A 54,241-nucleotide genomic window follows, 5' to 3' on the forward strand; every position below is an offset into this window, starting at 1 on the left:
TTTCGGCGGTGTTCGCGCATGCCTGGCGCGACTGGAACGCCGCGCGCCGCCCCCTCACTGCCAGTGGCCAGTCGCAAAATGTGTGAGGGCTGCGGAACCATTTGGCCGCGACCGCGTTATAGCGCCCAGGACGGGTTGCCCCATCCCCCCATCCCCTCCACCCGTCCCTAGACTTCAAGCCGGTCGCAAGACCGGCTTTTTCCTATTTGGGGCAAAGGGATTGGGAGACGATGCGAATTGACCTTGCGTCGGCATCGTCTAGTTTCATGGCATGCGGTCCACGACCGCGTGCATTGGGAGGTGCGGCATGCTGCTGGCCAGTGCTGTGTTGCTAGGCGTCGCGGCCGTCTGGGCGCTCGCTGCGGGCGTATTGGCCTACACGCTCGGCATCCGTTTCCGCCAAGCGTTGCTCTACGTCCCGTTCAAGCTGGTCTACCGCATCCGCGACGACGCCACGCGCGACGCCCGCGCGGCCCCCGCCCCGGCCATCTACGTGGTCTCGCACCAGTCGCGCATCGAACCGGCGCTGATGCTGTCGCTGCTGCCCGAAGACACCCTGCACATCCTCGACGAGGCGTCGGCCGAGGCACACTGGCTCGACCCCTGGCGGACGCTGGCGCGCAACATCGTCTTCAACGCCGAGCACGTCTTCGTCAGCCGCCGGCTCGTGCGCGTGCTGCGCGGCAAGGGCCGCCTCGCCGTCTATTTCCCGGACACCGTCGAACCGGACGTCAAGTCGTTCCGCCTGTTCCGCGCCGTCGCCCGCATCGCCATGCAGGCCGACGCTCGCATCGTACCCATCTTCGTCGGCGGCGCGCGCCACCTGCCGTCGTCGCTGACGCCGCCGAAGCAGGCGCCGCGCAGCTGGTTCCCGCGCCTTGGCATCGCGGCGCTCGCGCCGATGACCATCGCCGAGCTGGCCGAGCGCGCCGGCGCCGCCAACACCACCTCCGCCAACGCCTTCTTCGACCGCTTCGCCGAAGCGCGCCTCGCCGCCGCCGAGCTCGACGGCGGGCTTTTCCATGCCATGTGCGACGCCGCCGAGCGCTACGGCGCGTCGCGGACGATCGTCGAGGACGTCGTCACCGGCGCCCTGAGCTACCGCATGCTGATGACGGGCGCCCGCGTGATCGGCCGGCGCCTCGAGGCAATGTCGGCCCCCGGCGACGCCGTCGGCGTGCTCCTGCCCAACGCCAACGGGCTGGTCGTCACGCTCATGGGGCTGGTTTCTGCGGCCCGGGTCGCGGCCATGGTCAACTACACCGCGGGCCCGGCCAACGTCGCCTCGGCGATCAGGACCGCCGAGGTCAGGGTCGTCGTCTCCTCGAAGGTCTTCATCGAAAAGGCAGATCTCGCCGATGTCGTCGCCGCGATCGAGCAGGCCGGCGCCCGCATGGTCTGGCTGGAGGAACTGCGCGAAGCCGTCTCGGCGCCCGAGAAGGCGGCTGCCGCGCTGCAATGGCATCGCCCGCTGCAGCCGCAGGACGCGTCGAAGCCCGCCGTCATCCTGTTCACCTCGGGCTCGGAAGGCACGCCCAAGGCGGTGGTGCTGTCGCACCGCAACCTCATCGCCAACGCCATGCAGGCGGAGGCCCGCATCTCCATCTCGCCCGCCGACAAGCTGCTCAACGTGCTGCCGGCCTTCCATTCCTTCGGCCTGACCGGCGGCACCATCCTGCCGCTGCTGACCGGCGTGCGACTGCTCCTCTATCCCTCGCCGCTGCACTACAAGCTGATCCCCGACATCGCCCGCAAGGCCCGCCCGACCATCATGTTCGGCACCGACACCTTCCTGTCCGCCTATGCGCGGACGGCGGAGGACGGCGACTTTTCGAGCCTGCGCTTCGTCGTCGCCGGCGCCGAGCCGGTCCGCCAGGAGACGCGCCGCGTCTGGCGCGACCGCTTCGGCGCCGAGATCGTTGAGGGTTACGGGCTGACCGAGGCCGCGCCGGTCGTTGCCGTCAACACCGCCACCCACAACCGCGACGGCACGGTGGGTCGGCTGCTGCCGGGCATCCGCATGCGGCTCGAGCCGGTCGAGGGCGTCGGCGAAGGCGGCCAGCTCTGGCTCACCGGCCCCAACATGATGATGGGCTACATGACCGCCGACCGGCCGGGCGAATTGCAGCCGCTCGACGGCTGGCACGACACCGGCGACATCGTTTCGGTGGATCGCGAGGGCTTCCTGACCATCCGCGGCCGCGCCAAGCGCTTCGCCAAGATCGCCGGCGAGATGGTGTCGCTCGGCGCGGTCGAGATGCTGGTGCAGTCGCTGTGGCCCGAGGAGCATCACGCCGCCGTCGCGGTGCCCGACAAGCGCAAGGGCGAGCGCATCGTGCTGGTCACCACCGCCGGCAATGCCGATGCCGAGACCTTGCGGCTCTACGGCAAGCAGGCCGGCGTGGCCGACCTCATGGTACCGCACGACATCGTCAAGGTCGGGGAATTGCCGGTGCTCGGCTCCGGCAAGACCGACTACGTGGCGGCGCGGCGCATGGCGATCGAGCAACTGGGCCTGGCGGCCGCCTAGGCCTCCGGCGCCGTGGTATCGGGCGTTTCGGCAGTTGCCTCGACAGCGGCGGCTTCGGCTGCCGCCTCGATCTTGGCCCGGCGCGCATAGGCACTGGCGCTCAGCGGCAGGAACAGGAGATAGCCCGCGACCGAAGCCGTCAGCGTCTGCCACGGGTAGACCGTCAGCAACAGGACGTAGAACACCGCCGCCAGCATCACCGGCAGCAGGTATTCGCGCCGGATCCTCAGCTTCTTGCCGGAATAGACCGGCAGCCGGCTGACCAGCAGGAAGGCGATCAGGATGGCGAAGGCGGTGCCGGCATAGGCCACCGCGCGCGTCGGCTCCACTCCCAGGAAGGCCAGGTACATCGGCGCCAAGACCACCACCGCACCGGCCGGAGCCGGAACGCCGACGAAATATTCGGCCTGCCAGGCCGGCCGCTCGAGGTCGTCGTCGAGCACGTTGAAGCGGGCGAGCCTCAGCCCGCAGGCGATGGTGAAGAGCAGCGCCGCAATCCAGCCGAGCGAGCCGGCGCGGTCGAGCAGGAAGGCGTAGAGCACGAGCGCCGGCACCACGCCGAAATTGACGATGTCGGCCAGCGAATCCATCTGCGCTCCGAATTTCGACGTCGCCTTGAGCATGCGGGCAAGCCGGCCGTCGATGCCGTCGAGGAAGGCGGCGACCAGCACCATCACCACGGCGGGCTCGAAGCGCCCCTCGAAGGCGAGCCTGATCCCCGACAGGCCGGCGCAAATGGCGAGCACCGTAATGAGGTTGGGCAGCACCAGCCGTAGCGGGATCTCCCGGATGCGCGGACCGCCGCGCCCATGCGGCTCGAAGGGCTTGAACGGCGCCACCATGGTCAAGAGACCCGCACCAGCGGCGCGTGGCTCGCCCCGCCGAATTCTGCCAGCACCGTCTCGCCGGCCACGGCCGTCTGGCCGACGGCGACGCGCGGGACCGCATTGGCGGGCAGGAACACGTCGACGCGGGAGCCGAAACGGATCAGGCCGAAGCGCTCGCCGACCGCAATGTTGCCGCCGACATCCGCCCAGCAGACGATGCGGCGGGCCACCAGGCCGGCGATCTGCACCGCGGCCACCTGCCCGTTCGGGCTGTCGATGACCACGCCGTTACGCTCGTTCTCCTGGCTCGCCTTGTCGAGTTCGGCATTGAGGAACTTGCCCGGGCGGTGCTCGATGCGGACGATCTTGCCGCGCACCGGCGCACGGTTCACGTGGCAGGAAAAGACGTTCATGAACACCGAGATGCGGGTCATCTCGGTGGTGCCGAGGCCGAGTTCGCGCGGCGGCACGGCGGGGCCGACGGCCGAGACCACGCCATCGGCCGGGCTGACGACCAGCCTGTCGTCGAGCGGCGTGACCCGCTCGGGGTCGCGGAAGAAGTAGGCGCACCAGGCCGTCAGAATCGCCCCGATCCAGAACAGCGAGGTCGAGAACAGCCCCAGAAGAACGGCAACGGCCGCGAATCCGGCGATGAAGGGGTAGCCCTCGCGATGGACCGGAACAAAGGCGTTGCGGATCGTGTCGGCTATGCTCATGAAGGGGCTGCCCCGGCTGTTGAGGTTCCGGAGTGCTTACCGGAAACGGTCAGCCGCCGCAACGCGACATCGGCGCAGCGGCGACCCGGTTTCGGATCAGTTGCCCTCGGCGACCTCCGGCGTGCGCCGGCGCGCAATGACGCCGAGCTCGTCCTCCTCGCGCACCTTGCGCAGCCGCTCCTCGGCCTCGTTCGCCTCGCGCTGGCGATCCCACATCCTGGCGTAGAGGCCGCGGTGCCTGAGCAGGTCGGCATGGGTGCCGCGTTCGGCGATCCTGCCGTCCTCGAGCACGATGATCTCGTCGGCGGAGATGACGGTCGACAGGCGATGGGCGATGACCAGCGTGGTGCGGCCCTTGCTGACCATGTCGAGCGCGCTCTGGATGTCCTGCTCGGTCTGGGTGTCGAGCGCCGAGGTCGCCTCGTCCAGCATCAGGATCGGCGGCGCCTTGAGGATGGTGCGGGCGATCGCCACGCGCTGCTTCTCGCCGCCCGAGAGCTTCAGCCCGCGCTCGCCGACCATCGACTTGTAGCCGTCGGGCATGCGCTCGATGAAGCCCGAGATCTGGGCGAGTTCCGCCGCCTTGCGCACGTCCTCCTCGTCGGCGTTCGTGCAGCCGTAGCGGATGTTGTAGGCGATGGTGTCGTTGAACAGCACCGTGTCCTGCGGCACCATGCCGATGACGCCGCGCAGGCTTTCCTGCGTCACGTCGCGCAGGTCCTGGCCGTCGATCAGGATCGCGCCCTGCTGGATGTCGTAGAAGCGGAACAGCAGCCGCGAGATCGTCGACTTGCCGGCGCCCGAGGGGCCGACGATAGCCACCGTCTTGCCGGCCGGAACCTCGAAGCTCACGCCCTTCAGGATCTGCCGGTTCTTGTCATAGGCGAAATGCACGTCGCGGAACTCGACGCGGCCGGAGCCGACCGTCAGCGCCCGGGCGCCCGGCCTGTCGACCACCTCCTGCTCGACGTCGAGCAGGTCGAACATCTTCTCGATGTCGGTCAGGCCCTGGCGGATCTCGCGGTAGATCATGCCGATGAAGTTGAGCGGCACGGAAAGCTGCATCAGCATGGCATTGACGAACACGAAGTCGCCAACCGTCTGCGTGCCGGCCATCACCTCCTGCGCCGACATCCACATGACCACGGTCATGCCGAGGCCGAAGATGACGCCCTGGCCAAAGTTGAGCCAGCCGAGCGAGGTCCAGGTCTTGGTCGCCGCGCGCTCGTATCGCGCCATCGAGCGGTCGAAGCGCTCGGCCTCCATGCGCTCGTTGTTGAAATACTTCACCGTCTCGAAGTTGAGCAGCGAATCGATCGCCTTGGTGTTGGCGTCGGTGTCGGAATCGTTCATCTCGCGGCGGATGGCGATGCGCCAGTCGCTCGCCTTGACCGTGAACCAGACGTACAGCCACACGGTGACCGCCACCACGGCCACGTATTTCCAGCCATAGGCGAAGCCGAAGATGCCGGCCGTCAGCGCGAATTCGAGGACGGTCGGGGCGGTGTTGAGGATGGTGAAGCGGACGATGGTCTCGATGCCCTTGGTGCCGCGCTCGATGATGCGCGACAGCCCGCCGGTGCGCCGCTCGAGATGGAAGCGCAGCGACAGCTCGTGCATGTGCACGAAGGTCCGGTGCGCAAGCTGGCGGACAGCATACTGGCCGACGCTGGCAAACAGCGCGTCGCGCAGCTGGTTGAAGCCGAGCTGGACGATGCGCACGAAGTTGTAGGCAACCACAAGCATGACCGGCGCGAGCAGGAAGGCCGGCAGCGCCAGGGGCGAACGCTGGTCGCCGGCCAGCGCGTCTGTCGCCCATTTGAAGAAATACGGTCCGGCCACCAGCGTCAGCTTGGCGACGATCAGGAACACCGTCGCCCAGACGACGCGCATCTTGAGGTCGGGGCGATCGTCCGGCCACATGTAGGGCCACAGGTTCTTGATCGTGCTGAAGGTCGAGCCGCGATCGGCGGAAACGGTCTTGTTAGCCACTGGTCTTGCCTTGATTAGCCGCCGGCGCCGTCGACGGCGCAGCAGGATTCGACGAGCGCGGCGACCGAGGCCGAAACCTCGGCCAGCGCCGCCTCATTTATCTGGTAGCGGGAGCGCTGCCGCTCCGGCGCATAACGCACCAGCCCGGCCTCGACGAGGATCTTCAGATGCTGGGAAACCGTCGACTGGGCGAGGTCGAGATGCTCGACCACTTCCTTGCAGCAGCACGACCTGCCGCCGCCCAGCCGCCTCAGGATCTGCAGCCGCGCGGGATGCGAGAGCGCCGCGAGCTTCTGGGCCACGTCCTCGCTGGACGCGGTGCCGCAATGCTGATCTGGATGGAAGGATTTCATCGTCTATCGACGATAGACGATGAAATTGGCCTTCGCAACTGCAATTACCGGAAATCCGTGCTCCGGCCTACTGCTTGGGTGCCTGGGCGGGCATCGCCTGCTCGCCCATGGCGTCCATGTTGGCGGCTTCGCCTTCCTTGGACTTCTCCGGGACGCGGAACACCTGGCCCGGCCAGATGCGGTCGGGATCGCGGATCTGGTCCTGGTTGGCGAGGTAGATGGTCGAGTAGCGCACGCCGTAGCCATAGACGCGGCGCGAGATGCGCCACAAAGAATCGCCGCGGCGGATGATCACCGCGCCGTTGACCGGCTGCAGCTTCGGCGCCGTCGCCGCCGGCGTCTCGCCGGCGGGGGCGGCGGGCGCCGCTGCGGTCTCGGCCGGCTTTTCGGGCACGCTCGGGGCAGCCGCCACTTCAGCGGGCTTGGCAGATGTGCCGGCGGCCGGCGCTTCGGCCTGGGTTCCGCCCTGCCCGGCAGGCGCCGCCGGCTGCGCCTCAGCCTGTGCGGGCTGCGCCGGGGCCACGGCTGCCACCGCCTCGCCCGGCTCACGCGTGAACGGCACGGCGGCGCGTGCGGCCACCTTGACGCCGTCGGCCTCGAGCGCGTCGACCCGGACGATGTAGTCGCCCACCGGCAGTTCGCGCTCGGCCTCGATCAGGAAGCGGCCCTCGGGCGAGGTCACGGCTTCGCCGATCAGGATCTCGTTGGCATAGGCGCGCACCTTGCGGCCGGCGTCGGCGGTTCCGGCGATGAAGACCTTCTTGCCCTCGATCTCGACCGCCTCGACGGCGACCTTGACCTTGGCGGCCGCCTCGGGTGCTGCCGGAGCGGCCTGCGGCGCGGCCGGCGCCACGGCGGCACTGCCTTGCGCCGGCTGGTCGGCCGCTGGCGGCGTTGCCGGCTCGGCCGGCGCCTTGGGAACGGTGATCAGCTGCGACGGCTTGCCCGGCTCCTCGACCAATGCCAGCACCTGCCCGCCCGGCTGCTCGGGAACGGAGACCACCGCTGTCTCGGTCGACGTGGCGACCAGATTGTCGGGAGCGGTCGAGCGCAGCACGATCTGGTAGTCGCCCGGCTCGAGCGGCTTGTCGAGCACCACGGCGAAGTCGCCGTCTGTGCCGGCCGTCGCCGCGCCGATGACCTTGGAGCCGGTGACGATCTCGACCTTGGCGCTGGCCGGGGCCTTACCGGCGATCACGAGCGAGCCGTTCTCCTCGACGCGGACGACATCGAAGGACGGCGGCACCACCCCTGCTGCCGGCTGGGCCGGAGCCGCGGCTTCGGCCGCGGGCTTGGCGGGCTCGGCAGCCTTGGGCGCGCTCGGCGCGGCTGGCGCCGGCGTGGCCGGAGCCTGCAGGCTCGCCACCGCCGCCGGCGGCGGCGCGAGGTAAGGATCGAGCACGCCCGATACATATGCAACACCGGCAGCCGCGACCGAGCCGCCGGCTGCCAGAAGGAAGATTTTCAACGGATTGATTGCCATTCTTGTTCCTGCCCCTAGCCGCGCGACGGGTCTACCTTGTTTTGCCGGCAGCGACAAGAAAAAGCCCGGTGCGGGCTTGACCCTGCCCACAGACGCAATACCCAATCAGGCATGAACACGATTCGATCCATCTGCGTCTATTGCGGCTCGTCGCCGGGCCGCGATGAGGTCTACATCAAGGCCGGCCACCTGCTCGGCCGCTCGATCGCCAAGGCCGGACTGCGGCTCATCTATGGCGGCGGCACCAAGGGCGTCATGGGCGCGGTCGCCGATGGCGCCCGGCGCGCCGGCGGCAAGGTCACCGGCATCATACCGCGCTTCCTGATGAACAAGGAAGCGACCGAAAGCGCGCTCGGCCGGCTCGACGAACTCGTCATCACCGACAACATGCACCAGCGCAAGCATGCCATGTTCGAGAAGTCCGATGCCTTCGTGGCGCTTCCGGGCGGCATCGGCACGGTCGAGGAGATCGTCGAGGTGATGACCTGGGCGCAGCTCGGCCATCACCGCAAGCCGATCGCCTTCGCCAACGTCAACGGCTTCTGGGACCCGATGCTGTCGCTCATCGAGCACATGCGGACCGAGGGCTTCGTCCACACCTCGCATCTGGTGCAGCCACTCGTCATCGACGAGCCCGAAGCGATGGTCGCCGCGATACTGGTCGCGGCAGGCGCGGACGCCACGCCCACCGAAGGCGTCCAGTCGCTCATCGACAAGATGTGAGCAAGCGGTTCAGGCGCGGGCGCGCAGGTCGGCGGTGATCGTCCCGGACGCCGCGATCTCGTCCTCGTGCGGCTGGTCGCGCCAGGTCTCCGCCAGGCCAGCGTCATACCATTCGCGCATCGACGGGGTTGCCAGCATGGTTGCGACATAGGTCCCGGCGCGACCGCCGAATTCGAGCCCGTAGGTCAGCGCCCGGAATACCACCGGGGCGAAGAAGGCGTCCACGGCGGTGAAATGCCGGCCGGCAAGGAACGGGCCGCCGAAGCGTTCGAGCCCCTGGTTCCACAGCTCCCCGATCCGCGTGATGTCCTTTTCCAGGTCCGCCGGGCGCTCGCTGAGGGCCACGCGCACGCCGCAGCTCATGCCGCAGATGTTGCGCAGGCTGCGGAAGCCGGAATGCATCTCGGCCGCGGCCGATCGCGACCAGGCGCGGGCGACGGCATCTTCCGCCCAGACGCCGTGATGGCGTTCGGCCAGGTATTCGACGATCGCCAGCGAGTCCCACACGGTCAGGCCGCCGTCGATCAGGCACGGAACGCTGCCGGTCGGCGAAAACGAGCGGAAATCCGGATACCCCGGCAGGTTCCCGAACGGCACCTGCCGCTCGGCGAAGTCGATGCCCTGCGCCCGCATCAGTATCCAGGGCCGGAGCGACCAGGACGAGTAGTTCTTGTTGGCGATATAGAGTTCGTACATCGTCTCCTCCGTCCGGTCTCGTCAGCCGCCCTTGCTGCGTTCCGAGAACATCGACCAGGTGTAGATCGCGAGCGCCGCCCAGATCAGCGCGAAGGCAACGGCGCGTTCGCTCGAGAACGGCTCGCGGAAGATGAAGATGGCGATGACGAAGATCATCGTCGGGGCGATGTACTGCATGATGCCGATGGTCGACATCCTGAGCCGCTTGGCGCCGTTGGCGAACAGGATCAGCGGTACCGCGGTGACGACGCCGCAGCCGAGCAGCAGCCAGACGTCGGCCATGCCCGTGGTGGTGAAATGGCCGACGCCGGACGACTGCAGGTAGAGGATGTAGGCCAGCGCGGGAATGCCGAGCAGCAGCACCTCGAGGAAGAAGCCCTGGGCAGGCCCGATCGGCAGCGTCTTCTTGAACAGGGCGTAGAAACCCCAGGACAGGGCGAGCACGATGGATACCCACGGCAGCCCGCCGGTATCCCAGGTCAGCAGCGCCACCGCGACCACGGCAAGCCCGATCGCCAGCATCTGCGCCCGGGTCAGCTTCTCGCCGAGCACGACGGCGCCCAGGAAGACGGTGAACAGCGGGTTGATGTAGTAGCCGAGTGCGGTTTCCAACGCCCGGTCGTTGGCGATCGCCCAGACATAGACGCCCCAGTTGATGGTGATGAGGCCTGCCGTCAGCGCGCCCAGCGCCAGGGTGCGCGGCGTACGCAGCGCGACCTTGATGTCTGCGGTGCGGCCGAGCCACCACAGCAGCAGGGCGGCGATCGGTATCGACCAGACGATGCGGTGGGCGATCACCTCGGGCGAGGGAATGTGCGCCACTGCCTTCATGTAGAAGGGCAGGAAGCCCCACATCAGGTAGGCCGAAAGGGCAAAGAGAAAGCCGCGCGATGCTTCGTCGCGGGAAATCGCAGGCGCTTGTGTGCTCATGGCGCGAACCTATGCGCCCGGCGGGTCATCGACGCCATTTCAAAATACTGATGGTCCAGCCGCTTTTCGTTGATGGATCAACGCCTGCCGCAGCGGCCGGCAGGCGTAGCGGCGGCTACTCCGCCGCCACCAGGCCCGCCATGTCGCGGTTCTTCATCAGCTTGTAGACGATCGAATCCATCAGCGCCTGGAACGAGGCGTCGATGATGTTCTCCGACACCCCGACCGTCCACCAGCGCGCGCCGGTTCCGTCGTGCGATTCGATCAGGACACGGGTGATCGCCTCGGTGCCGCCGTTGAGGATGCGCACCTTGAAGTCGGCCAGTTCCAGGTCGCCGATCTCGCTCTGGAACTTGCCGAGGTCCTTGCGCAGGGCGATGTCGAGCGCGTTGACCGGGCCGTGCCCCTCGGCCACCGACATCTTCTCCTCGCCGTCGACCACCACCTTCACGATCGCCTCGGAAACCGTCTTCAGGTTGCCGTTGGCATCGAAGCGGCGCTCGACCATGCAGCGGAAGCTGGTGACGTTGAAGAATTCGGGCAGGCCGTGCAGCATCTTGCGCGCCAGAAGCTCGAAGCTCGCGTCGGCACCCTCATAGGCATAGCCTTCCGCCTCGCGCTCCTTGACCACCGCGATCAGCGCGTCGAGCCTGTGATCGTCCTTGGGCACGTCGATGCCGCGGCGCCTGAGCTCGGCGATGAAGTTGGCCTTGCCGCCCTGGTCCGACACCATGACCTTGCGGCGGTTGCCCACCGTTTCCGGCGGCACGTGCTCGTAGGTCTTGGGCTCCTTGGCGATAGCGGAGGCGTGGATGCCGGCCTTGGTGGCGAAGGCGGAGGAGCCGACATAGGGCGCCTGCGCTTCCGGCGCGCGGTTGAGCAGTTCGTCGAAGGCCCGCGACAGGCGCGAGATGCCGCCGAGCGCATCCGCCGAGATGCCGGTCTCGAAGCGGTCGGCGAAATGCGGCTTGAGCGCCAGCGTCGGGATGATCGTCACCAAATTGGCATTGCCGCAGCGCTCGCCGATGCCGTTGATGGTGCCCTGCACCTGGCGCACGCCGGCCTCGATCGCCGCGAGCGAGTTGGCCACCGCCTGGCCGGTGTCGTCATGGGCATGGATGCCGAGATTCTGCCCCGGGATGCCGCCTGCGATCACCTTGGCGACGATGTCGCCCACCTCGGACGGCTGGGTGCCGCCATTGGTGTCGCACAGCACCACCCAGCGCGCGCCGGCCTCGTAGGCGGTGCGCGCGCAGGCCAGTGCATAGTCGGGGTTGGCCTTGAAGCCGTCGAAGAAGTGCTCGCAGTCGACCATCGGCTCTTTGCCGGCGGCGCGCGCCGCCTCGACCGAAGCCCGGACCGACTCGAGGTTCTCCTCGTTGCTGACGCCGAGCGCCACCCGCACGTGGTAGTCCCAGCTCTTGGCGACGTAGCAGACGGCGTCCGACTTCGCCTGCACGAGTGCGGCGATGCCCGGGTCGTTGGAGGCCGACACCCCTGCCCGCTTGGTCATGCCGAAGGCGACGAACTTCGCCCGCCTGGTGCGCTTCTCCTGGAAGAAGGCCGTGTCGGTCGGGTTGGCGCCCGGATAGCCGCCCTCGACATAGTCGAGCCCGAACTCGTCCAGCATGCCGGCGATCGCGATCTTGTCCTCGACGGAGAAGTCGATGCCCGGCGTCTGCTGGCCGTCCCGCAGCGTCGTGTCGAAGAGATAGATGCGTTCTTTCATGGCAACACCTTGGGGGCAGATGCTCTATGGCGCCCCCCTCTGTCCTGCCGGACATCTCCCCCACGAGGGGGGAGATCGGCAGTATTGACGTCTCGCTCCATCCTGCAACGCCGGCGATTGGCGAAAGCCGGCATGCCAGCTGATCTCCCCCCTTGCGGGGGAGATGTCCGGCAGGACAGAGGGGGGTGCGAAGAAGCGCAATACATAATCAAGCCTTCCCTGCAAACCTGTCGGTCGCCCTGACCAGCTGATCCAAAATCCCCGGCTCCGAATAAGCGTGGCCCGCACCCTCGATCAGGTGGAACTCGGCCTCAGGCCAGGCCTTGTGCAGCGCCCAGGCATATCTCGCCGGGCACGGCATGTCGTAGCGCCCGTGCACGATGACCCCCGGGATGCCGTGCAGCTTGTGGGCGTCGCGGATCAGCTGCCCTTCCTCCAGCCAGCCGGCGTGGACGAAATAATGGTTCTCGATGCGGGCAAAGGCGATGGCGAAGTCGTCCTCGCCGAACTTGCCGCTAGTGTCGGGGTCGGGCAGCAGCGTGATCGTCTCGCCTTCCCAGGTACTCCAGGCAAGGGCCGCCTCCACCTGCGCCTTGCGGTCGTCGCCCACCAGCCGCTTGCGGTAGGCGGCCATCATGTCGCCGCGCTCGGCCTCGGGGATCGGCTTGACGAAGCGCTCCCACTTGTCGGGGAACATCTCCGAGACGCCGAACTGGTAGTACCATTCGAGCTCGGCGCGGGTCAGCGTGTAGACGCCGCGCACCACGAGTTCGCTCACCCGGCCGGGATGCGTTTCGGCATAGGCAAGCGCCAGCGTCGAGCCCCAGGAACCGCCGAACACCAGCCACTTGTCGAAGCCGGCCATCTCGCGCAGCCGCTCGATGTCGGCCACCAGGTGCCAGGTCGTGTTGGCCTCCAGCGAGGCGTTCGGCACCGACCTGCCGCAGCCGCGCTGGTCGAACAGCACGATGTCGTAGAGCTCCGGGTCAAACAGGCGCCGGTGCTTGGGCGAGATGCCTCCGCCCGGGCCGCCATGCAGGAACACCGCGGGCTTGCCTCCCCTGGTGCCGCAGCGCTCCCAATAGATGCTGTGGCCGTCGCCGACGTCCAGCATGCCGCTGTCGAAGGGTTCGATCTCGGGATAGAGGCCGCGCAGTTCAGTGCTCATAGTTTCAGTCCATGCTCGGGCCAGTTGGCCGTCTCTTCATCGGGATGCTGGAAGGAGATGATCTGCTCCTGCCGCGCATAATAGTCCGGGTTGTCATGCACCGGTGTGTCGAAGATCTTCTCGATCCAAGGCAGCCGCGCCACATGGTTGACCTGCAGCCGGGGGGCGAGGTCGGAGCGGTCGTCGAAGGAGCCGATGGAGATCTCCAGCCCTTCCGGATGCTTGTAGGCCATCGGCGTGCCGCAGCGCTGGCAGAAGCCGCGGGCGACGTTGACCGAGGACTGGAAGTAGGCCGGCTCCTCGCGGATCCATTCGACATCGTCCTTCGACACGCCGACAAAGGCGCCGAAGAACGAGCCGAACTGCTTCTGGCACATGCGGCAGTGGCAGATCGAGGGCTCGCCCAGCGCGCCCTGGATGCGGAAGCGGACTGCGCCGCACTGGCAGCCGCCTGTTCTCACCTTCTCCGTCATGATCTTTCCCCCAAAGGCCATTGTTCGGTGTCGTGGTCTGGATGCTGATGGTTGGACGGCGCGATCGCCGCGTACCATGACGCCTCGTCCGTCCACGGTTCGAGCGTGTCGAGCGCGTCGAACCAGGGCTGCTTGGCTTGCAGGCCGCACTGGACCCCGGGCCTCACCGCCGCCGGGTCGTCGAGCGAGCCGAGCGTGACATTGATCGTGTCGCGGTCGACCACGTCGAACAGCAGCGGCGTGCCGCAGTTCCGGCAGAAGCCACGGCGCACGATGTCGGACGAATGGAACCAGCCGATCTCGCCGCGCGTGACGGTGAACTTCGCCTTGGCCGTACGCGCCAGCGGCAGGAAATAATTGCCGGAGGCCTTCTGGCACATGCGGCAATGGCAGACATGCGCATTGTCCAGCGCCTGGTCGACGCGGTAGCGCACGGCGCCGCACTGGCATCCGCCGGTTGTCCCGGTCATTTGCGATCCTCCGGCGGCCATTGGTCGGTGTCGTGGTCGGGATGCTGGTAGGAGACGATGTCGTTGACGAAGTCTGCCGCGTCCGGGTCGTCCTCGGTCGCATAGCCCGGCAGTTCGTGGATGTGGTCGACATAAGGCAGCTTGCCCTCGAGCCCCCACTGCACCGTGGGCGCGATCTCTTCCGGCTCGTCGAAGGCGGCGATCGCCAGCGCCACCCCGTCCGGCGCCTCGTAGGTCAGCGGCGTGCCGCAGTCGGCGCAGAAGCCACGGAAGGCAAAGTTCGACGAACGGAACTTCTTCGGCTCGCCGCGCGTCCAGACAAGCTTCGCTTCCCGATGCACGGAAACCAGCGGCGCGTAGAAATTGCCGTACGCCTTCTGGCACATGCGGCAGTGGCAGACGGATGCGCCGCCGAGCGCACCCTCGACATGGAAGCGCACGGCGCCGCACTGGCACCCGCCGGAATAATGCGGCCTGTTGTCGAGGCTCATCGCGTCACCCCTCACCCCGGAACATGGCACACGGCCTCGATGTTGTTGCCGTCGGGGTCATGGACGAAGGCGGCGTAGTAGTCGGGATGGTAGTGCGGCCTGAGCCCCGGCCCGCCATTGTCCTTGCCGCCGGCGGCGATCGCGGCCGTGTAAAAGGCATCGACCTCGCCCCGGCTGCGGGCGGTGAAGGCGTAATGCCGCCCCGGCCCTGCCGGCGCCTCGTGCAGCCAGAACACCGGCCGCTCGCGCCCGTAGCCGCCGACCTTGACGCCGCCGGTGTGCTCGGGCGGCACCATCATCAGCAGCGAGGCGCCGAGCGGCGCCAAAGCCTTGTCGTAGAAGGCCTTGGCCTTGTCGAAATCGGCGACCGATATGCCCGTATGGTCGATCATTGCACGAACTCCTCCTTCATGCCTGCCGCCGCGCCGCCACGCCCGGCCACGGCGACAATGTGACTGCAGACATTGTCGATATCGCGAAGCACGTCGTCGTTCCAGAAGCGGAGGATGGTCCAGCCGCTTGCCTGAAGATATCCGGTCCTCACCGCATCACGTTCGGCTTGTTCGGCCTGCGCATGCTGGCTGCCGTCGACCTCGACGATCAGGCGATGCGATGAACAAGCAAAATCGACTATGTAGGGTCCTATCGGAACCTGCCGCCGGAATCCCAACCCCATCAGCCTGTGCGCGCGCAGGTCATTCCACAGTTTCAGCTCGGCCTCGGTCATGACGTGGCGCATGGCCTTGGCATTCTTGCGCTGACGCTGCGGGACGAGGTCGTGGCCCATGGTCAGGCCCTCGTTCCATATCGCGTTGTCTTCAGATGTCGCGCTCTTTCACACCCCCCTCTGTCCTGCCGGACATCTCCCCCGCAAAGGGGGAGATTGGCAGCGGCGCGCTCACCGTTCCTTCTGCTACGTCGGCGATTGGCGAAAGCAGAGGTGACAGCCGATCTCCCCCCTTGCGGGGGAGATGTCCGGCAGGACAGAGGGGGGTGCTGTCCCTCCAACCTATCCGTTGGCTTCATCAAGCAATTCACCGCTTCACTTCCCACGTCGTCACGCGCTCGCCCGACACCGGGTCCTTGCCGTCCTTCAGCTGCACGCCCTCAGCCAGCAGTTCGTCGCGGATCCTGTCGGCCTCGGCCCAGTTCCTGTCGCGAATGAAGGCGAGACGGGCGGAAATCCGTCCGGCAATGGCATCGCCGTCGATGGCCGCGCTCGTCGCCTTGGCCGCGAACCATTCGGCTTCGGTCTGCCCGAGCAGCCCGAGCATGGCCGCGCTGGTCTTGAGGCCGGCGCGCGCGCCGGCGCTGCCCTTGGCGGCCTGGGCGCGCAGTTCATGCAGGGCGGTCACCGCGCCTGCGGTGCCGAGGTCGTCGCAGAGTGCGTCCAGCACGTCGGCGCAGGAAACGTCCGACACCGGCGTATCGCCGATCGCGCGATACCAGCCGTCGAGCACCACCTCCGCCTCTTCCAGCTTGCGAACCGAAAAATCGATCGGCTCGCGGTAATGCGTCATCAGCATCGCCAGCCGCAGCACCTCGCCCGGCCATTTGCGGCCGCCGAAGTTCTCGGTCTCCAGCAGTTCGTGGATCGAATAGAAGTTGCCCAGGCTCTTGGACATCTTCTGGCCTTCGACCTGCAGGAAGCCGTTGTGCAGCCAGTAATTGGCCATCACGTCGGTGCCGTGGGCGCAGCGCGACTGGGCGATCTCGTTCTCGTGGTGCGGGAAGATGAGGTCGAGCCCGCCGCCATGGATGTCGAAGACCTCGCCGAGATAGGCCGACGCCATGGCCGAGCACTCGATGTGCCAGCCCGGGCGGCCACGGCCCCAGGGGCTTTCCCAGCCCGGCTCCTCGGGCGAGGACGCCTTCCACAGCACGAAATCGCCGGGGTTGCGCTTGTGGGCCTCGACCTCGACGCGCGCGCCCGCCTGCTGCTCGTCGAGATTGCGCTTCGACAGCTCGCCGTAATCGGCCATCGAGGCGGTGTCGAACAGCACTTCGCCTTCCGCTTCATAGGCATGGCCGCGTTCGATGAGGCTCAGAATCAAGGTGATCATGTCGGCGCGGCCGTCGGCGCGCGGCTGCACGAACTCGGTCGCGCGCGGCTCGACGGTCGGCTCGAGGCAGCCCAGCGCCTTGACGTCGGCCTGGTACTGATTGGCCGTCTTTTCGGTGACGCGCCTGATCGCCTCGTTCAGCGGCAGGTCAGGGAAATCGCGCAGGGCGCGCGCGTTGATCTTGTCATCGAGGTCGGTGAGGTTGCGCACATAGGTGACGGCATCCTTGCCATAGACATGGCGAAGCAGGCGGAACAGCACGTCGAAGACAATCGCAGGGCGGGCGTTGCCGATATGGGCGAAGTCGTAGACCGTCGGGCCGCAGACATACATCCGCACGTTTTGCGGATCGATCGGCACGAAGTCTTCTTTCGTGCGCGTCAGCGTGTTGGTAAGGCGAAGCCCTTTGAATGCGTCAGACATGAAACTCCCCATGTGCAGGACCCCGAAAATCTCCGATTTTCGGAAAGGATCATGCACCCAACTTCAGTTTCACGGCGTCCTTTGCGCGTCCGAACGGACGCGCGGCGCCGTGGCCTGCTGGCCCGGGCGTTTGACCTGTCTTGGTGAAGATGAGGCGAAAACGTCCTGACCAGCGCGAACGCTAGCCAATAATGCAAATGCCGGAAATGGCGAAAGACGTTTTCATCGGCCGCGTTATCGCCCTCCACCATGTTGCCGTCAAGACGCGGCGTCATGAAAGTTTACCGATCCGGCCGCAACGACGCCCTGTTGAAACAGTTTTTTAAGTATGCCGGCACCGTAGTGAAACATTGCCGGGCTAGAAGCCGCCGCATTGCCACGAATTCGACCGAATCCGTAAGCAAATGCAGCCGCTCTCAGCAGAGCTGACGTTAGGGAAGAGACCAATGAAACGAAAGCAAGCCGAACAGGACCGAGCGCGTAGCCAGTACGCCGAACTCGCCAAGCACTACCGGGCCATCGGCCCCGCAGCGATCGTCGCCGCGCTGATCTGCGCGCCGAAGAAGGACAAGGCGCCCAAGCGCGTCAAGGCGGCCTAGCTAGATCCGGCCGACCAGGCTCGCGCCGATCGCCACCATCACGATGCCGATCAGCACGTCGAGCACGCGCCAGGAGGCAGGCCGGGCGAACACCGGCTGCAACAGCCTCGCGCCATAGCCGAGCCCGAAGAACCACACGAATGACGCGGTTGCCGCGCCGATGCCATAGGCAAGGCGCGCCTGGCCCTCGTATGCGGCGGAAAGCCCGCCGAGCAGCACCACCGTGTCGAGATAGACATGCGGGTTGAGGAAGGTGAAGGCGAGGCAGGCGGCCACCGCCGGCCCTAGCCTGGCCTCCCCGGTCCTGGCGGCCTGCAGCGCCTCGGGCTTCATCGCCCGGCGGAAGGCGATCACCGCGTAGGTGAACAGGAACAGCGCGCCGCCCACCGTCACGGCCATGATCAGCCGCGGCGACTGCGAGATCAGCGTGCCGAGGCCGGCGACGCCTGCGGCGATCAGGAGCGCGTCGGAAAGCGCGCAGATCAGCGAAAGCACGAAGACGTGCTGGCGCAGCAGCCCCTGGCGCAGGATGAAGGCGTTCTGCGCGCCGATCGCGATGATGAGCGAGGCGCCGAGCAGGAAACCGGAAATGGCGGCGGAGAAGACAGAGCCAGTCACGCGGCCCTTCTAATGCATCGGCCCGAAAACCGAAATCGATTTTCGGAAAGCACGACCCAAAGATCGATAGTGCCAGGGCGTCGTTGCGCGTCCAAGCGGACGCAGTGCCGTCAGAACAGCTTCATCTGGTCGTCGTCGCCGGACTTTTCCGCCTTTGGCTTCGCGACTCTCACCTTGGGCGGCGCGGCCTCGGGCAGCGGCTCCACCCGGTCCTGTATCTCCGGCCCCATGTTGGCGACCTTGTTGACCAGCTCCGACACCGGGATCTGCTCGAAGAAATCCGGCTGCGCCGGCCGCATCAGCTCGGCCACGTCGCGCGGCTCCCGGGTGCGGCAGTCGAGCCAGCGGGCGAAGTCCTCGGGCTGGATCACCACGGGCATGCGGTCGTGGATGTGGGCGATGTCGGCGCTCGCATCGGTGGTCAGGATCGCCGCCGTATCGATCTCCGAGCCGCCCGGCTCGCTCCAGGTTTCCATCAGCCCGGCCAGCGCCACCAGCCCGCCCCGGCGCGGCCTCAGCCAGTAGGGCTGGCGGCGGTTGCCCGGCAGCTTCTTCCACTCGTAGAAACCCGAGACCGGCACCAGCGCCCGCCGATGCCGCATGGCATTGCGGAAGGCTGCCTTGTCGTTTGCCGATTCGGAGCGCGCGTTGAACAGCAGCGGCAGGTCCGAAGGGTTCTTGGCCCAGGCAGGAATGAGCCCCCAGCGCACCAGGAGCGCTGCGCGGTCGGGCAGGTTCGAGCCCGGCGGCCGCTGCGGACCGGCCATCACCACCAGGATCGGCTGGGTCGGCGCCACATTGTAGCGCGGCGGAAAGCTCTCGAGGTCGCCGACGCCGATGAAGGCCGCCGTCTCCTCGGGCGAGGCGATCACCGCGATGCGTCCGCACATGACTTCAAATCCTTGTTCCGGCCACAAAGTGGCGATGGATCGCCATCGCCGCAACCGCTAAAGCAGCTTATTCCCCTGCCCGCGCGAACGGGCCGGCAGGGCAACGCAGCAGATCTGGCGCAGTCGAAATGAACGAAACCACCATCGTCCCGGCCGTGTCCGTCGCCGTTCTGCGCGACCGCGCGATCATGCTGGTCAGGCGCGGGCAGGCGCCGTCCAAGGGCCTCTACGCCTTTCCCGGCGGCCGGGTCGAGGCCGGCGAAACCCTGGAGGATGCCGCGCGCCGCGAACTCCTGGAGGAAACCGGCATCGAGGTGGGCACACTCGTGCCGCTGCGCGAGATCCTCATCGACAGCCGCAGCGATGGCGGCTCGGTCTACCTGCTCACCGTCTTCGGGGCGCGGCACCTCACAGGCGAACCGGTCGCGGCCGACGACGCCGACGAAGCCGCGTTCTTCGCTCTCGATGAGATCGAGCGCCTGCCGCTCACCGGTTCGACACTGGAGATCGTGCTCGAACTGCTCGGCGGCAGCGCAATTCTGCCGGGATAGAGGTCCGCCCCGCCTTGCGGCGGACAATTTGTTTCGCCACAAAAGCTTATGCGCCGTGCCTCGACCATTCTCTTTGCCCTGACGCTCGCTGCGAGCGGCTCCCTCGCGGTGCCCGCGCGCGCGGTCGAGGCGCCCTTCGAGCCGGGGCTGATGCGCCTGGCCGAGGTCATGGGCTCGCTGCATTTCCTGCGCAATCTCTGCGGCGAAAAGGGAACCCAGTGGCGCGAGCAGATGGAGAAGCTGCTCCAGTCCGAAAACCCGACGCCCGAGCGGCGGGCCCGCTTCATCGCCAGCTTCAACCGCGGCTACCGGTCGTTCGAGGGCACCTACACCGCCTGCACCGCATCGGCCACCGAAGCGATCTCGCGCTACATGAAGGAGGGCGAAACGCTCAGCCGCGATATCGCCTCGCGCTACGGCAATTAACAGGCTATTTACTTTCACGGCATTGCCTGCCGTACACGAACGGCCGATTGTGCTAAGTGTCTTAACGGGACATTAAAGGGATAGCTCAAGTTGATCCGAATCACCGGGTCGCTTGACAGGGTGAAAGACCGAAATGGAACAACGCGTAAGCGACATCGACGCGCTGGTCAGGGAAGAAAAGCGACTGACCGCCGTCGAGAGCCACAACGAGGCATGGGCGGAAGGGCTTTCCGCCGGCATCGAGCCCGAGATCATCGCCGAAGCCGCCCTCACCACGGCCTTTGCCGAGATCGTCGCCGCCAATGGCGAGCAGGCCGCGCTGGCATTGCTCGACCGCATGCGGGCGAAGGTCGAGGCCGGCGAATTCGAGCCGCTGCGCCTGCGGCATTGAGCGCTGCAGCGGTTCTTTGACTAGCCGTGGCCGTTTCGGCATCATGCCGGCCGTCACGAGGAAATACCGGAGAGTCTAGCCTTGATGCGGCCACAGAACGATTTTGCGCCCCGCGCCGCCATGCGAGCTGCGGTGCTTGCTGTGGCGGCCGCCCTGGCGATCTCGCCGCTCGGCACGTCCTCGGCGCTGGCCCTCAGCGAGATCAAGCGCGAGGAACTGCCCGTACCGGCCGCCCCGGTGGCGCCCGCCGACCAGAACGCCACTCCCGAAAGCGCGGTGCCGATGCCGGATCCGATCCAGAAGGTGCCGCCGGCCGGCACCGAGGCGGCGCCGCAGGACCAGCCCACCGAACCGCAGCAGGAGGCGCCGGCCGAGCCGGAAGACGCCGGCAATCCGGCCATGCCGCATCTCGACCCCGAGGCGCCGCTGCCCGAGATCGTCTACGACCTCAGCCGCCTGCCCGAACCTGTGCAGCGCATGCGCAACCTGCTCGTCGAGGCCGCCAAGACCGGCGACATCGAAAAGCTCCGGCCGCTGATCGGCAAGGGCGAGGACATGCCGCAGATCTCCTTCGGCGACGTCGAGGGCGACCCGATCGAGTTCCTCAAGAGCCTGTCGGGTGACGGCGAAGGCCAGGAAATCCTCGCCATCATGGAAGAGGTGCTGAGCGCCGGCTACGTGCATCTCGGCGAGGGCACCGACGAGGACCTCTATGTCTGGCCCTATTTCTTCGGCATGCCGCTGGAGAAGCTCGACCCGCGCCAGAAGGTCGAACTGTTCAAGATCGTCACCGCCGGCGACTACGAAGACATGAAGCAATACGGCACCTACGTCTTCTACCGCCTCGGCATCACGCCCGAGGGTCGCTGGGCCTTCTTCGTCGCCGGGGATTGATCTTCTTCCTTCTCCCCGTTCACGGGGAGAAGGTGGCCCGAAGGGCCGGATGAGGGGCTGCGCATCATTCCAAGAGGCTGGCTCCGCCCCTCATCTGCCTGCCGGCATCTTCTCCCCGTGAACGGGGAGAAGAAAAATTACCTCACCACCGCTTCCGAAAACTCCACCGCCCTGCCCTGCGACGGGTTGGCGATCTCGCCCTCCCACATGACACGGATGCCGCGAACGATGGTGCCCACCGGCCAGCCTGTCACCTCTTTGCCGTCATAGGGCGTCCAGCCGGCCTTGGAGCCGGCCTGGGCGTTGGTGATGGTTTCCTTGCGCTTCATGTCGACGACGGTGAAGTCGGCGTCGTAGCCGGCGGCGATGCGGCCCTTGCGCGCCATGCCGAAGATGCGGTTCGGGCCGTGGCTCGAAAGATCGACGAAACGCTCGAGCGTCAGCCGCCCGGCATTGACGTGGTCGAGCATGATCGGCACCAAGGTCTGCACGCCGGTCATGCCCGAGGGCGAGGCCGGATAGGGCTTGGCCTTCTCGGCCAGCGTGTGCGGCGCGTGGTCGGAGCCTAGTACGTCGACGACGCCCTGGCCGATGCCGTGCCAGATGCAGTCGCGATGACGCGCGGCGCGCACCGGCGGGTTCATCTGCAGCAGCGTGCCGAGGCGGGCATAGTCGTCCGAGCTCATGGTCAGGTGATGCGGCGTCGCCTCGCAGGTGGCGACATCCTTGTGGTGCTCGAGGAAGGCGATCTCCTCGGCCGTCGAGATGTGCAGCACGTGGATGCGCGCGCGGGTCTCGCGGGCGATGCGCACCAGCCGCTCGGTGCACTGCAGCGCTGCGATCTCGTCGCGCCAGACCGGGTGCGAGGACGGGTCGTTCTCGACGCGCAGGTTCTGGCGCTCGCGCAGGCGGAATTCGTCCTCGGAATGGAAGGCGGCGCGGCGGCGGGTGTTGCGAAGGATCGATGCCACGCCCTCGTCGTCCTCGACCAAGAGGTCGCCGGTGGACGAACCCATGAACACCTTGATGCCGGCCGCACCCGGCAGGCGCTCCAGCTCGGCGACGTCCCCGGCGTTGTCGCGCGTGCCGCCGACCCAGAAGGCGAAGTCGCAATGCATGCGCGCCGTCGCCCGGCTCACCTTGTCGGCGAGCGTCGCCTCACTCGTCGTCAGCGGATTGGTGTTGGGCATCTCGAAGACGGCGGTGACGCCGCCCAGCACGGCCGCGCGCGAACCCGTCTCCAGGTCTTCCTTGTGCTCCAGCCCCGGCTCGCGGAAATGCACCTGGCTGTCGACGACGCCCGGCAGGATGTGCAGGCCGCGACAGTCGATGGTCTCGCCGGCCGAGGCAGCCGTCAGGTCGCCGATCGCGGCGATCCGGCCATTGGTCACGCCGACGTCGCGGACGCCGATGCCGTCATGATTGACGACCGTCCCGCCCTTGAGGATGAGATCGAAGCTGGTAGCCATCGCGGTTGCCCTTGTCTGGAAATTGCCTGCGGCTTACGTAATGGCTCTCCGAATTGCAAGATCAGGTCCATGCCGACAGCCATTCTCGCCGACCGCGCCATTATCGATGTCTTCGGTCCAGACGCCGAGCACTTCCTGCAGAACATCCTGACCGTCGACCTCGCCGCGCTCGGCGCGCACGAGGCCAAGCCGGGCGCGCTGCTCAGCCCCCAGGGCAAGATCATGTTCGACTTCCTGGTCTCGCGCGGCGGCGAAAATGCGCTGAAGCTCGAGTGCCGCGCCGACGTCGCCGACGATTTCGTCCGCCGACTGATGCTCTACCGGCTGCGCGCCAAGGCCGAGATTTTCAAACAGGATCAACCGGTTGTAGCGGTCTCGTGGCAGAATGATTCAGCTGCCTCTCAACCCGATTCAACTGCCTCGCAAACGGATTCAACCGTCCGCGACGGCCGCTTCCAGCAGCCGGTCCTTCGCCATTACGGCGCTGCGCCTGCAGCCAGTGCCTCCGAGGCCGACTGGCATGCCTTCCGCACAGCCACCGGCGTCGCCGAAAGCGGTCCCGACTACGCGCTGGGCGACGCCTTCCCGCATGACGTGCTGCTCGACCAGATGGGCGGCGTCGGCTTCAAGAAAGGCTGCTTCATCGGCCAGGAGGTCGTCTCGCGCATGCAGCACCGCGGCACCGCCCGCCGCCGCGTGCTCTTGGTCTCGGCCGCTTCCGACCTCCCCGCCCCCGGCACCGATCTGACCTCCGGCGGCAAGGTGGTGGGCACGCTCGGCTCGGTCTCGGGCAGCCACGGCCTCGCCATCGCCCGCATCGACCGGGTCAAGGCAGCGCTCGACGCCGGCGCCGAAATCACCGCGGGCGATGTCGCGGTGACGCCGGCGATCCCCGACTGGGCGAGCTTTACCTATCCCGAAGCCGCCGGCGCGGAAGAGGCCTGATGGCCGACCGTCCCGGCGCCCCGCCCCGCGCCTGGCAGCGCATGCTGTCGGGCCGCCGCCTCGACCTGCTCGACCCCTCGCCGCTCGACGTCGAAATCGCCGACATCGCCCACGGCCTCGCCCGCGTCGCCCGCTGGAACGGCCAGACCTCGGGCGACCACGCGTTTTCGGTGGCGCAGCACTCGCTGCTGGTCGAAGAGATCTTCCGCCGCATCGCGCCGGCCGCCTCACCCGAGGCGCAACTCGCGGCCCTGCTGCACGACGCGCCCGAATATGTCATCGGCGACATGATCTCGCCGTTCAAGTCGGTGGTCGGCGGCGGCTACAAATCCTGCGAGGAGCGGCTCCAGCACGCCATCCACCTGCGCTTCGGCCTGCCCGCGGCCATCGCCCAGGGGCTGAAGAAGGACATCAAGCGCGCCGACCAGATCGCCGCCTATTTCGAGGCGACGGAGCTCGCCGGCTTCTCGGTGGCGGAGGCGACGCAGTATTTCGGCCGCCCGCGCGGCATTTCCGTCGACGGCCTCGACATGGCGCCGCAGCCGGCCAGGCGCGTGCAGAAAGCCTTCGTGGAGCGCTTCCAGGCGATCGAGAAGCAGCGCCTGGGGTAAAGGCCTCACGCCGGCGGGATGAATTCCTGGCTGATCTCCTGGAACACCGGCATCGCCTCGAGCCTGGCCGAATGCGCCTCGAGCGCCGGGAAGTCGCTGAGCCGCACCAGCGCGCCATGCACGTCGTTGACGAAGCGCAGCACCACCGCCACCGCGATGTCGGCATGGCCGATGCGGTCGCCGAACCAGAATTCGCCCTTGCGCGCGACGCGGTCGGCCTCGAGCACGGCGAGCACGCTCTCGATCTGCCTGCGGCAGCGTTCGACCCACACTTCCGACACCCGCTCGTGCAGCCGCCCTTCGTAGAACAGGCTCACCGCCTTGTCGCCCAGCCCCGTGGCCAGTGCCGCGACCTTCAGCGCCTGGTGGCGCTCCGGCTCGGCGCTTGGGAACATCGCCTGCCCGGCCGGCACCAGGCTGTCGAGATAGTCGAGGATGATGTGGCTCTCGATCAGCACCTCGTCATCGTCGAGCACCAGCGTCGGCACCCTGGTCAGCGGGTTGTAACGCCTGATCTTCTCGGCATCGCCGAAGGACGACCATGGCTCGTGGGCGAAGGGAATGCCGTAGAGCCTGAGCGCTATGCCGACTCGGCGGACGAAGGGGCTGTCATACTGGCCGATGAGGATCATGGTGGCTGCCTCGCGATGCGATTTTCCGACCGGATACTACACCATGCCGCGCGCCGTCCATGCGCCGGCCGCGCGGTCCCGATGGTCCAGCAGCCGCTTTGACGGCACCGGCTTGCGGCCGCCCCGCGATTGCATCAGAAGAGTGGTGCAATCCGCAACAAGGCTTGGCTGAGTCGTGACCCTCGGTGACGTGGCGCTGTGGCAATATCTGCTGGTGGCGGCCGTGTCGTTCTCGGCGGCCACCATAGGCGGCGTCACCGGCTACGGAACCGGCCTGCTACTGCCGCCGGTGCTGCTGCCCATCGTCGGCCCCGAAGCCGTGGTGCCGATCATCAGCGTTTCGGCGCTGATGACCAATGGCAGCCGGCTGGCCGCGTTCCGCAAGGATTTCGACAGGCCGACCGCGCTTGCCGTCGGCGCCTTCGCCTTCCCCGCCTGCATCGCCGGCGCCTGGGGCTACACGCTTCTGTCCGGCCCAGGCATCACGTTGCTCATCGGCGCCGTGCTCATCGCGCTGGTGCCGCTGCGCCGCCTGCTCATGCGCGCCCGCGGCCGCCTGCGCGGCACCGGCCTCGGCGCCGCCGGGTTCGGCTACGGCCTGCTCGCCGGCGGCACGTCGGGATCGGGCGTGGTGCTCATCACCATCCTGCTCGCCTCGGGCCTGGGCGGCACGGCCGTCGTCGCCACCGACGCCGGCATCTCGATGACGCTCGGCCTCGCCAAGGTGCTGGTGTTCCAGTCGGCCGGCTTCCTGCCGCTGTCCTCGGTCGCGCTCGCCCTGCTCATCGGCGTCTGCGCGACCCCCGGGGCCTTCGTCGCCAGGCGCCTCACCTCGGGACTGACCAATTCCGCCCACATCGCCATACTCGATGCGGTGGTCGTCTGCGGCGGCCTGCTTTTGATCGTTCAGGGCCTGCGCGGCTGAACGGGCTCAGTCCTCCTGGTTGTGCCGTCCCGGCTGGCCGCGCAGTTCGAGATATGCCACCAGCACCATCACGAGCGTCGTGGCGGCCCCGATCGCCAGCGGCGACATGAACATGGCGACCGGTACCAGCGCCGCAAGCATCGCCAGGCCGACGATATGCGACAGCGGCGCCCGGCCGACCACGTAGCGCTTGAACAGGAGATTGCCCGCCAGATAGAGCGCGGTGCCGCCGACGGACGTCCAGATCACCGACGCCTCCGCATCGCCGAGCGGATGCGCCAGCACCAGTTCGTCCGACACGGCGACCACGATGATGCCAGCCACCAGGATCATCGGGATATAGGTGTAGGCGCCACGCGCGATCTGGCCGGTGTCGGCGGCATGGGCGATCTTGTGATGCGCCAGCTCCTGGCCGACGTTGAAGTAGATCAGCCACATGGCGACCGATGCGAAGAAGGTGGTGAGGAAGGCGGCGAGATTGACCCAGTTCAGCTCGAGTTCGGCGAAGCTCACGCCCGAGACCAGGATCGATTCGCCGAGTGCGATGATGACGAACAGCGCGTTGCGCTCCGACATGTGGCCGCCCTCGACGTCCCAGTCGGCCGTGGAGGAGGCGCCGTGCCACGGCGTCCAGAAGCCCAGCGCCGGCGAAACCAGTTCGATCGCCAGTGCGGCGGCCCAGAGCATGAAGCGGTTTTCGGGCGCGGCCAGCCCGCCGGCGATCCAGAAGACGGCCGACAGCGCCAGCCAGAGGACGATGCGGACGAAATTCGTGTAGTTGGCCGGGTTGTGGTTCCGCAGCGCCCACATCATGAACAGCGTGCGGCCGATCTGCATGGCGACATAGGCGAGCGCGAACTGCAGCCCTCGCCCCTCGAACGCCTCGGGGATCGAGGTCGAGAGCATCAGCCCGACCAGCATCAGCGCAAACAGCATGCCGCGCACCGGCGCCTTGCCGGGGTCGAGCCAGTTGGTCACCCAGGCGGTATAGTTCCACACCCACCACACGGCGATCAGCATGAGCAGGCTTTCGAGCGCACCCTCGAGGCTGAGGTCCTTCAGCAGGAAATGCGACAGCTGGGTGACGGCGAAGACGAAGACCAGGTCGAAGAACAGCTCGACGAATTCGACCCTGGCGCTTTCGCCGCTCCTGCGCTTGCGTTGATAGTCGCGGCTTGCCCCGGTCAATGCCATGCCTGTCCCCTCTCTCGTATGGGGCCAGCATTCACGGCGGCGAGGCTTCGCGTCAAGCGGGAAGGATGCGGCGGCTGCCACGCATGGTCGTCACGCGGCGGCGCGTCATAGATGCGGGGCAAGCCCTGCGGCAGTGTCCTTGCCGGTCGCCACCGGCACGATCTCGAAGCCGACGAGGTCGTGCCATTCGACGACCCAGCGTTGCACCAGCGTGACGTCGTCGGCTTCCACCAGCATGAAGCAGCGGCTCAGGTCGGCCGCGACCCAGCTGTGGTGGACGACGAAGCCCTCGGGCGCCATCCGCCCCCTGTCGCGAAAGCGGCGGTAGATCGCCTTGGGGTCCCGCCCGCGAAAATCCTCGATGACGATGAACTGCATTGCACGTCCTCCCTGCCCCGGGGATGCCGATGCCGTGGCGCCGGTGGCCGTCCCTACTTCCCGTTCCGCTCGAGTCGGTCGAGGAACCATTGCGTCAGCCGCACCCAGACCTCGTCCTTCTCGCCGGAGTCTTCGACGCCGTGGTCGAGGTTGGGATTGTCGTTGACCTCGATGACGAACACCCCGTCCTTGGTCTCCTTGAGGTCGACGCCATAGAGCCCGTCGCCGATGCAGCGGGCGGCGCGCACGGCCGTCTCCACCACATGGGCCGGCGCGTGCTTGAGCGTGAAGGTCTTGATGCCGCCCTCGACCGGCTTGCCGCCGCGATCGTGGTTGACGATCTGCCAGTGCTTCTTGGCCATCAGGTAGTGGACGGCGAACAGCGGCTGGCCGCCGAGCACGCCGATGCGCCAGTCATACTGCGTCGGCATGTATTTCTGGGCGATCAGCAGGTCGGAATCCTCCATCCACGCCGCGGCCAGCGCCTTCAGCTCGGCAAAGTCGTGGGCCTTCTTGACGCCGCGCGAGAACGAGCTGTCGGGGATCTTCAGCACCAGCGGAAAGCCCAGCGTGTCGGCTGCGACCTGCAGGTCGGCGGGGCTCGCGATCATCACGGTCGGCGGCACCGGCACGTTGTTGTAGGCCATCAGCTCGTTCAGATAGACCTTGTTGGTGCAGCGGATCATCGACAGCGGATCGTCAATGACCGGCATGCCCTCCTGCTGGGCGCGGCGCGCGAAGCGGTAGGTGTGGTTGGAGATCGACGTCGTCTCGCGGATGAACAGCGCGTCGTAGTTGGCGAGCTTGGCAAGGTCCTTCCGGGTGATCGGCTCGACCTCGACGCCCATCTTCTCGGCGACGCGAGCCCAGTGGCGCAGCGACGTGATCGCCGACGGCGGCATCTGCTCATGCGGGTCGATCAGGGTCGCGAACGTAAAGCGCGAGGGCGTGCGCGCCCTGCCGTCGCGCCATTCCCGGCTGGTATAGGTGTCGAGCGCGGCGACGAAGCGCCTCTTGTCGGTCTCCTCCAGCCGCCCCAGCGCGGCAAAGCCGATCTTGTGGATCGAGGCCCACTCGCCGTCCTTGATCGTCACCTCCAGCGCCGGCGCGCGGAACCAGTCGAACAGGAGCTTGGCGAAACGGTCCCACGCCTTGGACGGGCCGATGCCGAAGAAGACCGTCACCTTGGCGGGAAAGCTGCCGCCCAGGTCCTTGCGGCACTTGTTGAGCGCCAGCTCCAGTTCCGGCAGGGCGTTTTCGTAAAGCTTGCGCTCCGACAGGTCGATCATCGTCTCGACCGACGGGATCACCTTGTGGCCGCGCGAGCCGGCGAGCAGCGAGGCATAGTAGCCGCGGCTCTGGTAGGTGTAGCGGTTGGACAGGTTGATGATCTTCGGCCGCTGGCCGCGGAACAGCGACGGATGGGCGAGATAGTCGCGGTTGGTGATGATCTTGTGCGGGGTCGCGGCCTGGTCGAGGTCGCTTTGCCGGCCGGTGAGGATGACCCAGGTCATTTGCTGGCGGACTTTCCGAGGATGATGGCTGCGCGCAGGCCGTCGGCGCCGAACTGGGCCATGCGCATGAAGATGTCGTAGGGCACCGGGATGTTGGCGGCGTCGGCGGCGGTCTCGCGCTGTTCGTCCTCTATCCAGGGGTCGTGGATCAGGATATGGCCGCCGTCGTCGCCGATGGCGAGCACCCAGTGCGGCACCTTCTTGCCGAACATCAGGAAGCCCGAGATCAGCACGAGCGCCAGCTTGCCCTCGGCCAGCCGCGCCCGGATGTCGTCGAGGCCGAACGGCCTGTAGGTGACGGGGATGGCGTATTTGTCGGCGCGGCCGCGGAAGTCTGCCTGCGCCAGTTCCATCACCCGCCGCTTCTCGGCGCTGCGCACCGATTGCAGGAACAGCGCGCCCGCGGCCGAGACGAAGACCTCGGTGCCGAGCCCCGCCTCGTGCGCGGCCACCGCCAGCCCGAAGGGCTCGCAGCCGCCCGGCCCCGACATCATGAAGATGGTGGTGGCCTCGCGCCACAGCCTGATCTCCATCACCGGGTCGGGCACGAAGCCGCGGTCGAAATTGGCCATGGCCATCATCAGGCAGCACGGCCCGCAGGTGAAGTCGCAGGTCTGGGCGTAGAACGGCACGGTTGTGGCGACCGGCACGTCGCCGCGCAGCGTCTTCTCGTAGCGCAGCGCCGCCATGCCGTCGTCGTAGTAGTCGGGCTCCACCCCGATCCTTCGGTAGCCGTTCTGTTCGTAGAGCCTGATCGCGCGCGCGTTGTCCTCGCGCACCTCGAGCCGCATCATCATGCGGCCGTGGTCGTAGGCGATGTGCTCGACCGATTCGAGCAGCAGGCGGCCGATGCCGCGGCCGCCGAAGTCGGGGGCGATGGCGAAGGAATAGAGCCGCGCCACCCCGCTGCCCTTGCGGAACAGCACCATGGCGTATCCGGCCAGCCGCCCGTCGCATTCGGCGACGAGCGTCTCGGCGGTCTCGCGTTCGATCAGTTGGCGGAAGGAACGGCGCGAGATGCGGTCGCCGGGAAAGACAGCGTTCTCGATGGCGCAGAGCGCATCGACATCATCAGCGCGTGCCGTACGGATGTCGGCTGCCATGCGGACTCTGAGAACCTCGCTTGGGCGGGAAGATTGCCCCTGAAGGAAACGTCCCTGCGAAGCAGTCACGCGCCCGCATCGCTTGCGCAGTCACGCCTCGATTCGGGCCTTATTGTGACACGCCGCGCGGGTCCCCGGCATTTGAATCTCATAGGAATCCAACGCTGGCTGACGGGCCGCCGGCGAGCTAGGTCCGGCTCGTCCCGGCCCCCGCCAGAAGCTGCTTGTAGGCGTCGCGCGCGACCTCGCTCAGCCGCTCCTGCGGCAGGTTGCCGACGATGGCACAGGCATAGCCCTGGTCGAGCCAGTAGACGGCGCGGGCGCCGCCATCCTCGGGTCCGTAGGTTCCCTTCGCCTTGGCGCCGCCCTCGGCCGTGACGTAGACGGAGATGCGCTCGCCCTGGCCGTCCTCGTAGATCATCAGGGCAGCGGTGCCGTGCTTGGCCGGCAGGACGCGGCCGCCGACCAGCTTGAAGCCGCTGGTGGCGAGGTCCGGCGCGATCAGCTTCAGCCCGGTACGCTTCGACAGCCAGCCCGTCAGGTAGTCGGGGTTCTCGCCGCTGACTTCGACCGGATGCGCCGCATCGGCGATGTAGGTGGCATGCGCGGCGAGCGCATCCTCGGCCACCCGGTCGTCGTCATGCGGGCCGAAGCCCAGCTCGCTCGATCCGGCCAGGTACCCGCCCAGTCCACCGGCGACCAGCAGGGCGGCCGCGGCGGCCATGCGCCACCACTGCGACGCCGGCTTGCGCTTGGGCGCCTCGCCATCGACGGCAGCCGTCAGCCGCGCCGGCACCCTCTCGTCGAGCACGCCGGCAAGCACGCCGCGCAGCGCCGCCTGATCGGCGGCATAACGGAGGCTCCTGGCCTTCATGTCCGGATTGGCGTCGAGCCACGCCTGGTAGGCGGCGCGTTCGTCCTCCGGCAGCTCGCCGTCGAGCGCCAGGTGGATATCACGTTCGGTGAAGGGGCGCGCGCTCATCTGTCGACGATCCTTATCGTCCGGCGCCGCGCCTGGTCGTCCAGGAGTGCGCGCAGTTCCTCGCGCCCGCGGGCAATGCGCGACATCAGCGTGCCGGCCGGCACGCCGAGCATGGTCGCGGCCTCGGCATACGAAAAACCTTCGATCGCCACCAGCACCAGTGCCGCGCGCCGGTCCGGGCTGATCGCCTGCAGCGCGTCGATGATCTCGCGCGAGGCCACGCTCTCGGCTTGGATGGCGGGCGTGGCCAGGGCTTCGCTGGCATCGAGCGGCAGGATCGCCATCTCTCCGCGCCGGCTCACCTTGCGCATCTGGTCGATGAACAGATGGTGCATGATCGTGAACAGCCACCTCCTGGGGCTTTCTCCGGTGCGCCAGTTGTCCATGCGGACGAGCGCCCGTTCCAGGCTGTCCTGGACGAGATCGTCCGCCGCGTCGCGGTCGCGCAGTAGCGCGCGTGCATACCGGCGCAATCGGGGAATTTCCGCAAGTATCGCTGCCTTCTTTTCGTCCATCACCGCGGATCGCAAGCCCTTCACAGCACACCGATTGAACCCGCCTTGCCGGCGCAGCGCAAGCGGCTGGATAGAGGTGGCCCGCGTCCCCGGTCACCCAAGCATGAAACTAACGCCTGCAACGGCCGCGCTATTCCCGACGCATCAGATTTCTTGAAGCATTGGCCGAAACCAATTGATTATGCGGATCGGGTGCGATCGGCTAGAAACATTCCCCTCACGGGAGATGCGATGATGACGGCAGCGGCGGTGAACACCAGGTCGGGGTCGAACGTGCCCTGGCTCATCATCATCTGCGGCTGCCTGATCGCCGCCCTCACCTTCGGCCCGCGCTCGGCGATGGGCTTCTTCCAGCTGCCGATGCTTGCCGAGAAGGGCTGGGACCGTACCACCTTCGGCCTCGCCATGGCGATCCAGAACCTGTTCTGGGGTCTCGGCCAGCCGATCTTCGGCGCGCTCGCCGACCGCTTCGGCAGCTGGCGGGTGCTGACCCTGGGTGCCGTGCTCTATGCGATCGGCCTCTATCTCATGGCCAATGCCGACAGTGCCTCGATGCTCTACATCAGCGGCGGCGTGCTGGTCGGCCTCGGCGTCGCCGCCGGCTCGTTCAGCATCGTGCTCGCGGCCTTCGCCCGCAACACCACGCCGCAGAACCGCAGCCTGGTCTTCGGCATCGGCACCGCCGCGGGCTCGGCCGGCATGTTCGTCTTCGCCCCGATCAGCCAGGGCCTGATCGACGCGTATGGCTGGTCGGACACGCTGGTCTTCATGGCGATCGCAATGCTCGCAATTCCGGTGCTGGCGATCCCGCTGGTGGGCAATTCGCGCTCCGGCAAGGTTTCGGCGGCCGAAATCGACCAGACGCTCGGCCAGGCGCTGTCGGAGGCTTTCGCCCACAAGAGCTATCTCCTGCTCGTCTCGGGCTTCTTCGTCTGCGGCTTCCAGGTGGCGTTCATCACCGCCCACTTCCCGGCCTACATCCGCGACATCGGCATCGACGCCCGCTACGCGGTGATCGCGCTGGCGCTGATCGGCTTCTTCAACATCATCGGCTCGCTCGGCTCGGGCATCATCGGCCAGCGCTATTCGAAGCCGATCTTCCTCGCCTGGATCTATCTCGCCCGCTCGGCGCTGGTGACGGCCTTCCTGCTCCTGCCGCAGACGCCGACGAGCGTCATCGTTTTCGCCACCCTCATGGGCCTGTTGTGGCTGTCCACCGTGCCGCCGACCAACGGGCTGGTCGCCATCATGTTCGGCACGCGCCACCTCGGCATGCTCGCCGGCATCGTCTTCTTTTCGCACCAGATCGGCTCGTTCCTCGGCGTCTGGCTCGGCGGCTACCTCTACGACCGCTTCGGCACCTACGACCCGGTGTGGTGGCTGGGCGTCGCGCTCGGCCTGTTCGCCGCCGTCGTCCACTGGCCGATCAAGGAGCGTCCGGTGCACCGGCCGGCGGTGCTCGCGGCGGCGGAGTAGCAGGACGCTGGCCTGACCGCGTCAGGCCAGATCGGTCCGCGCGAAGTCGTCGCCCTTGTAGAGAAGCGGCGCGCCAAGCGTCTTGGCGCAGGCGTAGGCGAAGCAATCGCCGAAATTGAGGTCGGCGGGATGGCCGACCGCCTTGCCGTAGCGCATGCCGGCCTCGAGCGCGATCGCGCCGATCTCACTGGAGATCGGCATTTCCCGGGCGCCGATCTCGGCCATGAAGTCGTCGACGACAGCGGCAACATTCGCCACCAGTTCCCGGGTCGGCTTCCTGCCGCTGCCGCCCGTCGCGGCCCGGGCGACCGACATGACGGCCTCGAAGCGGACCAGCGGCGAAACGTGGCAATCGCTGCGGCGTCCGCTCAACTGCTTGACCAGTTCCTCCCAGCCGGGCTCCTGGTTGAGGATGGCGACGATGGCCGACGCGTCGACGAACATCAGTCGTCGCCCCACATCGAATCCGTGAACCTTTTCATGTCGAAGTCGCGGTTGGGCAGCCCCAGTTCCGCGGCCCGCGCCTGCAGCTTGGCGAGGCGTTCGCGCAGCGGCACCTTGGCGCGGTGGCGCTGGAGTTCGTGCTGCAGCGCCGCCCGCACGGCTTCCGTCTTGCTTTGCGCTCCCGAGACGGCCTGCAATTCGGCCGCCAGGGCATCGACCTCATTGTCCCGAATATAGAGCGGCATCCGCATATCCTTCCTTGATATACAGATATCCCCTTCGGGATATACGCGCAAGCGCGAGCCGCCGCCTCCGCTTGAAACGGAAGAACCCCGGACGCGATGCCACGCCCGGGGCTCCAGTTCCTGTTCGATCGGCGGTACCGATCAGAACTTGTAGTTCACGCCCAGCTTGAGGGTGTGGCTGTCCAGGTCCTTGGCCCGGTTGCCGACGCCCGAGATGGTCGAGCGGACCTTGCCGTAGTCGACGTAATTGTATTCGGCCTTGGCCGACAGCTTGTCGCCCAGCGCCTGCTCGACGCCGCCGCCCAAGAGGTAGCCGCCTTCCCAGTTGTCGCCCGACGTCACGTTGCGCTTGGCCTCGAACTTGGTGACGCCATAGCCGGCGGTGCCATAGACCAGCGTGCGGTCGAGGGCGACGCCCGCCCGGACCTTGGCCGCGGCATCCCAGTTGCGTTCGAGCTTGGCGCCGTTGCCGATGTTGTAGGTGGCGCCGGTCGAGTAGCTGCCTTCGACCTCGCCGCCATAGACGACCATGCCCGACTGGAAGTTGATGCCGCCCTGGGCGCCGATCTGCCAGCCGGTCTTGCCCGAGAACGGGTTGGGGAAGCCGTCCCTGGTGATGCCGACCTGGGCGCCGGCATAGGTGCCCGACCAGTCGTAGCCGGCCGACGATTCCTGCGAATTGTCGTAGTTCGAGGCCACGTCCGCCGCCGTTGCGACGGCCGGAACGGTAAGCGGCGCTAGGCCAGCGAAGAGAACGAAAAACAGATTTCGCGTGGACATGAGTATTGCTCCGACATTGCTCGAGGCTGCTCGGCATCGGGCTCCGCAGCTGCATCGGCAGGACGTCGGCATGGCGGCAAGGGGGAGGATCCGCCGGCCTGGTCCCGCACGCCAGTTCATTGGCGCGGCCGGACCTTGGCCCCGATCCATTGCCGAAACATTGCGCCGGATCGCTAAAATGCGATATCCGGCGGCAAAGTTTCGGTAAGCTTAACAGATGGTTACCGAACCTTCCTGGCCTATCCCTACCGTGCGCTCCGGGTCAGCAGCCGCTGGTAGAACAGGCCGATGCCGATGAGCACGGCACCCAGGCCGATGAACGACAGCGCCCGCAGCACGCCCTCCAGCTCCGACATGTCGAACAGGAACACCTTGGCCACCGCCACCGAGATGAGTGCCGCCGAGGCGACGCGCAGCACCTGCGAGCTCAGCTTGACGCCGGCGACCAGCAGGGCGACGCCCATGGCGAGCCAGAGTGCCGAATAGGAGTAGGTCTCCCACTGCCCGAGCCCGGCCCACAGGCCGATATATTCGCCCTGGAACAGCCGGCGCACCGAAAGCGTCGCATAGGCGAAGGCGAGAAGTGCGGCCACCAGCGCCAGCATCGCCGAATACCATTGCGGCCGCTTGCCCCTGGCGTAATAGGCCAGCCCCGCCGCCGCCACCGCCGGCAGCAGATAGGCGAGGAACAGGAGGTTGAAGAACGGAATGCCTCCCGTCCGCTCGTCGGTGAACAGCGGGTTCAGCACCATGAAATGCTGGGCGACGACGAACAGCACCGACAGCACGCCGATCGCCAGCGAGCCGTAGCGCAGCACCGGGCTCGGCGAGCGCATGTCGAGCGCCGTCAGTATGCCGCCGCCGCCGATCGCGATCAGCGTGTAGATCGCCTGCTCGGCGAGCGTCGGCGTGCCGGCATGGATGACGCCGCCGTTCATCGCGTGGCGCACCAGCATCGCCACCGCAAGCAGCGAAAACAGCGCCGCCACCGCCTCCATGACCAGCCGCGGCCTGCCGTCGGTGGTGCGCGCCAGCTGCCAGGCGGAAAAGCCGAAGGCGAGCGCGGGAATGCCGTAGCCGGGCAGCAGCCAGTTGAACACCGGCGTCGTGCCGAGCAGATCGGCGCCGACGATCGTCGGATCGAAGGCGACGCGCGCCAGCACCACGGCCGCGGCGCCGACGCTCAGCCAGCCCAGCACCGGATAGCCGCGCTGCCGCGTCGCCAGCGCCGGCAGCGCGGCGGCCGCACCCGAGAGCACCGTGGTCCAGCCGGAGCCGAAGCCCATGTGCAGGGCGAGCAGCAGGGCGACACCGGCGCCGCCGAGCGCGAAGGAGATGGCGGGGCCGCCCGCGAGCGGCGGCTCCTCCGCCCGCGCCAGCCACTCGCCGCCGGCGGCGAAGGCCACCACCAGCACTGCCGCGATCACGGCGCGCAACAGGTCGCGGTCCGGGTTGCCATAGGCGAACCAGAGCGAGAACAGCACCACCAGCGGCACCGCCACGCCCCATCCCATCCAGGCGGCCGCCCGCCACGGCGTGGCGACCAGCAGCCGCCTGGCCTGCCACAGGCCCAGCCCGGCGAAGACGAGCCCGAGCCCCCAGCCGATGCGGGTGAGCTCGGCGCCCGACAGCTCGATCGGCAGGCCCTCGAAGGTCAGCCCGCCCACCGGCAGGTCGAGCTCGAGCGTGCCGCCCGAGGCGTTGCGCAGATAGACGAGCACCGTCGCCGCACCCGCCGCGAACAGCAGAGCCAGCGCGCCGGGCCGGTAGGCCGCCACCGCCAGCAGGCCGAGCAGCACGGCAGCACCCCTGAGCGGCCCGCCGAGCCCGGCATAGGTCGGGTGGACGAACAGCACCAGCGCGGTGATCGCCAGGAAGAACGCCGGCACGATCGACGGCCAGTCCAGTTCCGCCTGATCCTCGCCGCGCCCCAGCCAGACGAAGGCGAGCGTGGCGAGCGTCGCGGCGCTGATGAACAGGATGACGGTGAAATCGGCCAGCGGCGCGTCGGCGAGGTAGAGCAGCGTCCACAGTCCGGTGCCGACGAAGGCCGCGCCCATCAGCAGCGTCCAGCGCCTGATCCGCGCCACCGCCGCGGTGGCCGCAAGCACGATGGCGAGATAGCCGAACAGCGCCCAGATGTTGGGCGCCGTCGACGAGATCAGCGCCGGCGTCACCATGGCACCGAGCAGGCCGAGCCCGGCCAGCGCCTGGCCGTGCGCGAGGGCCGCGGCGATCGTCGCGACGCCGATGATGCCCAACAGCACGAAGGCCGGCCCCGCGCCGATGAAGCCGTAGAGCCCGTGCGCGGCATAGACCGTGCCGAACAGCGCGAACGCCCCAGCCGCCGTCAGGATCGCCGGGATGTAGGCGCTGCCGCCGCCCTCTACCGGCACCCGGTAGCCGGTGCGACGGATGAACTCGCCGCCGCCGACCAGCGCGAGACCAAGAAGTGCCGCGAGCGTCAGCCGCGCGCCGGGGCCGAACAGGCCGGATTCAATCGAATATTTGATCAGGAAGACCGCGCCGAAGGCCAGCGCCAGCCCGCCGACCCACACCGCCCAGCGCGTACCGAGCGCGGTTTCGATGTCGGGCCTTTCGCGCGCCGCCTCGGGCTCCGCGGGCGTCTCGGCGCCGCTCCACGGTCCGGCCTGTGTGGCCTCCGCCGCAGCTGCGGCTGCGGCCGGAAGCTCTTCGGCCCTCGTCGGCTGGGCCTGCCCGGCAGCCTGTTCGGCGACCGGCGCGAGCGCGGGCGCTTCGTCTGCCGTGGCCTTCGGCGCCTCGGGCGCAGGCGGTTCGCCAACGGTCTCCGCCGATGCCTCGGCAACCTTCGTGGCCGCAGCCGGCGCTACGCCCGAAAGCACGAGACCGCGCAGCGCACGCAGCTCGCGTTCGAGCAGGTTGAGCCGCGACTGCTGCTTCGACGCGATGACGATCAGCGCGACAATGGCAATGACGCCCAGAAGGCTTTCGAACATGGCCAGCTCCCCCTCAGATTTGGCCTTGGATGATCACCGCGCCGCGAGATTGGCGACGGGGAAGATCGAGCATGTTTCGGTCCCGAAGGCGAGCAGCTTGCCGCTGCCGTCCTTCAGGCTGGCTTCGGCGACGGCGAGCGTCCTGCCCTTGTGGATCACCCTGCCCTCGCAGACCACCTCGCCCGTATTGGGGGTGATCGGCCGCGTCAGGTTCACCTTGAACTCCGCCGTCGTATAGGCCTCGCCCTTGGCGAGCGTGCTGTGCACGGCGCAGCCGAGCGCCGAATCGAGCAGGGTCGCGGCCCAGCCGCCATGCACCGTGCCGAGCGGATTGAGATGATGCGCGCCAGGCAGCCCGCGAAACACCGCCCGCCCCTCCTCCACGCCCGTCAGCGTGAAATTCAGGAGCCCCGCGATCGGCGGCGCCGGATAGAGCCCGTCGACCACCCGCTGCAGCAGCTCCAGCCCCGAATGGAGATGGACGTCGTCGTGCGGGATCGTGCCCAGGCCCAGCTTCGAGACATGGCCGGGAAACAGCTCGACTTCGCTCATGCGGCGGTGCCTCCATGCGAGATCGCCCGGGCGGCGTAGAACTTGCGCAGCGCCGCAAGCAGGCCGCCGCGCGGCTCCGGCGCCTCGAGGCCACGCGGCTCGTAGACATGGCGGGCAAAGAAGAAGCTCGTAAGCCGGAACGCATCCTCGATCGCGGCAAGGTCCGCGCCCTCGCGCGCGCCGCGCCGCAGGAAGGCGGGCAGCGGCAACAGCTTGTCGCGCCACGGCCCGGCCGCCGCGCGCGATACGGCGCGGCCGGATTTCGGCGACACGTAGCCGAGGTCCTCGCGCGCGCCGGTCGCCGCGCACTCCGTGAGGTCGAGGCCGAAGCCCAGTTCATCCAGCACCAGCAGTTCGAAGCGCACCACCAGTTCGCCGACGCCGTCGGCCTCGCCGAGATGGTCGATCATGATCGCCAGCGTCTCGTAGAGCCCGGCATGCGGGTCGCGTTCCGGCAGCAGCCTGAGATGCGCGGCAAGCGTCTGCAGGGCATAGACGGCGACGGCGCTGTCGATCAGCCGCGCCGCGTTGAGCTCGATCGGCTCGGCCTGGAAGGTGCCCAGGTGCTCGTCGAGCCGCGCCCGCCAGACCAGGTCGACGCGGTTGCCGGCCTGCAGCACCGGCTGCTGCTTGCGCGAGCGGCCGCCGCGCACCAGGCCGAGATGGCGGCCATGGGCGCGCGTCATCACCTCGAGCACGGCGGAGGTCTCGCCGTGCCGTCTCGTGCCGAGGATGATTCCTTCGTCGCGCCACTCCATGGCCGGACCATCAGCCGGTTGGGCCGCGAAATCAAGGACAATGGCAAGGCTCCGCGGCAAACGCCGGCAGCCTCCCTCAAGGCTGGCCGGCGCACCGCAGCCCGCCTTTCGCACGCCGAAAACGCGGCCGCAGCGTCACGGGCGCCAGGCTGTCCTCAGCCGTGGCGCGGCCATTGCGGGTGGAGCGCATCGATGACGAAGCCGTGGGCGTGCCGGTGTCCGAGGCGGTGGCCGCCCTCGGCCCAATGCGGATCGTCGTCGGCGAGGTCGTGATGGTCGTGGTCGACGACGTCCGGGTCGGACGACGGCCACAGGACCAGGGCCGCGGCCGTGGCCACGGCCGCGATCGCAGCCATGACGACGAAGGTGGCCGGAAGGCCGACGGTCACGCCGAGCCAGCCCGCCAGCGGGTAGGTAACCAGCCAGCAGGCATGGGAAAGCGCGAACTGCGCGGCAAACACGGCTGGCCTGTCCTCTGGACGCGACGAGCGCCTCAGCAGCCGGCCCGCCGGCGTCTGGGCGATCGAATAGCCGAGGCCGAGGACGAACCACAGCGGCATCAGCGACGCGAGGCCCTCTACCTGCGTGCCGGAAGCGAGGCCGAGCGCCAGCAAGGCTATGCCCGCCAGCATGATCGAGCGATCCTGCACCCGGTCGAGGATGCCGGGCAGCATCAGCGCCGCCAGCATCGACCCGCCGCCATAGGCAGCGAGCGCGATTGCCGTCGACCGTTGCGTCAGGCCGTATTCGCCCTGGACGATGACGACGGTGTTGACGATCACCATCGCGCCGGCGGCGGCGACCGCCATCCCGACCGCCAGCAGGCCGCGCAGCCGGGGCGTGGCGAGATAGATGCGCAGGCCCCGCGTCGTCCGCTCGTAGATGCCGGGCGGGGCGGAAGCATGCGGGCTCGGCAGCGTCACCGAGACGACCAATGCGGCCGAGGCCAGGAAGCCGACGACGGTACCGGCGAACAGGTCGTGGAAGCCGACCACCGTCAGCAGCGCCGCCGCCAGGATGGGACTGACCAGGCTTTCGAGGTCATAGGCGAGCCTGCTGAGCGACAGCGCCCGCGTATAGTCCCGCTCGTCGGGCAGCACGTCGGGAATGGTCGCCTGGAAGGCCGGGGTGAAGCCGGCCGACGCCGACTGCAGCAGGAAGATCAGCACATAAACCTGCCACACCTCGGTGACGAAGGGCAGAAGCAGAACCACCGCCGCGCGCACCAGGTCGAGACAGACGAGCATCGAGCGCCTCGGCAGCCGCTCGGCGAAGGCGGCGGCGACAGGCGCCACGCCGACGAAAGCGACCATCTTGATCGCCAGCGCGGTGCCGAGCACCACACCCGCGTCCGGTCCCGCCAGTTCATAGGCGAGCAGCCCGAGCGCGACGGTGGCAAGGCCGGTGCCGATCAGGGCGATCACCTGGGCCGCGAACAGATGGCGATAGGTTCGGTTGGAGAGTATCTGAAGCATCGGTCCGGCCCTGGTTATGTTCGGTGGCCCGAAGGCCAAGTCGTCGCGCGGCGCAGGCGAGATCTTGCAAGGCCTCTGCGGTGCCCCCTCAGAGGTACTTGGTGATTTCCTTGAACTCGTCGATCGACTGGCGCTGCTCGCGCGGCAGCGGCCCGACGGCCTCCTCCAGGCAATGGTCGAGATGGTCCTGGATCAGCGTGCGCTTGGCCTGGCCGACGGCCTTTTCGACCGCATGCAACTGCTGGGCGACGTCGAGGCAGGGCCGGCCCGCCTCGATCATGGCGATGATGCCGCGAAGATGGCCCTCGGCCCGCTTCAGCCGCTTGAGCGTGTCGTGGTGGGAAGCGTGGGTGTGTTCCGTCATGCGCAACTGCTATCCCCCCGGAGGGTATAGGTCAAGCGCGATTGCGCCTTGAGCGCATCGGCAGGCGCCGCCTTCGGCCCTGGCCGCCGCGCCGTCCTACCGGTACCCGGTCGCGTCGGCCGGCTTGCCTGCCGCCTCCACCTCGTCGAGATAGCGCCAGGCGTCGGGGCGCGAGCCGTCGAGATCGGTGAAGCCGTAGACCTGGGCGAGCCCGCCGCTCGACAGCGACTGGCCGTTCCAGCGCGCGACGCCGGGGTCGGCGGCCAGCGCGGCCACCGCCCGCCCGACGAAGCGCGGCGTCTCCGAGATGACGAAGTGCGGCACCTTGGCGGTTGCGTCGCGCCAGTTGGCTTCGGTCACGCCGAAGGCCTCCAGCATCATCTCCGAGCGCAGCCAGCCGGGGGTGATCGCCACCGCGGTCGCTCCGTGCGGCGCGAGGTCCTTGGCGTGCGCCCAGGCGAGGCGCAGCACCGAAGTCTTGACGAGGTCGTAGAAGGGCGACAGCCTGTAGTTCCTGGCATTGTAGTCGGCGGTGCCGTCGGTCACTTCGACCAGCAGCCCGCCGGGCCGCTCGATCATCAGCGGCAGGGCGAAATGCGCGGTGATCAGATGCGTGTCGATGCCGAGCCGCAGCAGGCGCAGGCCGTTGTCGAGGTTGTGGTCCCACACCGGCTTGTTCCACTCGAACAGCTTTTCGCCGCCCCAGACATCGTTGACCAGCACGTCGAGCCTGCCCTCGTCCCTGCGCAGGCGCTCGACCAGCGCGCGCACCTCCTCCGCCACCAGATGGTCTGTGGGCACGGCAACGCCCTTGCCGCCGGCGGCGGTCACCAGTTCCGCCGTCTCCTCGATGGTCTCCGGCCGGTCGTACTCGGAGCGGCGGTCGCGCGTCGTGCGGCCGCTGACATAGACCGTCGCCCCGGCCGCGCCCAGTTCGACGGCGATGCCACGGCCTGCGCCGCGTGTCGCGCCGGCAACCAGCGCCACCTTTCCCTGAAGCGTCATCGAACTCTCCCGTACAACTTCTTCGGCACAAGCTGGGCACAAGCGCCCGCCCCGGGCATTCGCCGCGCCCGATGCCCGCGATCCATGCAAATCGGGCAAGGCCCGCGCACACCGGACTGGCATTTTGTCTCGAGCCAATATATAAATGAATATTCGTTTATAAATCAAAGGTCAATATGGCCCGCCCCAGAACCCTCTCCGACCTCGACATCCTCGATGCCGCCAACAAGCTTCTCCACCGGCACGGCCCCGAAGCGCTGACCTTCGAAAGCCTCGGCCGCGCCTGCGGCCTGTCGCCCGCGACGCTGGTGCAGCGCTTCAAGTCGAAGGCCGGCCTCAAGCAGGCCGCCCTGCTCCGCGCCTGGGACGGCCTCGACGAGATGACCGCAGCGCTTGCTGCCTCAGCGCCGCAAACGCCCGACGGCGCCATCGAGCTGCTCGTCGGCCTGTCGCACTATGGCGGCATCGAGACCTATGCCGAGGGGCTGCTGCTGTTGCGCGAGGACCTGCGCGACCCGGTGCTCCGGGCGCGCGGCACAGCCTGGAAGGCGGCGCTGTGCACGGCGCTCGACGAGCGCCTGTCAGGCATGGCCGGCGCGCCGCAGGGCCTGGGCCTGCTGATGGCCTCCCAATGGCAGGGATCGCTGCTGTGGTGGGCGTTCGAGCCCGAGGGCCAGGTCGAGGACTTCGTCGAAGCCGGCCTCAGGCAGTTCGTGGCCGCGATCCTCGCGGTGCCCGCCGGAGAGGATTGAGCCGCCGCTCGCCCGGGCGCCCAGGGCTTTCGGCTTCAGGGCTCGCCTCCCCCCATCGCCGGATCGTTTCGCCGGTGTCCGCGCGGATCGCCACGAATTCGGACGACGCCAGCACCGCATGCATGTGCAAGGTCGCCTCGCCCGGGTTGTGGAAGCCGTGGCTCTGCCCGGCAGGCACGATCATCGACTGGCCGGCGACGAGTTTCGCACGTTCATCGCCGAACCAGACCTCGGCCTCGCCGGCCAGGACCGTCAGCACTTCCTCGACCGGGTGAAAATGGGTCGGCGCTCCGGCGCCGGGCGCCACCCATTGCTCGAAGATGCAGAGCTGCCGTGCGCCGCAGCCGGCCGAAACCAGCATGCGGCTCTCGACGCCCGCGCGCCACTGTTCGCGCGCATGATCCGTGTGGACGACAGTCTGCATCGCGCTGGTCCCCCGAGCCGGCAGCGAAGGCCGCCACCTCAAGGGTAGGCCGTCAACTCACGCTTGGCAAACAGCCATCCGCCGGTCGCCCGGACTACGCCCGCTCTTCCCACACCCTGGCGAGCTCGACGATGGTCCGGACCGCCTTTTCCATGTCCTGCCGGCTCACCCATTCGAGCGGCGAGTGGAAGGCGTGGCCGCCGGCGAAGATGTTGGGGCAAGGCAGGCCCATGAACGACAGCCTGGAGCCGTCGGTGCCGCCGCGGATGCTGCCGCGCACCGGCTCCATGCCGGCGCGGCGGATCGCCTCGACGGCGTGCTCGACGATCTCGGGGTGGCGGTCGAGCACCACCTTCATGTTGCGGTACTGCTCCTTGACCACGAAGCCGTAGCTCGAGCCGGGGAAACCCTTCAGCACGTCGCTGACGATCGCCTGCAGCATCGCCTCCTTCTCGGCCAGGCCCTCGTCGCGGAAGTCGCGCACGATCAGGCTGATCGTCGCCTTCTCCATCGAGCCGCTGACATTGGTCGGATGCACGAAGCCCTGCCGTCCGTCGGTCGTTTCGGGCGCCTGGTCCTTCGGCAGGCGGTCGACGATCGCGCCGGCGATCTTGATGGCGTTCTCCATGCGGCCCTTGGCGAAGCCGGGATGCATGGCCACGCCCTGGATGGTGATCTCGACGCCGTCGGCGGAGAACGTCTCGTCCTCGATCGTGCCGGCGGTCTCGCCGTCCATGGTGTAGGCGAATTTCGCGCCGAGCTTGGCGAAATCGACCTTGTCGACGCCGCGGCCGATCTCCTCGTCCGGCGTGAACAGGATCTTGATCGTGCCGTGCCGGATGTCGGGATTGGCGACCAGCACCTGCGCCGCCGCCATGATCTCGGCCACGCCGGCCTTGTCGTCGGCGCCGAGCAGCGTCGTGCCGTCGGTGGTGACGATGTCGTTGCCGATCTGGTTTTTCAGCTCCGGATGCTCGCTGACCTTGATGACGCGCGAAGGGTCGCCCGCAAGCACGATGTCGCCGCCCTCATATTTCCTGATAACCCGCGGCTTCACGCCGGTGCCGGTGAAATCGGGCGCGGTGTCCATGTGCGAGCAGAAGCAGATCACCGGCACTTGCTTGTCGCTATTGGCGGGGATCGTCGCATAGACGTAGCCGTGCGCGTCGAGATGCGCGTCGGACAGGCCCATCGCCAACAGTTCCTCGACCAGCAGGCGGCCAAGGTTCTTCTGCTTCTCCGTCGAAGGCTGCGCCGGGGACCTGGGGTCCGACTGGGTGTCGATGACGACGTAGCGGAGGAAACGGTCGAGCACGGTGTCGGTCATGGCAAGGTCCAATGCGTCTGTCGGTCCGCCTGCTATAGCCGCCCCGCCGGCCGCCGTGAATGCCTTTCGCCACGACCGCCGTTGGGCCAGCGGATGGGCGGACGGTGGTGGCGCGGAGGTTCTGGGGTTCTGGACCGATGGTTCCTCGACTTGCCGCGAGGCCGCACATGGCAGGCGTTGAACTAGGACTGATCAGCCCCAACGCCTCGCCTAGTGCGGGAACTCCAGCCCCATCTCGCGGTAGCGCTCGGGGTCGTCGCCCCAGTTCTCGCGCACCTTGACGAACAGGAACAGGTGCACCTTCTGCTCGAGGATGCCGCCGATTTCCATGCGCGCCGCCTGGCCGATGGCGCGGATGGTCTCGCCCTTGTGGCCGAGCACGATCTTCTTCTGGCTGTCGCGCTCGACATAGATGACCTGCTCGATGCGCACCGAACCGTCGGGCTTCTCCTCCCACTTCTCCGTCTCGACATGCGACGAATAGGGCAGTTCCTGGTGCAGGCGCAGATAGAGCTTTTCGCGCGTGATCTCGGCGGCCAGCTGGCGCATCGGCAGGTCGGAGATCTGGTCCTCGGGATAGTACCAGGGGCCTTCCGGCAAGCGCCTCGCCAGGAAGCCGAGCAGGTCCTTGCAGCCCGAGCCGGTCAGCGCCGAGACCATGAAGGTGCATTCGAACTCGACGCGCTCGTTGGCTTCCGAGGTCAGCTTCAGCAGCACCTCGGGATTGACCCGGTCGACCTTGTTGAGGATCAGCACCTTGGGCTGGCGCACGTCCTTGAGGCGCTCGAGGATGGCGTCGGCGTCGCCCTTGATGCCGCGCTCGGCGTCGATCAGCACCAGGATCAGGTCGGCGTCCTTGGCCCCGCCCCAGGCGGTGGTCACCATGGCGGTGTCGAGGCGGCGGCGCGGCCTGAAGATGCCGGGGGTGTCGACGAAGACGATCTGGGCGTTGTCGTGGGTGGCGATGCCGCGCACGATGGCGCGCGTGGTCTGCACCTTGTGGGTGACGATCGACACCTTGGCGCCGACCAGCTGGTTGACCAGCGTCGACTTGCCGGCGTTCGGCGCGCCGATCAGGGCGACGAAGCCAGAGCGCGTGGCTGCCGTTTCGGATGCGGCGGTTTCGGGGGCATCGGTCACGACGCGGTCTCCTCGTTCTTCCACACGCCCTCGCGCAACAGCACGGTGGCGGCGGCGTTCTGCTCGGCCTCGCGCTTGGAGCGCCCGGTGCCGGTGGCCGACGGATAATCCCCCACCCGCACGCTGACGGTGAAGACGGGGTCGTGGTCGGGGCCGGTGCGGCTCTCGATCCGGTAGGCGGGCACCGCACTCGCGGCCTGGTGGGCCCATTCCTGGAGCTCGGTCTTGGGGTCGCGGCGGGCGGCGTCCACGGCCACGGCGCGCGGCTTCCAGTATTTGTGGATGAAGCGCTTGGCGGCGTCGAGCCCGCCGTCGAGATAGATGACGGCGATCAGCGATTCCAGCGCGTCGGCGCGCAGGTTGACGCGCTTGCGCTCGGCGAGGTTGCGCACCTCCGAACCGGCGCGGATCAGGTCGGCAAGGCCGATCTGGTCGGCGATCTGGGCCAGCGCCTCGGCATTGACCAGCGCGTTGAGCCGTACCGAGAGCTCGCCCTCGGGCGCCTCGGGGAAGTCGGCCAGCAGCATGTCGGCCACCGCCAGCCCCAGCACACGGTCGCCCAGGAACTCGAAGCGCTCATAGTCGACCCCGGCATGGGCGCTGCGGGCGCTGCCATGCGTCAGCGCCCGTTGCAGGCGCTGGGGATCGCGGAAGACGTGGCCGGTGCGCAGCTGCAGCGCATCGGCGAGATCGGTGGCGGTGAGGCGCTTCGCAGACATTTCCTATCTGACGAAGTTGAACAGGCGCGAGCCGCGCATCTCGGTCGGCCACTTCCAGATCTCGAGCGGGCTGGCGCCGCTGGCGATCGAGAAGAAGATGATGTTGGCGCGGCCGACGAGGTTCTCGGCCGGCACGAAGCCGACGGTGAAGCGGCTGTCGGTCGAGTTGTCGCGGTTGTCGCCCATCATGAAGAAATGGCCCTCGGGCACGACGAATTCGCGCGTGTCGTCGCCGATCGCGTTGGGCGTGAGGTCGAGCGTGTCGTAGGAGACGCCGTTGGGCAGCGTCTCGCGGTAGACGTCGACCGGGCGGTTTTCCTCGGTGATGTCGGGATTGTCGATCTGGCCGACCTTCTCGCGCGGCACGGCGGTGCCGTTGATGTAGAGCACGCCTTCCTTCATCTGGATGCGGTCGCCGGGCAGGCCGATGACGCGCTTGATGTAGTCGAGCGAGGGGTTCGGCGGGAACTTGAAGACGACGACGTCGCCGCGCTCGGGGTCGGACCCGAAGATGCGGCCCGAGAACAGGTCGGGCGACAGCGGCAGCGAGAAGCGCGAATAGCCGTAGGCCCATTTGGTGACGAACAGGTAGTCGCCCTCGAGCAGCGTCGGCCGCATCGAGCCCGAAGGGATCGAGAACGGCTGGAACAGGAAGGTGCGGATCACCAGCGCCAAGAGCAGCGCCTGGACGATGACGCTCACGGTCTCGCCCAGCCCGCCGGACTTCTTCTGTTTTTCAGCCACGCTCATGTCGTCCTCGATTGTAGGTCGCGATGGGTATAAGGGCTCGCAGGCCCGGGGGCAATGTCTCTGCCGCCGCCAAGAGCCTAGGAAGATGGCGGTTGTTCGGCGGCCTGCAGCTCGATCACCACAAAGGCCTGCGCCAGCGGAAAATCGTCGGTGATGGTGAGGTGCACCACCGCCCGCTGGCCCGGCGGCGTCATTGCCGCCAGCCGCCGCGCCGCGCCGCCGCTCAGCTCCATGGTCGGCCGCCCGCCCGGCTGGTTGACCACGCCCATGTCGCGCCAGAACACGCCTTCGGCGATGCCGCAGCCGAGCGCCTTGGCGCAGGCCTCCTTGGCGGCGAAGCGCTTGGCATAGGAGGCGATGCGCCCGCGCCGGCTTTCCGCCCGCGCCTGCTCGGCTTCGGTGAAGACGCGCTGGATAAAGCGCTCGCCATGGCGCTCGATCGACTTCTCGATCCGCCTGATGTCGACCAGGTCGCTGCCGATGCCGATGATCATGGGTGCCGCCCTCCACCCTGCCCCTTGTGGGGAGGGTCGACGCGCAGCGCCGGGGTGGGGGCCAAAAGGGGTCGGGAGTGAGGACTACCCCCACCCCTAACCCCTCCCCACAAGGGGGAGGGGGAGCAGTCAGCGGCCGACGTTCTGGCCAAGATCATCGACCTCTGGCGATGAACGGGCGCTGCGCAAAATCCCCCTCCCCCTTGTGGGGAGGGGTTAGGGGTGGGGGTGCCTACATGTGCGATTGCCCTGCCCTTGCGGCCACCATCGCCGCGCAGCACTTGGGTTGAGGGCAAGCTTGGCACCGCCATCCGCCTCAGATGTTCCGGCTGCCCGGCTTGATCGCCGGGATCGCGGCGAGTTCCGGCGGCAGCTGGTCGGCCGGATAGGCCGGCACCTCGTATTCGGCGAGCGCGATCAGCGGCACGCCGACATCGGTCTTGCCGGCCGAGCGGTCGATGATGCAGGCAGCTGCCACCACCTCGGCGCCGAGCCCGCGCAGGCATTCGATGGTCTCGCGGATCGACAGGCCGGTGGTGACGATGTCCTCGACGATGACGACGCGCGCGCCCTTCTCGATCTCGAAGCGGCGCAGGCGGAACGTGCCCTGCTCGCGCTCGACCCAGATCGCCGGCACCTTGAGATGCCGCGACGTCTCGTAGGCCGGGATCAGTCCGCCGATCGCGGGCCCCACGACGTAGTCGATGTCGCCGCCCACCCGGTCGCGAATCTTTGCGGCCAGCGCCTTGCAGAGCGCTTCGGTCTTGTCGGCATGCATGAACACCCGCGCCTTCTGCAGGAAGACGGGGCTGCGCAGGCCCGAGGTCAGGATGAAATGGCCTTCCAGCACCGCGCCCGCCGAGCGGAAGATGTCCAGGACTTCGCTTGTCTGCATTGTTTCCTTCCTGTCGTCGTCCAGCGTGCGGCGGCCGTCAGCCGTTGACGCGGCGCGCGTCGCTGACGCTGTTGTTTTCCTTGAGCTGGGAGATCAGCCGGTTCAGGTGCTTCAGATCCCACACTTCGAGATCGAGCAGCATTTCGGTGAAGTCGGGCGCGGTGCGCACCATCGACAGCGAGTGGATGTTGGCGTCGTTGGCCGCCACCACCTGGGCGATGTCGGCGAGCGACCCCGGCGCGTTGATCGCCGTCACCGAGATGCGGGCGGGGAAGCGCTCCTTCGAACCCTCGTCGAGGTCCCAGCGCACGTCGATCCAGCGCTCCGGCTGGTCGTCGAAGGCCATCAGCGACGGCGACTGAATCGGATAGATGGTGATGCCCGAGCCGGGCTGCATGATGCCGACGATGCGGTCGCCCGGCACCGCCCCCTCCGGCGCGAACTTGACCGGCAGGTCGCCGCTGACGCCGCGGATCGGCACCGCCGGCCCCCAGCGCTTGGTCTCCTGGCGCTGGCTCGGCGCGCCGCGCCCGGGGATCTGGAACAGCATGCCGGCGGCGTTGCGGATCTTCGACCAGCCCTCCTCGCGCTGCTTGGGCGTCGTCGGCGTCGCGCGCTCCTCCTTGTAGTCGGGGAAGACGGCGCGCACCACGTCGTTCGACGACAGCTCGCCGCGGCCGACCGCGGCCAGCACGTCCTCGATGTCCTTGCGCGCCAGCCGGTGCAGCACCGGCTTCAGGCCGTCCTTGGAGAACTTCTTGCCGGCGCGCTCGAAGGTACGCTCGAGGATGCGCGTGCCCAGCCCCGAATATTGCTTGCGGATGGCGTTCTTGGTCGCCCGCCGGATCGCGGCGCGCGCCTTGCCGGTCACCACGATCGATTCCCACGCCGCCGGCGGCACCTGCGCCTTGGAGCGGATGATCTCGACCTCGTCGCCGTTCTTGAGCTCGGTCATCAGCGGCATCACCCGGCCGTTGACCTTGGCGCCCACGCAGGTGTCGCCGACGTCGGTGTGCACCGCATAGGCGAAGTCGATCGGGGTGGCGCCGCGCGGCAGCGCGATCAGCATGCCCTTGGGCGTGAAGCAGAACACCTGGTCCTGGAACAGCTCGAGCTTGGTGTTCTCGAGGAAGTCCTCGGGGCTGTCGCCCTCGGCCAGTTGCTCGATGGTGCGCCTCAGCCAGGCATAGGCGTTGGTATCCTTCGATATCTGGTGGCCGGCGCCGTTGAGCTTGGCGATGTTGTCCTTGTAGATCGAGTGTGCCGCCACGCCGTATTCGGCGATCTTGTTCATCTCGCGGGTGCGGATCTGCAGCTCGATGCGCTGGCGCGACGGGCCGACGATGGTGGTGTGGATCGAGCGGTAGTCGTTCTGCTTGGGCGTCGAGATATAGTCCTTGAAGCGCCCCGGCACCATCGACCACGAGGTATGGATGGCGCCGAGCGCCCGGTAGCAGTCCTCGACGCCGTCGACGACGACGCGGAAGCCGAAGATGTCCGACAGCTGCTCGAAGGACAGCGCCTTGGTCTCCATCTTGCGGAACACCGACCAGGGCTTCTTCTGCCGGCTCGTCACCTTGGCCTTGATGGCATATTTCTCGAACAGCTCCGACAGCGACTTCTCGATGTCTGCGAGCACGCCTTTGTTGCGCTCGGAAAGGTCCTTCAGCCGCTCCGTCACCGTCCGGTAGGCCTCCGGATTGATGTAGCGGAAGGCGAGCTCCTCGAGCTCCTCGCGCATGCCCTGCATGCCCATGCGGCCGGCGAGCGGCGCATAGATGTCCATCGTCTCCTCGGCGATGCGCAGCCGCTTGCTCTCGGGCACGTGGTGCAGGGTGCGCATGTTGTGCAGCCGGTCGGCGAGCTTGACCAGGAGCACGCGCACGTCCTCCGAGATCGCCAGCAGCAGCTTGCGCAGGTTCTCCGCCTGCTCGGCCTTCTTGGAGACGAGGTCGAGCTTCTTCAGCTTGGTCAGCCCCTCGACCAGCTTGCCGATGTCGGGGCCGAACAACTCGTCGATCTCGGCGCGCGTGGCAGTGGTGTCCTCGATCGTGTCGTGCAGCAGCGCCACCGCGATCGTCGCCTCGTCGAGATGCATCTCGGTGAGGATCGCCGCCACTTCGAGCGGATGCGAGAAATAGGGATCGCCCGAGGCACGGCGCTGATGGCCATGCTTCTGCATGGCGTAGACATAGGCCTTGTTGAGCAGCGCCTCGTTGACGTCAGGCTTGTAGCGCTGCACGCGCTCGACAAGCTCATACTGACGCATCATGGGCGGCTTCCCGGAACTTGAAATGAATCATGCGCCGCAATGACTTGCGGCGCATGCCATAGATAACCACGAAAATGCCGGGACGAAAGGGCCGGCAGATGCCGGATCGGCTCCCGACGCGGCCTTTTTGGTGAATTCGCCCCGCCGCGGCCTCGCGGCAGGGTGGAATTCGCAAAAGGCCTCAGTAGTCGTCGCTCTTTTCCGGAGCAACCAGGCTCTCGATGCCGGCGAGCAGGTCTTCTTCCGACATGCGGTCGAAGTTGATGTTCTCTTCGGGCTCGTCGCTGTCGATGGCCGAAGCCGTGGTCTGGTCGGCAGCCTCCGGCGCCTCGGGCTCCGGCTCGTCGACCTCGACATGCTTCTGCAGCGAGTGGATCAGGTCTTCCTTGAGATCGTCGGGCGACAGCGTCTCGTCGGCGATTTCGCGCAGCGCCACGACCGGGTTCTTGTCGTTGTCGCGCGGAAGCGTGATCTGCGCGCCCTGCGAGATCTGGCGGGCGCGGTGGCCGGCCAGCAACACGAGCTCGAAGCGGTTGCCGACCTTGTCGATGCAGTCTTCAACGGTTACGCGGGCCATGAAGTGCCCCTTTCATGCATGGATGTGACGGAAAGCTTGACGGCTGCCTTATCGCGAAAGCCCGGATAATTCAAGCATGAAGCCGGCGCGCGGCCATGTCGCTTCCGGGCCGGTCGCGTCCAGCCACAATTTTTTTACCCGGAGGCAACCCTACCCCTCTTGGAATGACGGCGGACGGGCGATATTTCCCGGATTGGGGTAAGACCATTGTTTGGGGGAGAACGGACGCTCCCAGGAGCGAATTTGGCATCGGCCTATTTCAACAAGGAATTTTCCTATGTTTGATCCTCGCGAGAAGATCGCACTGTTTATCGACGGAGCAAATCTCTACGCCACCTCCCGCTCCCTCGGCTTCGACATCGACTACCGAAAACTGCTCGCAAGCTTCCAGAAGCACGGCTACCTGCTGCGCGCCTATTATTACACCGCGCTCGTCGAGGATCAGGAGTATTCCTCGATCCGGCCGCTCATCGACTGGCTCGACTACAACGGCTTCAAGGTCGTCACCAAGCCCGCCAAGGAGTTCACCGACGCCACCGGTCGGCGCAAGATCAAGGGCAACATGGACATCGAGCTGACGGTCGATGCCCTCGAGCTCGCCGACGTCGTCGACCACTACGTCATCTTCTCGGGCGACGGCGATTTCCGCACCCTCGTCGAGGCGCTGCAGCGCCGCGGCAGGAAGGTCAGCGTGGTCTCCACCATGGCCTCGCAGCCGCCGATGATCTCGGACGACCTGCGCCGCCAGGCCGACCATTTCATCGACCTGATGACGCTCAAGGCCGAAATCGGCCGCGAGCCGTCGGAGCGCCCGGTCCGCAAGCCCGATCCGGTCGAGCCGACGCCGGACGACGCCTGACAGATGCTGTCTCCCGCGTCAGCCCAGCCGGTCGACCCCGACCGGGATTGCCCGCTCTGCCCGCGCCTGCACGGCTTCATCGCCGGCTGGCGCGAGCGCGAGCCGGGCTGGTACAACGCGCCCGTCCGCTCCTTCCTGCCTCCGGAGGGAGAGGACGGCGTCAAGTTCCTCATCGTCGGCCTGGCGCCCGGCCTGCGCGGGGCCAACCGGACGGGACGGCCGTTCACCGGCGACTACGCCGGCGACTTGCTCTACGCCACGCTCAAGCGCTTCGGCATGGCGCGCGGCGAGTTCCTCGCCCGCCCCGACGACAGCCTGGAACTCATCGGCACGGCAATCACCAACGCGGTGCGCTGCGTGCCGCCCGAGAACAAGCCGGTCGGCGCCGAGATCAACACCTGCCGCAGCTTCCTGGTGCCGACCATCGCGCGTTTTCCCAATCTGAAAGCCATCCTGACGCTCGGCTCGATCGGCCACCAATCGACCGTTCGCGCTCTCGGCGCGCGCGTCGCGGCCGTCCCCTTCAAGCACGGCGCCCGCACCGATGTCGGCGGCATCGCGGTGTTTTCGAGCTATCACTGCTCGCGCTACAACACCAATACGGGCGTCTTGACGGAAGAGATGTTCGTCAATGTTTTCCGCAACGTAGCGGAATTCTTGCAGGAATAGCCGGCTGGCGGCCGGGCCGGCAGGGCTTCCCTCAAAAAAAGCCCGATCGTGCACGAGGCGACGATCGGGCAAGGGACAGTGGAATATGGAACGGCTGGCTATCGCGCCAGCCGCATGATCGCGAACGGGCCATCATCCTGGCCGCAGGCTGCTCGGCGATGAAAACCGCGCGCCGGCGACGACGATGCCCCGCTCGGGCAACGGACCGGATGGGCCGCGCGTTCAGCCGGCCCAGCCCTTGCCCGGGGTGAAGCCCCTGCCGCGCGACGTCGCAGAAGTTGCGCCGCTCCTGTTGGGTCCGGCGGCCAGCTGCATGGCAGCGGCATCCTTCGGCCTTTCACTGCTGGCCACTGGCTTCGCGGCAGTCTGGGCCGTCGCCGGGACTGCGGCAAATGCCGCAGGCATCAGCATCAGCGACGCCGCCGCCGCCATCATGATCGTCTTCATCGATTGGTTCCTTTCACCGGCCATTGGCCATTTGCGGCACAGCGAGGCACCACGCCGGTGCCGAACCACGCTTGCGCCAGGAGCGTGGTCTGCATGGTGGAATGGACGCAAACCGCCAACGCGGGCATACGGCAAATGCCGTATTTCGACGCCCGTTCCGGCAGTTCGGCTGCGCTTGGTTAATCGCTGATTTCGGCAGCGCGTGCCAATTCGCGCCAGGATCGACATTGCTTGCCGGGAATCCGAGAAGACGAAGCATGGTCCGGATCATAGGGCTTTGCGTCGAGACCCCGCCCGAGGCGCTGACAATCCCCCGGAGGCTTCTGCCTCCCGATGCCCAGGTTCCATGCCGCGACCGCTGGTCTTGCGTGGATATCTTTTCCACGGCCGGGAGATTTTTCTCTCTCCAGCGCGCCATTCCTTCCGGGGGCATTCGGCACTTTCGGCGACCATGCCTGGCCGGCCAATCGCATGTGAAGCGACCCCCACCCCTGACCCCTCCCCACAAGGGGGAGGGGAATTCTGCGGCACCGCCGTCGCGCCAACCGTCAACGATCTTGGCCGCAAGGGCGGCAAGCAAGTCCCCCTCCCCCTTGTGGGGAGGGGTTAGGGGTGGGGGTATGAGGCTGGTCAAATCCTCAAATCCCTTGCGGTGTGAAAGTCGGGGCGAGACGCCGGAGCTGCCAATCTCCCCCTTGTGGGGGGTGAGGAGTGGTCGCCGAAGGCGACGAAAAGCCAATTGCTTGGCTTTTCGAACGACGAACGCCGGCAGGGCAGAGGGGGGTGGGACGGAATGAGACGCTGAAGGTCTGCGTCGTGAACCGGCTCAGGATGTCCGCCAATTTGTCAGGAACTCTGTCAGCAATGTGCGTGGAGAAATTCTCCCGTTTTTCCACCCCCTGCAAAACCTTCCGTATCCTTGTGCCATCGCCCTTGTCGGGACCTGGTGCGCACCGGGTGTCAGGGAGGGCGGCGGTGACCTCCCGCCACGGCTGCGGTAGCCGTGGCTCCGAGGGCCCGTCGACAGGCCGGCGTCGTCCGGCGCGCGCCGCAAATGGCGGGTGCCGGAGGATGCGGAGAAGCCGCGGGTTCAGGCCACGAAAAGACCGTGGGACGGACCTGTGACCGGCCGACC

General features: G+C 67.5%; 59 protein-coding genes (1 of these 59 running past the window's edge). 15 read left to right on the plus strand and 44 right to left on the minus strand.

What is annotated here, in order from left to right; genetic code table 11:
- Together J2X50_RS07740 and J2X50_RS07745 are read left to right on the plus strand one after the other, a co-directional pair.
- On the plus strand, positions 1–86 hold the 3' end of the coding sequence (locus J2X50_RS07740; RefSeq protein WP_429093594.1) for a DMT family transporter. 820 nt of this gene lie to the left of the window's left edge; only the last 86 of its 906 coding nucleotides appear in the window; its start codon lies beyond the left edge, outside the window; it ends in the stop codon at positions 84–86.
- A gap of 221 nt (positions 87–307) precedes the next feature.
- The gene (locus J2X50_RS07745) at positions 308–2,530 is read left to right on the plus strand and encodes an AMP-binding protein (protein WP_429093597.1); all 2,223 of its coding nucleotides are present in this window, start codon (positions 308–310) and stop codon (positions 2,528–2,530) included.
- Here J2X50_RS07745 and J2X50_RS07750 read toward each other — a convergent pair.
- From J2X50_RS07750 to J2X50_RS07770, 5 genes are all read right to left on the minus strand, one after another.
- The gene (locus J2X50_RS07750) at positions 2,527–3,372 is read right to left on the minus strand and encodes a CDP-alcohol phosphatidyltransferase family protein (RefSeq protein WP_429093766.1); all 846 of its coding nucleotides are present in this window, start codon (positions 3,370–3,372) and stop codon (positions 2,527–2,529) included. The two genes, J2X50_RS07745 and J2X50_RS07750, sit on opposite strands and share 4 nt — an antisense overlap.
- A 2-nt stretch (positions 3,373–3,374) precedes the next feature.
- Positions 3,375–4,073 (minus strand): phosphatidylserine decarboxylase, encoded by a 699-nt coding sequence (locus J2X50_RS07755; RefSeq protein ID WP_429093600.1) that lies wholly within the window; start codon positions 4,071–4,073, stop codon positions 3,375–3,377.
- A 96-nt stretch (positions 4,074–4,169) separates the two neighbouring features.
- A complete protein-coding gene (locus J2X50_RS07760; RefSeq protein WP_429093602.1) occupies positions 4,170–6,065 on the minus strand; it encodes an ABCB family ABC transporter ATP-binding protein/permease in 1,896 nt (631 codons plus the stop codon).
- 14 nt (positions 6,066–6,079) lie between these two features.
- Positions 6,080–6,418, minus strand: a complete 339-nt coding sequence (locus J2X50_RS07765) for an ArsR/SmtB family transcription factor (RefSeq protein ID WP_429093605.1) — start codon at positions 6,416–6,418, stop codon at positions 6,080–6,082.
- A gap of 67 nt (positions 6,419–6,485) precedes the next feature.
- Entirely contained in the window at positions 6,486–7,901 is a 1,416-nt protein-coding gene (locus tag J2X50_RS07770; protein ID WP_429093608.1) for a LysM peptidoglycan-binding domain-containing protein, read from the minus strand.
- A gap of 111 nt (positions 7,902–8,012) precedes the next feature.
- Between J2X50_RS07770 and J2X50_RS07775 the strand changes: the two genes are divergently transcribed.
- Positions 8,013–8,624 (plus strand): TIGR00730 family Rossman fold protein, encoded by a 612-nt coding sequence (locus tag J2X50_RS07775; protein WP_429093611.1) that lies wholly within the window; start codon positions 8,013–8,015, stop codon positions 8,622–8,624.
- Between the two features lie 9 nt (positions 8,625–8,633).
- Here J2X50_RS07775 and J2X50_RS07780 read toward each other — a convergent pair whose 3' ends face one another.
- The 10 genes from J2X50_RS07780 to cysS all read right to left on the minus strand — a co-directional run bounded on the left by J2X50_RS07780 (position 8,634) and on the right by cysS (position 17,067).
- On the minus strand, positions 8,634–9,320 hold the full coding sequence (locus J2X50_RS07780) for a glutathione S-transferase family protein (protein WP_429093613.1): 687 nt from the start codon (positions 9,318–9,320) through the stop codon (positions 8,634–8,636).
- Positions 9,321–9,341: 21 nt separating this feature from the next.
- On the minus strand, positions 9,342–10,250 hold the full coding sequence (gene rarD, locus J2X50_RS07785) for an EamA family transporter RarD (protein ID WP_429093616.1): 909 nt from the start codon (positions 10,248–10,250) through the stop codon (positions 9,342–9,344).
- A 115-nt stretch (positions 10,251–10,365) separates the two neighbouring features.
- The gene (gene cimA, locus J2X50_RS07790; protein ID WP_429093618.1) at positions 10,366–11,979 is read right to left on the minus strand and encodes a citramalate synthase; all 1,614 of its coding nucleotides are present in this window, start codon (positions 11,977–11,979) and stop codon (positions 10,366–10,368) included.
- A 208-nt stretch (positions 11,980–12,187) separates the two neighbouring features.
- Entirely contained in the window at positions 12,188–13,147 is a 960-nt protein-coding gene (gene pip / locus J2X50_RS07795; protein WP_429093620.1) for a prolyl aminopeptidase, read from the minus strand.
- Positions 13,144–13,620, minus strand: coding sequence for a GFA family protein (locus tag J2X50_RS07800; protein WP_429093623.1), 477 nt, complete (start codon positions 13,618–13,620; stop codon positions 13,144–13,146). Before J2X50_RS07800 ends, pip begins: the two co-directional genes overlap by 4 nt.
- Positions 13,617–14,090 (minus strand): GFA family protein, encoded by a 474-nt coding sequence (locus tag J2X50_RS07805; RefSeq protein ID WP_429093625.1) that lies wholly within the window; start codon positions 14,088–14,090, stop codon positions 13,617–13,619. Before J2X50_RS07805 ends, J2X50_RS07800 begins: the two co-directional genes overlap by 4 nt.
- Entirely contained in the window at positions 14,087–14,581 is a 495-nt protein-coding gene (locus J2X50_RS07810; RefSeq protein ID WP_429093628.1) for a GFA family protein, read from the minus strand. The genes J2X50_RS07805 and J2X50_RS07810 overlap by 4 nt, the downstream gene beginning before the upstream one ends.
- 11 nt (positions 14,582–14,592) lie before the next feature.
- The gene (locus tag J2X50_RS07815; RefSeq protein WP_429093631.1) at positions 14,593–14,973 is read right to left on the minus strand and encodes a VOC family protein; all 381 of its coding nucleotides are present in this window, start codon (positions 14,971–14,973) and stop codon (positions 14,593–14,595) included.
- Entirely contained in the window at positions 14,970–15,368 is a 399-nt protein-coding gene (locus tag J2X50_RS07820; protein WP_429093634.1) for an endonuclease domain-containing protein, read from the minus strand. Before J2X50_RS07820 ends, J2X50_RS07815 begins: the two co-directional genes overlap by 4 nt.
- A 247-nt stretch (positions 15,369–15,615) precedes the next feature.
- Positions 15,616–17,067, minus strand: coding sequence for a cysteine--tRNA ligase (gene cysS, locus J2X50_RS07825; RefSeq protein WP_429093637.1), 1,452 nt, complete (start codon positions 17,065–17,067; stop codon positions 15,616–15,618).
- Between the two features lie 446 nt (positions 17,068–17,513).
- Between cysS and J2X50_RS07830 the strand changes: the two genes are divergently transcribed.
- Complete coding sequence (locus tag J2X50_RS07830; RefSeq protein ID WP_429093640.1) at positions 17,514–17,666, plus strand: transcriptional regulator; 153 nt, start codon at positions 17,514–17,516, stop codon at positions 17,664–17,666.
- Here the strand turns inward: J2X50_RS07830 and J2X50_RS07835 are convergent, their stop codons facing one another.
- Positions 17,667–18,284 carry a LysE/ArgO family amino acid transporter gene (locus tag J2X50_RS07835; protein ID WP_429093643.1) on the minus strand — a complete coding sequence of 206 codons (618 nt, stop codon included), beginning with the start codon at positions 18,282–18,284 and terminating at the stop codon, positions 17,667–17,669.
- Between the two features lie 110 nt (positions 18,285–18,394).
- The gene (locus J2X50_RS07840; protein WP_429093646.1) at positions 18,395–19,174 is read right to left on the minus strand and encodes an SOS response-associated peptidase; all 780 of its coding nucleotides are present in this window, start codon (positions 19,172–19,174) and stop codon (positions 18,395–18,397) included.
- Positions 19,175–19,302: 128 nt separating this feature from the next.
- Here J2X50_RS07840 and J2X50_RS07845 point away from each other — a divergent pair, with 128 nt between their 5' ends.
- The 4 genes from J2X50_RS07845 to J2X50_RS07860 all read left to right on the plus strand — a co-directional run bounded on the left by J2X50_RS07845 (position 19,303) and on the right by J2X50_RS07860 (position 21,436).
- A complete protein-coding gene (locus J2X50_RS07845; RefSeq protein ID WP_429093649.1) occupies positions 19,303–19,725 on the plus strand; it encodes an NUDIX hydrolase in 423 nt (140 codons plus the stop codon).
- Between the two features lie 48 nt (positions 19,726–19,773).
- Positions 19,774–20,151, plus strand: coding sequence for a TIGR02301 family protein (locus J2X50_RS07850; protein ID WP_429093652.1), 378 nt, complete (start codon positions 19,774–19,776; stop codon positions 20,149–20,151).
- 133 nt (positions 20,152–20,284) lie between these two features.
- Positions 20,285–20,542, plus strand: a complete 258-nt coding sequence (locus J2X50_RS07855; RefSeq protein ID WP_340035714.1) for a hypothetical protein — start codon at positions 20,285–20,287, stop codon at positions 20,540–20,542.
- An 84-nt stretch (positions 20,543–20,626) separates the two neighbouring features.
- Complete coding sequence (locus tag J2X50_RS07860; RefSeq protein WP_429093655.1) at positions 20,627–21,436, plus strand: hypothetical protein; 810 nt, start codon at positions 20,627–20,629, stop codon at positions 21,434–21,436.
- A gap of 137 nt (positions 21,437–21,573) precedes the next feature.
- Here J2X50_RS07860 and J2X50_RS07865 read toward each other — a convergent pair whose 3' ends face one another.
- Positions 21,574–22,905: a dihydroorotase gene (locus J2X50_RS07865; protein ID WP_429093658.1), complete on the minus strand. Its 1,332-nt coding sequence runs from the start codon at positions 22,903–22,905 to the stop codon at positions 21,574–21,576.
- A 69-nt stretch (positions 22,906–22,974) separates the two neighbouring features.
- Here J2X50_RS07865 and J2X50_RS07870 point away from each other — a divergent pair, with 69 nt between their 5' ends.
- Together J2X50_RS07870 and J2X50_RS07875 are read left to right on the plus strand one after the other, a co-directional pair.
- Complete coding sequence (locus tag J2X50_RS07870) at positions 22,975–23,850, plus strand: YgfZ/GcvT domain-containing protein (RefSeq protein WP_429093661.1); 876 nt, start codon at positions 22,975–22,977, stop codon at positions 23,848–23,850.
- Positions 23,850–24,461 carry an HD domain-containing protein gene (locus J2X50_RS07875; RefSeq protein ID WP_429093664.1) on the plus strand — a complete coding sequence of 204 codons (612 nt, stop codon included), beginning with the start codon at positions 23,850–23,852 and terminating at the stop codon, positions 24,459–24,461. The genes J2X50_RS07870 and J2X50_RS07875 overlap by 1 nt, the downstream gene beginning before the upstream one ends.
- 5 nt (positions 24,462–24,466) lie before the next feature.
- On the opposite strand, the gene J2X50_RS07880 is transcribed toward J2X50_RS07875, so the two are convergent.
- Entirely contained in the window at positions 24,467–25,093 is a 627-nt protein-coding gene (locus J2X50_RS07880) for a glutathione S-transferase family protein (RefSeq protein WP_429093667.1), read from the minus strand.
- 175 nt (positions 25,094–25,268) lie between these two features.
- Between J2X50_RS07880 and J2X50_RS07885 the strand changes: the two genes are divergently transcribed.
- A complete protein-coding gene (locus J2X50_RS07885; protein WP_429093670.1) occupies positions 25,269–26,018 on the plus strand; it encodes a TSUP family transporter in 750 nt (249 codons plus the stop codon).
- Positions 26,019–26,024: 6 nt separating this feature from the next.
- On the opposite strand, the gene J2X50_RS07890 is transcribed toward J2X50_RS07885, so the two are convergent.
- The 6 genes from J2X50_RS07890 to J2X50_RS07915 form a co-directional block, all read right to left on the minus strand.
- The gene (locus J2X50_RS07890) at positions 26,025–27,212 is read right to left on the minus strand and encodes a low temperature requirement protein A (RefSeq protein WP_429093673.1); all 1,188 of its coding nucleotides are present in this window, start codon (positions 27,210–27,212) and stop codon (positions 26,025–26,027) included.
- Between the two features lie 105 nt (positions 27,213–27,317).
- The gene (locus J2X50_RS07895) at positions 27,318–27,590 is read right to left on the minus strand and encodes a DUF3303 domain-containing protein (RefSeq protein WP_429093676.1); all 273 of its coding nucleotides are present in this window, start codon (positions 27,588–27,590) and stop codon (positions 27,318–27,320) included.
- 53 nt (positions 27,591–27,643) lie between these two features.
- Entirely contained in the window at positions 27,644–29,104 is a 1,461-nt protein-coding gene (locus J2X50_RS07900; protein WP_429093679.1) for a RimK family protein, read from the minus strand.
- Positions 29,101–30,207 carry a peptidase C39 family protein gene (locus J2X50_RS07905; RefSeq protein WP_429093680.1) on the minus strand — a complete coding sequence of 369 codons (1,107 nt, stop codon included), beginning with the start codon at positions 30,205–30,207 and terminating at the stop codon, positions 29,101–29,103. The genes J2X50_RS07900 and J2X50_RS07905 overlap by 4 nt, the downstream gene beginning before the upstream one ends.
- A gap of 187 nt (positions 30,208–30,394) precedes the next feature.
- Complete coding sequence (locus tag J2X50_RS07910; RefSeq protein WP_429093682.1) at positions 30,395–31,189, minus strand: anti-sigma factor family protein; 795 nt, start codon at positions 31,187–31,189, stop codon at positions 30,395–30,397.
- Positions 31,186–31,704: a sigma-70 family RNA polymerase sigma factor gene (locus tag J2X50_RS07915; RefSeq protein WP_429093684.1), complete on the minus strand. Its 519-nt coding sequence runs from the start codon at positions 31,702–31,704 to the stop codon at positions 31,186–31,188. The genes J2X50_RS07910 and J2X50_RS07915 overlap by 4 nt, the downstream gene beginning before the upstream one ends.
- A gap of 234 nt (positions 31,705–31,938) precedes the next feature.
- On the opposite strand from J2X50_RS07915, the gene J2X50_RS07920 reads away from it, so the two are divergent.
- Positions 31,939–33,180, plus strand: a complete 1,242-nt coding sequence (locus J2X50_RS07920) for an MFS transporter (protein WP_429093768.1) — start codon at positions 31,939–31,941, stop codon at positions 33,178–33,180.
- A 21-nt stretch (positions 33,181–33,201) separates the two neighbouring features.
- Here J2X50_RS07920 and J2X50_RS07925 read toward each other — a convergent pair whose 3' ends face one another.
- The 9 genes from J2X50_RS07925 to J2X50_RS07965 all read right to left on the minus strand — a co-directional run bounded on the left by J2X50_RS07925 (position 33,202) and on the right by J2X50_RS07965 (position 41,781).
- Positions 33,202–33,624 carry a type II toxin-antitoxin system VapC family toxin gene (locus J2X50_RS07925; protein WP_429093686.1) on the minus strand — a complete coding sequence of 141 codons (423 nt, stop codon included), beginning with the start codon at positions 33,622–33,624 and terminating at the stop codon, positions 33,202–33,204.
- On the minus strand, positions 33,624–33,869 hold the full coding sequence (locus J2X50_RS07930; protein ID WP_429093688.1) for a type II toxin-antitoxin system VapB family antitoxin: 246 nt from the start codon (positions 33,867–33,869) through the stop codon (positions 33,624–33,626). Before J2X50_RS07930 ends, J2X50_RS07925 begins: the two co-directional genes overlap by 1 nt.
- Before the next feature lie 141 nt (positions 33,870–34,010).
- Entirely contained in the window at positions 34,011–34,649 is a 639-nt protein-coding gene (locus tag J2X50_RS07935; RefSeq protein WP_429093690.1) for an outer membrane protein, read from the minus strand.
- Positions 34,650–34,894: 245 nt separating this feature from the next.
- A complete protein-coding gene (locus J2X50_RS07940; protein WP_429093691.1) occupies positions 34,895–37,627 on the minus strand; it encodes a DUF2339 domain-containing protein in 2,733 nt (910 codons plus the stop codon).
- A 33-nt stretch (positions 37,628–37,660) separates the two neighbouring features.
- Entirely contained in the window at positions 37,661–38,179 is a 519-nt protein-coding gene (locus tag J2X50_RS07945; RefSeq protein ID WP_429093693.1) for a PaaI family thioesterase, read from the minus strand.
- Positions 38,176–38,937, minus strand: coding sequence for a DNA repair protein RecO (gene recO / locus J2X50_RS07950; RefSeq protein ID WP_429093694.1), 762 nt, complete (start codon positions 38,935–38,937; stop codon positions 38,176–38,178). Before recO ends, J2X50_RS07945 begins: the two co-directional genes overlap by 4 nt.
- Before the next feature lie 155 nt (positions 38,938–39,092).
- Positions 39,093–40,412, minus strand: a complete 1,320-nt coding sequence (locus tag J2X50_RS07955; RefSeq protein WP_429093696.1) for an MFS transporter — start codon at positions 40,410–40,412, stop codon at positions 39,093–39,095.
- An 88-nt stretch (positions 40,413–40,500) separates the two neighbouring features.
- A complete protein-coding gene (locus J2X50_RS07960) occupies positions 40,501–40,776 on the minus strand; it encodes a metal-sensing transcriptional repressor (RefSeq protein WP_429093698.1) in 276 nt (91 codons plus the stop codon).
- Positions 40,777–40,872: 96 nt separating this feature from the next.
- Complete coding sequence (locus J2X50_RS07965) at positions 40,873–41,781, minus strand: SDR family oxidoreductase (protein ID WP_429093700.1); 909 nt, start codon at positions 41,779–41,781, stop codon at positions 40,873–40,875.
- Between the two features lie 176 nt (positions 41,782–41,957).
- On the opposite strand from J2X50_RS07965, the gene J2X50_RS07970 reads away from it, so the two are divergent.
- Positions 41,958–42,533, plus strand: coding sequence for a TetR/AcrR family transcriptional regulator (locus J2X50_RS07970; protein WP_429093702.1), 576 nt, complete (start codon positions 41,958–41,960; stop codon positions 42,531–42,533).
- On the opposite strand, the gene J2X50_RS07975 is transcribed toward J2X50_RS07970, so the two are convergent.
- From J2X50_RS07975 to rpoZ, 9 genes are all read right to left on the minus strand, one after another.
- Positions 42,484–42,957: a cupin domain-containing protein gene (locus tag J2X50_RS07975; protein WP_429093704.1), complete on the minus strand. Its 474-nt coding sequence runs from the start codon at positions 42,955–42,957 to the stop codon at positions 42,484–42,486. The two genes, J2X50_RS07970 and J2X50_RS07975, sit on opposite strands and share 50 nt — an antisense overlap.
- 94 nt (positions 42,958–43,051) lie before the next feature.
- Positions 43,052–44,284: a peptidase T gene (gene pepT, locus J2X50_RS07980; protein WP_429093706.1), complete on the minus strand. Its 1,233-nt coding sequence runs from the start codon at positions 44,282–44,284 to the stop codon at positions 43,052–43,054.
- Positions 44,285–44,494: 210 nt separating this feature from the next.
- Entirely contained in the window at positions 44,495–45,424 is a 930-nt protein-coding gene (era, locus tag J2X50_RS07985) for a GTPase Era (RefSeq protein ID WP_429093708.1), read from the minus strand.
- Positions 45,421–46,143 (minus strand): ribonuclease III, encoded by a 723-nt coding sequence (gene rnc, locus J2X50_RS07990; protein WP_429093710.1) that lies wholly within the window; start codon positions 46,141–46,143, stop codon positions 45,421–45,423. Before rnc ends, era begins: the two co-directional genes overlap by 4 nt.
- Positions 46,144–46,146: 3 nt before the next feature.
- The gene (lepB, locus tag J2X50_RS07995) at positions 46,147–46,893 is read right to left on the minus strand and encodes a signal peptidase I (RefSeq protein ID WP_429093712.1); all 747 of its coding nucleotides are present in this window, start codon (positions 46,891–46,893) and stop codon (positions 46,147–46,149) included.
- A 77-nt stretch (positions 46,894–46,970) separates the two neighbouring features.
- Positions 46,971–47,387 carry a holo-ACP synthase gene (acpS, locus tag J2X50_RS08000; protein ID WP_429093714.1) on the minus strand — a complete coding sequence of 139 codons (417 nt, stop codon included), beginning with the start codon at positions 47,385–47,387 and terminating at the stop codon, positions 46,971–46,973.
- 316 nt (positions 47,388–47,703) lie between these two features.
- Positions 47,704–48,282, minus strand: a complete 579-nt coding sequence (gene pyrE, locus J2X50_RS08005; RefSeq protein WP_429093716.1) for an orotate phosphoribosyltransferase — start codon at positions 48,280–48,282, stop codon at positions 47,704–47,706.
- A 37-nt stretch (positions 48,283–48,319) separates the two neighbouring features.
- On the minus strand, positions 48,320–50,554 hold the full coding sequence (locus J2X50_RS08010; RefSeq protein WP_429093718.1) for a RelA/SpoT family protein: 2,235 nt from the start codon (positions 50,552–50,554) through the stop codon (positions 48,320–48,322).
- 181 nt (positions 50,555–50,735) lie between these two features.
- On the minus strand, positions 50,736–51,131 hold the full coding sequence (gene rpoZ / locus J2X50_RS08015) for a DNA-directed RNA polymerase subunit omega (protein ID WP_347964862.1): 396 nt from the start codon (positions 51,129–51,131) through the stop codon (positions 50,736–50,738).
- A gap of 277 nt (positions 51,132–51,408) precedes the next feature.
- Between rpoZ and J2X50_RS08020 the strand changes: the two genes are divergently transcribed.
- Together J2X50_RS08020 and J2X50_RS08025 are read left to right on the plus strand one after the other, a co-directional pair.
- Positions 51,409–51,990, plus strand: a complete 582-nt coding sequence (locus J2X50_RS08020; RefSeq protein WP_429093721.1) for an NYN domain-containing protein — start codon at positions 51,409–51,411, stop codon at positions 51,988–51,990.
- 3 nt (positions 51,991–51,993) lie between these two features.
- Complete coding sequence (locus J2X50_RS08025) at positions 51,994–52,659, plus strand: uracil-DNA glycosylase (RefSeq protein ID WP_429093723.1); 666 nt, start codon at positions 51,994–51,996, stop codon at positions 52,657–52,659.
- 222 nt (positions 52,660–52,881) lie between these two features.
- Here the strand turns inward: J2X50_RS08025 and J2X50_RS08030 are convergent, their stop codons facing one another.
- Positions 52,882–53,106, minus strand: coding sequence for a hypothetical protein (locus J2X50_RS08030; RefSeq protein WP_429093725.1), 225 nt, complete (start codon positions 53,104–53,106; stop codon positions 52,882–52,884).
- Positions 53,107–54,241 lie beyond the last annotated feature (1,135 nt).

Source organism: Aminobacter sp. BE322 (genome assembly GCF_050433525.1).
In the GTDB taxonomy this organism is placed as follows: domain Bacteria; phylum Pseudomonadota; class Alphaproteobacteria; order Rhizobiales; family Rhizobiaceae; genus Aminobacter.

Excerpts from the sequence above, each read along its gene's own strand:
- lepB (WP_429093712.1), bottom strand. The coding sequence starts at position 46,893 with ATGAGCGTGGCTGAAAAACAGAAGAAGTCCGGCGGGCTGGGCGAGACC.
- rarD (WP_429093616.1), bottom strand. The coding sequence starts at position 10,250 with ATGAGCACACAAGCGCCTGCGATTTCCCGCGACGAAGCATCGCGCGGC.
- J2X50_RS07845 (WP_429093649.1), top strand. The coding sequence starts at position 19,303 with ATGAACGAAACCACCATCGTCCCGGCCGTGTCCGTCGCCGTTCTGCGC.
- J2X50_RS07780 (WP_429093613.1), bottom strand. The coding sequence starts at position 9,320 with ATGTACGAACTCTATATCGCCAACAAGAACTACTCGTCCTGGTCGCTC.
- J2X50_RS07975 (WP_429093704.1), bottom strand. The coding sequence starts at position 42,957 with ATGCAGACTGTCGTCCACACGGATCATGCGCGCGAACAGTGGCGCGCG.
- J2X50_RS07810 (WP_429093628.1), bottom strand. The coding sequence starts at position 14,581 with ATGAGCCTCGACAACAGGCCGCATTATTCCGGCGGGTGCCAGTGCGGC.
- pepT (WP_429093706.1), bottom strand. The coding sequence starts at position 44,284 with ATGACCGACACCGTGCTCGACCGTTTCCTCCGCTACGTCGTCATCGAC.
- J2X50_RS07955 (WP_429093696.1), bottom strand. The coding sequence starts at position 40,412 with ATGCTTCAGATACTCTCCAACCGAACCTATCGCCATCTGTTCGCGGCC.
- J2X50_RS07770 (WP_429093608.1), bottom strand. The coding sequence starts at position 7,901 with ATGGCAATCAATCCGTTGAAAATCTTCCTTCTGGCAGCCGGCGGCTCG.
- J2X50_RS07850 (WP_429093652.1), top strand. The coding sequence starts at position 19,774 with ATGCGCCGTGCCTCGACCATTCTCTTTGCCCTGACGCTCGCTGCGAGC.
- J2X50_RS07935 (WP_429093690.1), bottom strand. The coding sequence starts at position 34,649 with ATGTCCACGCGAAATCTGTTTTTCGTTCTCTTCGCTGGCCTAGCGCCG.
- J2X50_RS07775 (WP_429093611.1), top strand. The coding sequence starts at position 8,013 with ATGAACACGATTCGATCCATCTGCGTCTATTGCGGCTCGTCGCCGGGC.
- recO (WP_429093694.1), bottom strand. The coding sequence starts at position 38,937 with ATGGAGTGGCGCGACGAAGGAATCATCCTCGGCACGAGACGGCACGGC.
- J2X50_RS07855 (WP_340035714.1), top strand. The coding sequence starts at position 20,285 with ATGGAACAACGCGTAAGCGACATCGACGCGCTGGTCAGGGAAGAAAAG.
- J2X50_RS08020 (WP_429093721.1), top strand. The coding sequence starts at position 51,409 with ATGTTTGATCCTCGCGAGAAGATCGCACTGTTTATCGACGGAGCAAAT.
- J2X50_RS07920 (WP_429093768.1), top strand. The coding sequence starts at position 31,939 with ATGACGGCAGCGGCGGTGAACACCAGGTCGGGGTCGAACGTGCCCTGG.
- J2X50_RS07805 (WP_429093625.1), bottom strand. The coding sequence starts at position 14,090 with ATGACCGGGACAACCGGCGGATGCCAGTGCGGCGCCGTGCGCTACCGC.
- J2X50_RS07900 (WP_429093679.1), bottom strand. The coding sequence starts at position 29,104 with ATGACCTGGGTCATCCTCACCGGCCGGCAAAGCGACCTCGACCAGGCC.
- J2X50_RS07940 (WP_429093691.1), bottom strand. The coding sequence starts at position 37,627 with ATGTTCGAAAGCCTTCTGGGCGTCATTGCCATTGTCGCGCTGATCGTC.
- J2X50_RS08010 (WP_429093718.1), bottom strand. The coding sequence starts at position 50,554 with ATGATGCGTCAGTATGAGCTTGTCGAGCGCGTGCAGCGCTACAAGCCT.
- rpoZ (WP_347964862.1), bottom strand. The coding sequence starts at position 51,131 with ATGGCCCGCGTAACCGTTGAAGACTGCATCGACAAGGTCGGCAACCGC.
- J2X50_RS08025 (WP_429093723.1), top strand. The coding sequence starts at position 51,994 with ATGCTGTCTCCCGCGTCAGCCCAGCCGGTCGACCCCGACCGGGATTGC.
- J2X50_RS07930 (WP_429093688.1), bottom strand. The coding sequence starts at position 33,869 with ATGCCGCTCTATATTCGGGACAATGAGGTCGATGCCCTGGCGGCCGAA.
- J2X50_RS07960 (WP_429093698.1), bottom strand. The coding sequence starts at position 40,776 with ATGACGGAACACACCCACGCTTCCCACCACGACACGCTCAAGCGGCTG.
- acpS (WP_429093714.1), bottom strand. The coding sequence starts at position 47,387 with ATGATCATCGGCATCGGCAGCGACCTGGTCGACATCAGGCGGATCGAG.
- J2X50_RS07750 (WP_429093766.1), bottom strand. The coding sequence starts at position 3,372 with ATGGTGGCGCCGTTCAAGCCCTTCGAGCCGCATGGGCGCGGCGGTCCG.
- J2X50_RS07895 (WP_429093676.1), bottom strand. The coding sequence starts at position 27,590 with ATGCAGTTCATCGTCATCGAGGATTTTCGCGGGCGGGACCCCAAGGCG.
- cimA (WP_429093618.1), bottom strand. The coding sequence starts at position 11,979 with ATGAAAGAACGCATCTATCTCTTCGACACGACGCTGCGGGACGGCCAG.
- J2X50_RS07800 (WP_429093623.1), bottom strand. The coding sequence starts at position 13,620 with ATGACGGAGAAGGTGAGAACAGGCGGCTGCCAGTGCGGCGCAGTCCGC.
- J2X50_RS07830 (WP_429093640.1), top strand. The coding sequence starts at position 17,514 with ATGAAACGAAAGCAAGCCGAACAGGACCGAGCGCGTAGCCAGTACGCC.
- J2X50_RS07915 (WP_429093684.1), bottom strand. The coding sequence starts at position 31,704 with ATGGACGAAAAGAAGGCAGCGATACTTGCGGAAATTCCCCGATTGCGC.
- J2X50_RS07745 (WP_429093597.1), top strand. The coding sequence starts at position 308 with ATGCTGCTGGCCAGTGCTGTGTTGCTAGGCGTCGCGGCCGTCTGGGCG.
- J2X50_RS07765 (WP_429093605.1), bottom strand. The coding sequence starts at position 6,418 with ATGAAATCCTTCCATCCAGATCAGCATTGCGGCACCGCGTCCAGCGAG.
- J2X50_RS07860 (WP_429093655.1), top strand. The coding sequence starts at position 20,627 with ATGCGGCCACAGAACGATTTTGCGCCCCGCGCCGCCATGCGAGCTGCG.
- pyrE (WP_429093716.1), bottom strand. The coding sequence starts at position 48,282 with ATGCAGACAAGCGAAGTCCTGGACATCTTCCGCTCGGCGGGCGCGGTG.
- J2X50_RS07875 (WP_429093664.1), top strand. The coding sequence starts at position 23,850 with ATGGCCGACCGTCCCGGCGCCCCGCCCCGCGCCTGGCAGCGCATGCTG.
- J2X50_RS07865 (WP_429093658.1), bottom strand. The coding sequence starts at position 22,905 with ATGGCTACCAGCTTCGATCTCATCCTCAAGGGCGGGACGGTCGTCAAT.
- J2X50_RS07910 (WP_429093682.1), bottom strand. The coding sequence starts at position 31,189 with ATGAGCGCGCGCCCCTTCACCGAACGTGATATCCACCTGGCGCTCGAC.
- pip (WP_429093620.1), bottom strand. The coding sequence starts at position 13,147 with ATGAGCACTGAACTGCGCGGCCTCTATCCCGAGATCGAACCCTTCGAC.
- J2X50_RS07870 (WP_429093661.1), top strand. The coding sequence starts at position 22,975 with ATGCCGACAGCCATTCTCGCCGACCGCGCCATTATCGATGTCTTCGGT.
- J2X50_RS07965 (WP_429093700.1), bottom strand. The coding sequence starts at position 41,781 with ATGACGCTTCAGGGAAAGGTGGCGCTGGTTGCCGGCGCGACACGCGGC.
- J2X50_RS07945 (WP_429093693.1), bottom strand. The coding sequence starts at position 38,179 with ATGAGCGAAGTCGAGCTGTTTCCCGGCCATGTCTCGAAGCTGGGCCTG.
- J2X50_RS07880 (WP_429093667.1), bottom strand. The coding sequence starts at position 25,093 with ATGATCCTCATCGGCCAGTATGACAGCCCCTTCGTCCGCCGAGTCGGC.
- J2X50_RS07755 (WP_429093600.1), bottom strand. The coding sequence starts at position 4,073 with ATGAGCATAGCCGACACGATCCGCAACGCCTTTGTTCCGGTCCATCGC.
- J2X50_RS07890 (WP_429093673.1), bottom strand. The coding sequence starts at position 27,212 with ATGGCATTGACCGGGGCAAGCCGCGACTATCAACGCAAGCGCAGGAGC.
- J2X50_RS07820 (WP_429093634.1), bottom strand. The coding sequence starts at position 15,368 with ATGGGCCACGACCTCGTCCCGCAGCGTCAGCGCAAGAATGCCAAGGCC.
- J2X50_RS07925 (WP_429093686.1), bottom strand. The coding sequence starts at position 33,624 with ATGTTCGTCGACGCGTCGGCCATCGTCGCCATCCTCAACCAGGAGCCC.
- J2X50_RS08030 (WP_429093725.1), bottom strand. The coding sequence starts at position 53,106 with ATGAAGACGATCATGATGGCGGCGGCGGCGTCGCTGATGCTGATGCCT.
- rnc (WP_429093710.1), bottom strand. The coding sequence starts at position 46,143 with ATGTCTGCGAAGCGCCTCACCGCCACCGATCTCGCCGATGCGCTGCAG.
- J2X50_RS07840 (WP_429093646.1), bottom strand. The coding sequence starts at position 19,174 with ATGTGCGGACGCATCGCGGTGATCGCCTCGCCCGAGGAGACGGCGGCC.
- cysS (WP_429093637.1), bottom strand. The coding sequence starts at position 17,067 with ATGTCTGACGCATTCAAAGGGCTTCGCCTTACCAACACGCTGACGCGC.
- J2X50_RS07905 (WP_429093680.1), bottom strand. The coding sequence starts at position 30,207 with ATGGCAGCCGACATCCGTACGGCACGCGCTGATGATGTCGATGCGCTC.
- J2X50_RS07815 (WP_429093631.1), bottom strand. The coding sequence starts at position 14,973 with ATGATCGACCATACGGGCATATCGGTCGCCGATTTCGACAAGGCCAAG.
- J2X50_RS07970 (WP_429093702.1), top strand. The coding sequence starts at position 41,958 with ATGGCCCGCCCCAGAACCCTCTCCGACCTCGACATCCTCGATGCCGCC.